The sequence below is a fragment of the Anaerotruncus sp. 80 genome (assembly GCF_009936115.1).
GTDB classification, from domain to species: domain Bacteria; phylum Bacillota; class Clostridia; order Peptostreptococcales; family Anaerovoracaceae; genus Senimuribacter; species Senimuribacter intestinalis.
The window spans coordinates 1-57,671 of the sequence record NZ_QWES01000017.1; the positions used below are offsets into that span (position 1 = coordinate 1).

Sequence of the window (57,671 nt, forward strand, 5' to 3'; positions counted from 1 at the left end):
ACAATAACAACCCCACCCTTCCACGAAGCAAAGCTTCGGGTGGGTGCCCGGGAACCTTGTTGTCCTCTGACAATGACCTTACAAAGCGGGCGGTCTCATTGATTGAGACCGCCTGTTCTTTATTTCCACCATTTAAGTCAAATAGACGCCCCATGGGGCGTCATATTATTTTGTAACTAGTAATCATACGGTAGTTTTTGCTGCGTAGAATCCGGCGCGCCATAATCTCAAGATTTTTTTGGATATCCGGCGTTCACCCCATGAAAAACGCCATCTTCTAAGCGTTTTTTTGTATACATGGCGTCAGCCATCCGCCAAACGCCATATTGGGATTCATTTTCATAAAAAACTGGCGCGCACCTGCCGCCTAATACCCACTTTTTTGATATTTTACTGTAGGATGCTAAAGTTTTTCCGACTATCTGTCTGCATTTCTTTCTGCCGCCGCCATTTTTTCTAAAAAAGCTTTTCTACCTGGCACTTTCTCAAAGGTCCGCGCCATGTATACAGAAATCAAGTTCAAAATTGGCACGGGGTAAATCATCGGCATATCTTAATTCTCTTTCTGCCAGGTTTACTCCCGTACACGAATTTGCCTGACTAACTGCTTCAAGCCGGCGCTCTGGTCGAAAATCAAAACAAAAGCTGTCTCATTTTATTTTGAGACAGCTCCAATCATGTTAAATCAAAATCGGATCGCACGGCTGACTGCTCGTGCTGGTTACAGAATTTCTTGCAATGAGGAAGTAGTAGTACTGCTGCCCCGGTTTTCTCAGCGAATCAAAATATGTTGTCTCCTCTTTAATCGTTGCCTCAAGCCAATAAGGACCGTTTATCGTTCTGCTGCAGTAGAGCTCATAACAGTCTGCGCCTTTTACTTCATTCCATGACAACGTAACGGATCCATTCTCATCATCGTGAAGCACTCCGGAAAAACCAGTTGGCGGCTGCAGCTGTATATCTACATAAACAGCTTTGGAGTAAGCTGAATTCCCGCTACTGTTTCCAGCATAAACCGCCTTTACACGGTACCGGCAGATACCTTCGATATTGCTTACCCTTGCAGTATAGGTCAGATTTGTAGTAGTCTTTACCAGTTTTTCTCTGTCCGTTCCAATTTTACGATAGACTTTATAGCAATCTGCTTTAGCTACCTGTCCCCAAGACAGTGTAATCTTACTTTCCGCCTGATTGTTTTCTATGGTAACTACAGGTGTCGCCAGCTTCAGCGTGTTTGATACGATATTGCTGTATTGGCTGCCACTGGTTTTGACCGCTTTAATTTTGTAGTAAGCTTTTTGTCCCATGTCCACAGAACGATCAAGAAAAACCCTGTCCTCTGTCTTTCCAATGCGCTTATAAGTTCCGGTTTTATTGTAGCTTCGGTACACATCGTAGCGGGTTGTATTAGTGGTCTTCAGCCATGTCAACCGAATTCCGCCAGCTTCCATATCTCGCATTGAAGATACCGTTGGGGCTGCATAAGTTTTGTACTTAACTGGTTTTTTCACCATAGTCAGATAGCTATACTGTCCATACATCGAGAAAAAATCATCGATAGTGCCACTGTAATACTGCACCGTATTGGCTCTGTCATAATTATTGTCAGCCCAATAAATATAATCTTCCGTCACCTTTAAAAGCACCACGGAATGACCAGACCAACTGTCAAACTGTCTGGTATTGCAAAAACGAATATGCGTGCCCGCTTTAACACCAAGACATTTTTTTAGGAAATTCTTCTGGGTATTCTTTAGTCCTGTAAAATAGTTAACATCGTTTTGCGCTGCCAAAAGTCCGTTGATAGTCTCAGCAAACCCCCAGCATTCTCCACTCTTTGGAAAAGTGCTCAGGTGCTTGTACTTACTCATGGCATAGTCAATGGTGGAAGAGGCGGTCTCGTTTGCAGTACAATCCTGTCCTGCATACCCTGTACCTGAGTCAGCTACAGCTTCTTGCGGCTGCAATATAAATGACACACTCAGCATCATGGTACATGTCAAAAGTAAAGCCAAGGCTCTTTTTTTCATAGCTTGTCCTTTCTGTCCTGCTTTCGCAAACGCTTTATAAATGCTTCTCACAAAGTTCCTTTATGCTGCAGTTTTCGCAAGCAGGCTTTCTGGCGTCGCAGCAGTTTCTGCCGTGGAAAATCAGTGAATGGTGAGTTCTCGACCATCTATCTTCAGGGATTACTTCCATCAGCGCCATCTCTGTTTTCAACACGTCTTTTTCGCTGACAAAACCGATTCTGTTTGCCACTCTAAATACGTGAGTATCCACCGCAATACGCTGATGTCCAAATCCTACAGAAAGCACTACGTTAGCAGTTTTCCTGCCTACACCCGGCAGTTCCACCAATTTGTCGTAGTCCTCCGGCACCTTGCCGTCGTATTGATCTGCCAGCATTTTCGCCATCTTTACGATATTCTTTGACTTCGTCTTGTACATGCCGATTCGCCTGATATACTCGCTAACCTCCTCCGGGTCGGCATTTCCCAGTGCAAAAGCGTCCGGATAAGCTGCGAATAAATCCGGAGTCACCTGATTGACGCTTTTGTCTGTGGTTTGTGCGGACAAAGCCACCGCTACAATAAGCTGAAATACATTTTGATGATGCAGTGCGCACTCTGCGTCCGGATAAGTATCCTCCAAAATGTCTAAAATTTCTTTAATGTGTTCCTGTTTCATACCTAGCATTATACAAGAAAAAACAATCTTTGACAAGTCCGAGCAGACAGACCACCGCAAGCCACGCATCTATTTTGCTTGACAAATGCCCATTCCCCTCATATAATTGTATACGGTTAAAATCCAGGAGGAAAGAAATGTCTATTATTCAATACTTAGAAGACGGCAAAACAGGCAATCAGCCCCTATCCACCAATCTTTACACAGAGCTTCAGGAAGACGTTTTAACTGGCAAACTAAAGCCCGGTGAAAAATTAACAGAACAGAAAATCTGCAATGAGTATAAAGTCAGCAGGACACCTGTCAGAGAAGCATTGAGACAGCTTGAAATGGACGGTCTCATTGAAAATATTCCCAACAGAGGCGCCTTTGTCCTTGGGCTTTCCACACAAGATTTAGAAGATATGTTTACCCTTCGCAAAGATTATGAAATTCAAGCTGTGAGATGGGCTATTGAACGCATTACAGAAGAAGAAATGCAAGAACTTGAGGAGACCTTTGAATTCATGGAATTTTATACCATGAAAAACGATATTAACAAAATGATTAATATCAATACAGCATTCCATCAGATTATTTACATGGCAACGCATAACAGAATGCTGAAGCAAATACTGTCTTCCTATCAGACTTATTTGAAGCACTGCAGCCCATCCAACTACTACGCCCCTTCCTACCTGAACGATGTCCTTTTGGAACACCGCACTATCTTCGAAGCATTTAAAGCCGGCGACATCGAAGGCGGCGCACTGGCGATGAAAGAACATATGGAAAATGGCAAAAAACGAAAATTCAAATAAATAATCAAAAACTATTACAGCCTCCAGCAAAGCTTATTGCGGGAGGCTGTTCTTGTATTCTCTATTTTATTTTACCTCAAAAATCAGTTGTTCTCCGTCAGAATTGATGACCACTGTATCCCCGTCTGTAATTTCACCCTGAATCAGCTTGGAAGCAAGGGCTGTTTCGATATTTTTCTGCAGATATCTTTTTACAGGTCTTGCACCATAGGCCGGATCGTAGGAATTTTTTGCAATGAACCTCTTACCCTCTTCCGTCAGGGAAAGAATAATTTCACGCTCAGAAAGGCGTCTCTCAAGTCCCTTTAAGGAAAGCTCGATAATACTTACAATCTGGTCTTCTGTCAGCGGACTGAAGACCACGATATCGTCGATTCTGTTGAGGAATTCCGGACGGAAGTAATTCTTCAGCTGGTTTTCTACATCTTCCTTGGTTTTCTCATCAATCGAGCCGTCAGGCTGGATGTTTTCAATCAGCTGACTGCTGCCGATGTTGGAGGTCATGATGATAATGGTATTTTTGAAATCTACTGTTCTTCCCTGATTATCGGTCAGTCTTCCATCATCCAGAAGCTGCAGCAGAATGTTGAATACATCCGGGTGCGCTTTTTCAATTTCATCGAAGAGAACCACGCTGTATGGCTTGCGGCGAACAGCTTCAGTCAGCTGACCGCCTTCATCGTAGCCCACATATCCCGGAGGCGCACCGACCAGTCTGGACACTGCGTGCTTTTCCATGTACTCGGACATGTCGATACGAATCATATTCTTCTCCGAATCAAAGAGAGACTCTGACAAAGCCTTGGCAAGCTCAGTTTTACCAACACCAGTAGGTCCAAGGAAAATAAAGGATCCGATTGGTCTGTTTTCGTCCTTTAAGCCTGCCCGTGCGCGAAGAATGGATTCTGATACAGAAACAACTCCTTCTTCCTGACCGATGACTCTGCGGTGCAAAATTTCCGGCAATTTGAGCAGCTTTTCCTTCTCCGACTCTACCAGCTTGGCGACAGGAATGCCAGTCCATGCAGAAACTACTTCTGCAATTTCTTCCTCGCCGACCTCTTCTTTCAGCAGGCGATTTTCCTCAGCCGTTTCAGCAGTCTGCTTATCAGTTTCAAGCTTTTTCAAAAGCTCCGGCAGCGTACCGTATTTCAGCTGCGCTAGTTTTTCAAGGTCGTAGTTTCTTTCCGCCTCTTCCATCTGGTGCTTTACTTCTTCTATCTGCTCCTTGGTACTCTTCACCTGGGTAATCGCTTTTTTCTCATTTTCCCACTGGGCACGCATCGTGGCATTTTCCTCGCGAAGCTGGGAAAGCTCTTTTTCAAGTGCGGAAAGCCTTGCCACCGATCCGCGGTCTGTCTCCTTGGAAAGAGCTTGCTTTTCGATTTCCAGCTGCATGATTTTTCTGGAAATCTCATCAAGTTCCGTTGGCAAGCTGTCGATTTCCGTTCTGATTTTGGAAGCTGCCTCATCCATCAAGTCAATGGCTTTATCTGGAAGAAAACGATCGGAAATATACCGGTCAGAAAGAGTTGCGCAGGCAATGAGAGCGCTGTCTGTAATGCGCACGCCGTGATGAATCTCAAAGCGTTCCTTAAGACCACGGAGAATGGAAATGGTATCCTCCACTGTCGGCTGATCCACAAGAACCTTCTGAAAACGTCGCTCAAGTGCTGCGTCCTTTTCGATATACTTGCGATATTCATCAAGAGTCGTAGCGCCAATGCAGTGAAGTTCTCCTCTGGCAAGCTTTGGTTTCAGCAGGTTTCCTGCATCCATGGAGCCCTCTGTTCTTCCTGCACCTACAATATTGTGAATCTCATCAATGAACAGAATAATTCTACCATCGGACTTTTCGATTTCGTTGAGAACGGCTTTCAGACGTTCCTCAAACTCTCCTCTGAATTTGGCGCCGGCAATGAGGGCTCCCATATCAAGCGCAAAAATCGTCTTGTCTTTCAGTCCCTCCGGCACATCGCCGTTTAAAATTCTCTGTGCCAGCCCTTCTACTACGGCAGTCTTGCCTACCCCCGGCTCACCAATCAAGACCGGATTATTTTTAGTTCTTCTGGAAAGGATCTGAATTGCGTGTCTGATTTCGCTGTCACGCCCAATAACCGGGTCCAGTTTTCCCTCTCTTGCCATCTCCACGAGATCACGACCATACTTATTCAACACGTCATAGTTATCTTCAGGATTCTGGCTGGTAATACGCTGGTTTCCTCTCACTTTAGAAAGAGCCTCCAAAAATTTCTCCTTGGTAATCTGATACCTAGAAAACAGCTTAGCAGATGGTGTGCCTCGCTCAGCAAGGAGCGCCAGGTACAAGTGCTCAACACTGACATATTCATCTTTAAACTGCTCTGCTTCCTTCTCTGCAGAAATCAGAACCTGATTCAGCCTTCTAGAAGCGTAGATATTATCAGCATTTCCGGAAACTTTCGGCAGTTTCTCGATGGCTTCCTGAAGCTCAGCAATCATATAGGAAGGATTGACCTCCATGTACTGCAAAAGCTTCGGAATCAGACCGTCCTTCTGCATTAGCAGCGCTAAATGCAAATGCTCACCCTCCAGTACCTGATGGCCCTCTGAAATTGCAATATTTTGGCAGTCCATAATGGCGGACTGTGCATTCTGTGTAAATTTTTCGATGTTCATATGCTTCACCCCCGCTTCAAACATCACTATATTTGTACTATTTTTAATCTCTGTCTCTATTTTATACCCACTTTTTCAAAAAGTAAAGAACTTTTTAGCACTCATCATCAACGAGTGCTAATAATCTTCAAACCAAAGAATGCCCGCATAGCCATCTAGCATACACGGGCAGCTCATAACTTCGCAAAATCTTTAAAAAATAATCAAATCCATCAGAAGCTGATATACAAAGTTGACGCAAGGCACCAGCACAACATCAGTTACGTTAAAGATAATCAGCGCCAGCAGAATAAGAAATCCTTTGTCGTAAACCTGATAATACCAGTTGTATTTCCGCAGGTCGAAAATCTCGGTCAAAATGCCGAACCCATCCAGCGGCGGCACCGGCAGCAGATTAAATACCATCAGCACCACATTGACCGATATGATGTAAAACAAAACGTCTAAAAGAACATCTCCGAAAGTGCCCATGAGCCAAGGTGGATTCATGATAAATAAGCCTTTCAGTACAAACGAAAAGACGATAGCAATGAAGAGATTCATCACGACTCCCGCAAAGGACACCAACATTTCGTCCCGCCTTCTGTGTTTATAATAGCGCGGATCAATTTCTACAGGAACACCCCATCCAAATCCCGCGATTAGCAGCGCAAAAAAACCAAAAGGATCAATATGTGCCGCGGGGTTTATGGTTAATCTTCCCTGCAGCTTCGGAGTTGGATCCCCTAGCTTATAAGATACAATCCCGTGTGCAAATTCGTGAAAAGATAAACCTATAATAATGCCAGGCAAAATCAAAAGTTTATCCATAATCCATTCTCCGGCATCTACGTATGGATTAGAAATAATTCTAAGTACAATCAGTGCAAAGAGCAGCACCAGCGCCGGTGAGCGTAAAAATCGTTTCAAATCTTTTTTCCTTTCCCAATATATTTTTAAATATTTTATCACATTTATGGGCAATTGAAAATACTATAATATAAACGGTCAAAAAAGAAAGGTGGTTTTTTATGAGTAATACACTTGTATGTATCGATGTCTATACTGTCTCAGCAGGTGATACCCTGTACACAATTGCAGAGAAATATGATCTGCCAGTCAGTCTTTTGATGAAGGTTAATCACATTACCAATCCATACAATCTGCAAATCGGAACCAGACTCTGTATTCCGGGAGATCCTTCCCAACTTCCAAAGCCGGAAGAACCGTCAAAGCCAAAAGTGATTACCCACGTGGTAGAAGCTGGAGACACTCTGTACTTAATTGCAAAAATGCATGGCGCAAAGCTGGATGATATTATGCAAGCCAATCCATCCATCGACCCATACAATCTGATGATTGGAACCGAGCTTTGCGTTCCTCTGCCGTAAATCTTTCACTGTAGAAGTAGTACGCCTCTGTTGCATTAATGCCTTGTTAACGTGCATAAAATCGATATTTTTTTCAAATATATGCACACTGGCCACACTGCGCCCAACAAATATAGTTCGCAGAGAAGTATGCGTTGCGCACGTTGCCTTTTCTTCTCATTCATGGTAGAATAAAATCAGCTAACAAACTGGGAGGATACAATTATGGAAGGCACATGCAGACTGAAAAGGTTTTTACAGAAAGAACATACCCCTGCCGAGAAAGCTATGCTGGTTTCTGCTGCTGCGCTGATTGGCGCTGCTGCAGGCATCATTCTCTTTTCCGCAAGCGGTGGCATTAACATCGAAATCTCCATCGGCTCTCACAACGGCTGCCATAACACCGGCAACGGCTGTGACAATACCAGCACCAGATAATCGACAAATCAAAAACGCTTCGGCAAGCCATCTTGGGTACCTGCCAAAGCGTTTTTTCGTTTCACACTTTTTTTTGCAAATAAAATTAAAGTTTTTTTAGTTCTTCTTCCAGTTCTATCAGCACTTCTTGTCTCGCATCAATCGCCGCAGTGAGATCTAGTGCAGCCTGCTCTGCGCCAGCCCCTGCTTTAATTAGGTCATAATAAATTCTGCCCAGCTGTGCAAAATCCACTTCTAGTTCTTTCTTTTCTCCATTAATCTTTGTTTTAATCTTCGTTACTTCAATTGCATCGTTTGCCTTATCACCGATAGCAGCAGCGGCATCGGTCAGCTTATCTAAAAAAGCCATATCGATTCTCCTTTCACTATCTGCAGTTTGTTAATCTGCTTTCTTTTCCTTCAATATATCTCTTCTTTGCAGCAAAGGATTCCTGCTCCAAAGATACATCCAGTTCCTCGTCGTTTAACGCAAGCCCTGCTTTTTCGGCTGCCACAGTAATAATTTCCTCTGTAAGCCACGGATTGGTTACAAGCATAGGTCCCAGGGTGTTGGTGAAAATTGCATTTTCTAGCAGAAAACCTTCCTGTCTATCCTTTCCAGTGTTTCCATAGCCATAAATCAGCTGACCGAAGGCAGGCTGCACATCGCAGATAAAATCCGCCATCTGAATCTGGTTTCCCAGCACTTCCACTTCCTTGCTTCCATATTTACAGCTAAAGTACACATCGTCACCATATACCGCATCATTTTCCTTCGCAACTGCATCCAGAATCCCCAGTCCCTCAAAACTGCTGCCGTCGGCTCTCTGCACTTCTTTGCACCACAGCGCCATAGACGTTCCGGTTGCCAAAAGCACCTTGCCGCTTTCGATATAAGCCTTAAAAGCGTCAGCCTGCGGCCTCAGATATTCCAGTACTACTGGAAAAGACACGATTTCTCCCGGCGGGCAAAAGATGATATCATAATCCATCGGATTAAAATTCTCGGTATCAAAATCAATACGATCTATCGAAGTTTCCAGACCTTTCAGCTTTGCAATCTGCTGCAGCGCCAGAATATTTCCCCTCTCTCCGTGAAGATACAACGTATCCGGGAAAAGCCACGCAATTTTTAAGTCTTTCATTTAATTTCCCTCCTTATCGATGTACTTCTTCATGTGTTCAAAAGTATGCAGCCACGTAATCAGGTAAATATTCTTCGTTTCTGTCTCCTCAATTTCCTTAAAGATGGTCTCTACCGCTTCAGTTTCTGCAATAGAAATCTTTGACCGATCTACTCCCTCGTAAATCAATCTGTTGGCAGTATCAAAGCAAACCGCTTCGGAAAAGCAGAAGTATTTCTCAACGTCAGATTTTACCAGACCTGACAAATCACAGTCAAAGGCGTAGAAAGAGTTGGTATAGTGTGGAATCAGGTCAATAAGAGGACACAACCCAAGGCACACCATCTTCGTTTCCTTGTCTGCAGCCATGACGTTGATACAGGTCTGCAAAGTTTCCGGATTTTCCTGCTTAATCCGCATGTATTTAATGGTTTTATCTTTATATTTCAAAATCTCAAAGCGACCGCCCACATTTTTGAAGGAGCCAAAGGCTTTTGCCGCATCAGCAGGTTCTATGCTGCCAAGTTCCTTGGCTACTGCAAGCGCACCGGCATAATTGTAGCACATATAAGGTGTATCGTATGGCATATCAAAGGTTACATCACCAAGCTTAAACTTTCTCGCCGCAAAATCCACATCGGTAATGGTGTAGTCTGCTCTTTCGTCTGAAGATAGACCGCAGTGGCTGCAGTGGAATTTGCCAACGCCATCGTTGTTATAATAATCGAAGATGATTTTGTGCCTGCAACGAGGACAAGCCATAGTCGGAAAGCTCTCATCCTTGGTGAAAGACTCGTTATGACGATCAACACCGTAAGTTACAATGTTTTCAGATTTGTCTCCAAAAGAGCGGGTTCTCGGCTCCTCGTTATTTAAAAAGAAGCGAATGCCGTCAGGCAGCCCGTCAAAAATTTTTCGGTAGATAAAGTCCGGATCGCCGTTTCTCTGCACCTGATCCTTCTGCAGATTGGTAATCATAATATTCTGTGCCGGAAGCTGCTTATGAATCAGCGGCAGATAACGTTCGTCAGTCTCAAAGATGATATAGTCCGCCTTAATACGGCCAGTCAAGCTGGATGCCTTAGAAAGCGCAGTCGCAACACCGTAAATCAGGTTTGCACCCTCCAGATTAGCAACCACTTTCTTTCCATTTGAGCGGAAAATATGAGTAATCAGATTGTTGGTCGTCGATTTGCCGTTGGTACCGGTGATAAACAGAACCTTGGAATAATCAATTCCTTTAAAGTGAGCCACCATCTTAGGATCAATCTTCATGGCTTTTTCACCGGAGAAGTTGGAGCCGCGGCTCTTGTCCACAATGTTGATGATGATGTTAATGAGCTTTGCAAACCAAAGCGCAAGATAAAATTTCATTGGTATCCTCCCGTCATAATATATCTGACAGCAATCTGGAAATAGCTTCTTTGAATTTCACTGCTGTCTTTCTGTTGTTATAATCCTTTCGTGTCAATTCATGACCATGTTCCATATCAATCATAAACTGCCTGTCCATCTTTTCGCCAAATGTTTTATCATAAACAAAGGCGTTGGATTCAAAGTTAAGCCGAAAGCTTCGCCTGTCGAAGTTAGCAGAGCCAACCGTTGAAATCTCTCCATCCACTACCAGAGTCTTAGCATGAAGAAAGCCGTTATCATAAATAAACACCCTGGCCCCGGAGCGAAGAAGTTCGCCGCAGTAAGCGTAAGTCGCCCAGTAGACAAACATATGGTCAGGCATACACGGTATCATAATTCGTACGTCTACGCCGGACTGCGCTGCCATTTTGAGGGATTCCAGCATGCTGGGATCCGGAATAAAGTACGGCGTTTGCAGATAAACTGACTTCTGTGCGTAGGTAATCATCTTCATCATAGAACGCTTAATTTCTTCTCTGACAGAGTCCGGTCCGCTGGAAACAATCTGTACAGGGCTTGTCCCCGCATCCTTTGGCGCACCCAGATAGGCTTCGTCAAGTTCCATCTGCTCTTTGGACGCAAAACGCCAGTCCATGATAAAGCGAGCGTTGAGATCCTGCACAGCGCCGCCCTGCAGCCTGATGTGCGTATCTCTCCAGTAGCCGAACTTTCGCTTCTGCCCCAGATACTCTTTTGCAATATTAAAGCCGCCGGTATAACCGATTTCACTGTCGATGACAACAATTTTTCGGTGATTGCGGTAATTCATCTCAAAATAAAGATATTTCAACTTCGGTTTGAAGAAATAGGCAGTCTTCCCACCAGCCTCCAGAAATTCTGAAAGCCTCCAGTCGTTGATAAATCGGCTTCCCAATGCATCCATCAGAAGCCTGACCTCTACCCCTTCTTTTGCTTTCTTTGTCAGCGCTTCCAATAATCGCTTTCCTACCTTATCATCCTTGATGATGTAATACATGACGTTGATCGTTTTGGTTGCGCAGTTGATATCGTGAAGCAGGTTCTCGAACATCTCCTTGCCGTCTACCAAAAGCTCCACCTGATTGTTTTGGGTCAGAAAAGCGTTGCCGTAAACCTGATTCAGTTTTATCATATGCTTCCATCTTGCCGCTTCTTCCTTTGAAAAAACAAAATCGCCGCTGTCCATATCGGCAATCTGACCTTGCATCTCCTCGCCCATCGTCAGCATTTCTCGCTCAGACAGTCTGGAAATCTTGTGTCTGGAAATATTCTGCGACAGCATCATATAAAGAAATATCCCGAAAATCGGCAGAACGAACAGGACTAAAATCCACGCCAGTGACGCCGCCGGATTTTTTCGCTCCAAAAAAATAATGGTAAGCGCAATAATCAAGTTGATACTGTAAATAAAAGCACTCCAGTTGCTGTCTGTAAACAAACTGATAAAATATGTCATCTCTAAATCCCCTAATACTATAATTTGTCCATTTTTATATTTTATCACAACACTGAAAGATTTTCCACATATAAATCAGCGGCAAGCCAATGAAATCTGTTTCGAGATTTGCTTAATATTTGCTTGAGTTCTGCTCCGGATCTGCTCAGAAAGTGAATTTCGATTCCGGAAATCGGCTATCTGACCGTAAAGAACGAAAATTGACATCATACGGTCAAAAATCCTGTTACAGCCTTTTTGACCGTAAAAAGCTGATTTGAACAAATACGGTCAGAAAATCGGCGCTTATTTGCAGCGCATGCTGTGTATTCATATTTCGATTTTCATAATGTTACAGCATATTACAGATTCTTACAGAATATCGTGAGAAAAATCTCCCAATTACTTGCAGTCAGATGGATTTTTCCTGCGCAAATTCATTCATGCAGCTGCAATCTGACCGCAATCGATTAAAACGATAGATTTACGGTCATTTTTGGTGTTACAGGATTTTTGCAAATGACCGTAAAACTCGTTTTGGCTGCAATACGGTCAGATTGGCGTTTTCAAGTCGCTCGCTGATAGTCGTAATAAGAGAAACGCCTGCTGGCAGCGAGTCTCACTGCCAACAGGCGCTTCTTTAAGAATGTATATGGCTTTATAATTCATATTTTCATCTCATCTCTGTAACGACTTCGTCCCACGGTTTTACCATGCCCTCCTCAGCATAGCTTTTTGCCTGTTCTAATTTCTGCAGAATTTGTTCTTCTGTTAATGGCTCAAATGGACTTATCGGTACTGTCCCGGGTTCCTTAAATAAGATGTCTGATTTTGCTTTTAAATCATCATCAACGCTTACTTATATGGTACTCATTTTTAACATCTCGCTCTTCCATTTTCTACTTTACTGCCGTTACGATAGGGCTTATACTTTTTTCGGATAGTCTATCGACTCGATAAATCATCCCATCCCTCTATTATAAATATGCTTGTAATATCCTGTAATCAAATCCTAAATTCACATGCAAAAACTAAATCTTCGCTTTTATGATATTCGGCATCCAGAGTTACACTGCAATCCTTTATAATCCTATATGTTCCATGGGGTAATTTCCCATAATCTTTTCCCCAACTCACAGTAAAACTATATTCACCAGTTGGCACTTCATAAGCTATCATTACAAAATCCAAATACGGTTCTACATCGCTCCATTTTCCTAAGACTTTTTTCTGCAATGCGTAGAATTCCCCTGTACGCATCTGTAGGTCGGATTTGTTATTGATAATGAAAGTTCCCTTTTCTGCGGTAATAGCCTCTTTACCAGAAGCTGGATAAAACTCTAAATAACCGGCAATCACCGATTCCTCCGTCAGTCTTTCTGACCAAATATCATTTAACGTGCTGCGATGATGCAGCGTAATTCCCAGTACTGTAATAACCAACACAAAACCAGCTATTAGTTTCCCATATTTTCTCATCTTATTTTAGTATAAAGTTATGTTTAACCTTGATACAATATTCGCTCCTTTCACATAAATCAATTTGGTTGCTCCAGAAGATTCGTTTTTTTATTATTCTCTTCCACAACTTACTTCATGTAAAAATTTGTTATATAAGGAACTTTGCAATATTCATACCATAAATAAAATTGATTTAAAATTCATATTATATGAACTATTTTTAAATACTGTAAGCCGCATAACTTACTATATCATATTTAACTAGTTTCACCTTTAACCAGATATATTCCTGTTTAATCTTATTTTGTCCTGTTATCCTAAATATGGCCTTTATCCCAATATACTCCCAATGCACGCTTCATCACCCTGTCCAGATTGTCGCTGCTCTTTTCACCGCAAGCTAATGATATTGCCGTCACATAAGAAAAAGAGGACTGCCCTGGCAGTCCTCCGCTCCACACTTATAAAATAATACAGATAAAATAATCCTTCCCCTCGTTGCTGATCTTCTGTAGTGACCTCTGCACCTTGACCTGCAGGCTTTCCGGCATTGCGGTCAGCTTACCTTCCATCTGCTCTGCCACCAGCTCCTGCAGGGATTTTCCGAAGAGATTGGTATCCCAGATATCGCTGCTTTCAGCACCTTCAGCATTCTCTGCTACATCAAACTTTTCCATCAGATATTTTGCCAAATCCGCAGACTGCTGTTCCGTCCCCACAATAGGTGAAATCTCCGTGCTGATATCGGTTCTCACCATGTGCAGACAAGGTGCCGAAGCGACCAGTCGCACGCCATACTTGCTGCCCTGTTTAAAGACCTCCGGCTTTCCCAGATTCATCTGAGACAGTTTTGGATGAACAATTCCATATCCGGTGGATTTTACTTTTTCAAGAGCCTGCGCCATATCGTCGTAGGCGCGCTTTGCACCGGCGTATTCAGAAAGGAGCATAAACAGTTCTCTGTCGCTTCGTACCGGCTGACCGAGCAGTTCCTCCATAATCTGATAATAAAGTCCTTCCTGCAGCTTGACATCGATGTACACTCTGCCCGTAGCCATTTCAGAATGCTGAACAGACACTTCCTTCACATGGGCATTAGCAGAAAGCATTTGTACCGTCTGTTCCACACTGCTGATGGTATCTATACCATCCATCCACTCACAGACAGTCCTGACAATCCCCGCCTTAATATAGTGGTTCTGAGAAAGCGCATCCATATATTCCGGCAAGTCAATAAAGATTTCACTGACTGGAAACTGTTTCAAAAGCTCATCAAAAATCTGCTCCGGCACACTTCTATCCATTACTGCACAATCAGCCGCAATCACCGGCGCTGCATATTTTTCCGAAAGTTCTTTTGCCAGGTTCTGACATGCATTAGATGCCGGTATCGCACTGTTCAGCACAATGACAAAAGGCTTTCCCAGCGCCTTCAGCTGAGAAACAGTCTTTTCTTCTGCCCCCTCGTAAGCCTCCCTTGGAATTTCCCCAAAACTGCCGTCACAGGTTACCATAATGCCGACGGTGGAATGGTCGGTGATGACTTTCTCGGTTCCCCTCTCTGCCGCCTGTTCAAAAGGCATTTCCGCTTTATCCCACGGTGTCTTTACCATGCGGCTTTTTCCATCTTCCTGATGTCCAAGGACACCAGGTACCAGATATCCCACACAGTCTACCAGTCTGATTTCCATGGCTGCATGATTAATTTTTACTTTGACTGCCTCTTCCGGCACAAATTTCGGCTCCGTCGTCGTAATGGTTCTGCCGTCGCCGCTCTGGGGCAGCTGATCCACCACCCTGGTTCTGGCATATGTATTTTCAATACCCGGCACAACAAACAGTTCCATAAATCTTTTGATAAATGTGGATTTCCCCGTCCTGACAGGTCCTACCACGCCGGCATAAATCTCTCCGCCGGTTCTCTCCGCTATACTCTTATAAATATTTCCATCAGTCATACCTTCATCCTCTTTCTCACATAACTTATTCAGAATATATGAAAAAACCGCCATGGATATGACGGTTTTGTAAAAGTTTTAGTCTTCAATTTTGTACTGGATTGCATTGACAATGGCTGCAGCAATATTACTTCCGCCCTTTCTGCCCCGTGCCACAATGGCAGGCACCCCAAGCTTGATAATCTGCTCCTTAGATTCTACTACATTGACAAATCCCACCGGTACGCCGATGACTGCCGCAGGTCTAAGCTTTCCTGCCTTTACTAAATCACAGATAGAAATCAGCGCAGTGGGCGCATTGCCGATTGCAAAAATAACCGGCCGATCAAGCTGCGCCGCTTTTTCCATGCTGACCAGAGAACGGGTTACACCTCTTGCCTTTGCTTCCTGCGCCACATCTTCGTCTGCGATGAAGCAAAGCACCTTCCCGCCGTATGCCTCGATGCGTTTCTTGTTAATGCCCGCCTGCGCCATCTTGGTATCCGTTACAATATATGCGCCGCTTCGGATGGCATCCTGCACGGTTTCAATAATACCATCTGTAAAGTACAGACTATCCGCATACTCAAAATCTGCAGAGGTATGAATGCAGCGCTTAATCACCGCCTCATAGCGAGAATCCAGTTTCTTGTCGCCGAGAATTTCTCCAATCATTTCAAAACTCTTTGCTTCTATTTGATCAGGTTTAATATTTTCAATTTTCATTATGCTTCAATACCTGCCCTTGCCGGAATTCCCTTGTCATAAGGGTGCTTTACTTTGTCGATTCTGGAAACATAGTCAGCAAGTTCCTCAAGCTCTGCAGTTGGATATCTGCCGGTCATTACAACTTCCAGCTGCTCCGGACGATTCTTCAAAAAGTTCACAATCAGCTGATCGTCGAGAAGTCCTGCTTCAATGGAGCCAAGCACTTCGTCCAGCACCAGCATATCGTAGTGGTCGTTTTCCAGCATTTTTACCATATCTGCAAACTGCTCTGCATTAATCTGTCTGGTTTCTTCCTTTTCTTCTTCAGTCATCTGGAAGGAAAACTTTTTAATCGGTTTAGTTCCCAGTACCTCAATGCCCGGCAGACTCTTTAGAATCTTCAGTTCGCTGCTGTCTCCGGATTTCAGAAACTGCATGAATAAAACGTGGAGACCATATCCGCAGGCTCTTACAGTAAGACCCACAGAACAGGTTGTCTTTCCCTTTCCTTCACCACAATAAATGTGTACTAAGCCTAAATCATTCTTTTTCATATTCTTCCTCCTGTTATCTAATCAAACTATAAATCAAATCCATATCCAGTGCAGCGCGTAAATTGTCTGCAAGAATATCATACTGCACCTGCTTATACGCGTCAACATCAAATGCCTTTACATCAGTAAAATCCATGCCTTTTTCAGCCAGAAGAGCCTCTATGACAGCTTTTGCAATTTCCTCTTTGTCAAAAATGCCGTGAATATAGGTGCCGTAAACATTTCCATCGTTTATGATATTGCCACTGGCGCCCGAGGTGCCCATGTGGATTTCATAGCCTTGATATGTTTTGCCTGACAGAGCAGCAAAAATGCCATCTACGTCAGATAGTACCCCTGTCGCATTGGTTCTGATTTTCTCATTCCCAAATTCAGTACTGTGGGGGAGCAGACCGATTCCGCTCATCTGACCTCCATGTTCCACACCCTTTGGATCTGACAGACTTTGTCCCAACATTTGGAATCCGCCGCAGATGCCGAAAATCGGCTTTCCCTTGGCATGGTGTTTCAAAACGGCAGCCTCAAGCCCTGACTGACGCAGCCACAAAAGATCTGCCATGGTGTTCTTTGTGCCCGGCAGTATAATGAGATCCGGATTTCCCAGCTCATGAACCGACCCTGCGTACCTTACGCCCACCCCGTCAATATATTCAAAGGGATTAAAGTCGGTAAAATTGGATATTCTCGGCGTGCGAATGACAGCGATATCCACAAGAACCTCACCTTTACGGTTTGCAAAGCGGTCAGTCAGACTATCCTCATCGTCAAGATCCAGTTCCATATAAGGCACGACTCCTGCTACCGGTACGGAAATGATATCTTCCAGCATGCGAAGCCCTGGCTCCAAAATTGTCACATCACCTCTGAATTTATTGATGATTACACCTTTGACTCTTTCTTTTTCTTCCTCGTCAAAGAGCAGCATAGTGCCTGCTAAGGAAGCAAAAACGCCGCCTCTGTCAATATCTCCAACAAGAAGCACCGGCGCATCCGCCATCTTTGCCATGCCCATGTTCACCAAATCTTCTTCTTTTAAGTTGATTTCCGCAGGGCTTCCCGCCCCCTCCATGACGATAACATCGTAGTCCCTGGAAAGACTCTCAAAAGCCTGTCTGATATTTTCACGAAATCTTCCTTTTTCTTTGTAAAAATCCTTTGCTGTCAGGGTGCCGTACACTTCCCCGTTGATAATGACCTGCGAGCCCTTGTCGCTGGTCGGCTTGAGCAGCACAGGGTTCATACGGCAGTCCGGTTCAATCTGACATGCCTCCGCCTGCATCACCTGCGCTCTGCCCATTTCCATACCATCTTTGGTGATAAAGGAATTCAGCGCCATATTCTGCGCTTTAAAGGGAGCTACTTTATAGCCATCCTGCTTTAAGATTCTGCAAATTCCCGCAGTTACCACACTCTTTCCGGCATTAGAGCAGGTTCCCAGTATCATAATTGTTTTAGCCATGGATAGGTTCCTCTCTTCCCTCTGTAATTTCTCCAAGACACTTTAAAAAATAAATATTTTCCTCTCTGGTTCTTACAGCGATTCGGTAATACTGCTCATCAAGAGAAATATAATTGCTGCAGCTTCTTACAATAATATCAAAGGCTTCCAGCGGTTTTCGGATATCCCTGGCACTTCTGAAAAAAATATAGTTCGCCTTTGTATTATACACTTTGTAGCCCAAATCTATCAATCCTTTTACAAGAAACTCCCTATTTTCTTTGATATATGTTTTCGTTTTCTCCACAAACCCCGTCAACTTAAGTGCCGCACATCCTGCTTTTGCTGCTACAGTAGATACTGCCCAAGGCTGCAGCGTCTCTCTGATGATTTCCGCCTGTACAGTATTTGCGCAGATGCAATATCCCAGTCTAAGTCCAGCCATAGCATATATCTTTGTAAATGCCTTTAAAATAATAACGTTTTCAAGGCGTTGCACATCAGCCATAACCGAATAGCGCTCTTCTTCGTCCAAAAACTCTGTAAAGCACTCGTCTATGACTAAAGTAACACCGCATCTTTCACATTTCTGCGCAATGGCAAGCACCAATTCCCGCTCTGTCGGTATGCCAGTCGGATTGTTAGGATTGCAAAGAAACATCATATCCAGACTCTCATCAATAGCCTTTAGCACATCTTCCTGCAGCCGAAATCCCTTCTCCTCTGCAAGAAAGTGATAGACTACAGTACTGCCGCAAGCCTTCAGCGCCTGTTCATACTCCGAAAAAGTTGGCGCCAGAACAAGTGACTTCTGCGGTCGCAAGCCTAAAGCGATGCGAAAGATGATGTCTGCCGCCCCATTACCGCAGCAGATACACTCTTTCGGCACACTGTGATACAAACTAAGCGCCTCAGTCAGCTCCCTGTTCTGCGGGTCAGGATAGCTTTCGTACCGGTCTATATGTTCTGCAATCGCCGTCTTCACTTCCTCCGGCATGCCAAGAGGATTGAGATTAGCTGAAAAGTCATAGACCTTGTGGTCGTATTTATAAATATTTCCGCCATGTATTTCTTTCATTATAGTAACTCCAAACAGGTTCTAATCCCAAGGAAGATGATGAGGCATAAAATCGCTGCACCATACATCAGCTTCACGGTGTTTTTGATGTCGGATGCTTCGATTGGTCTGTCATCATCGCCGATGGTCTTTTTCTTGTAAAGTTTTCCGAAGTAATATGCGTCACCGGCAAGCTGTACATGCAATGCACCAGCACAGACAGATTCCGGATGGGCGCTGTTGGGGCTGGCGTGATTTCTTCTGTCTCTTCTGTAAATCTTCAGTCCATTCTTTCCGTCAAAGCCGGTAAAAAATGCTGCCGCCACCATAGCAAAAGCAGTCAGTCTTGCTGGAATATAATTCCAAATATCATCGCTGATGGCAGACACTTTGCCAAAATTGATATACTTCTCGTTCTTATAGCCCACCATGGAGTCCAGCGTATTAACCGCCTTATAAAGCATACCAAGGGGCGCGCCGCCCACTGCCATAAACAGCATAGGCGCAATAACGCCGTCAGAGGTGTTCTCCGCCACTGTTTCCACCACAGCCTTGGTAATCTGCCTAAAATCAAGATCTTTCGTATCTCTTCCCACAATGTAGGACAGATATTTGCGCGCACCTGCAAGATCGCCCGCCTCAATATGGTGATAAACACGCATACTCTCGTCTTTGAGCGACTTAGCCGCAAAAATCTGATAGCAAAGCAAAGTTTCCACCGCATATTTCAGATAAACATGAACCATTGCAGCTGCCTGCAGCAGCCCCCAGCATAACCCGAAGGTCAGCACAGGAACACTTACTGCCAGCACTGCTCCTGCTGCGATTTCACCGCCTTTGTTCTTTGGAAACAAAGCACGAAGCAGCTTTTCTCCCTTCGTAATGAAAAAGCCAATCAGGCGAATGGGGTGCGGCAGCCACGGCGGATCGCCAAAAAGACAGTCCAGCAAAAAAGCAATTAAAATGATGATGACTGTTTCCATCTATATGCCTCACATTTCCTTACAAAATTCTCCCCAAAAGCAGGATTGCTCCACAGGTGAATATGGGGATATCCAGCGAAAATTGTCTCACTGCTGCAGACAGCCTGCCAGTGTCTCTTTCCCTTTTCCGCAGTAAAACCTTCACCGTTCATATCACTGTCACTGTAGTGAAACTCATGGCAGGTAATGGTGTCCCCTTTCCCGCACATTAGATTGTCACTGTTTGCAGTCAGCGTTTTATATCCAAAGCGAACCAGACTTTTCGTCATCACAGATTGACCGGAAAGAACGCCCGCCATGGGAAAGATTTTTCCGTCTTTTTCTATGGACTTTCCCAGATACATAAAGCCGCCGCATTCTGCATAAACCGGCATGCCGCCGGCTGCTGCGCTTCTGACAGACTCAAGCATCGACTCATTAGAAGACAGCTCGTAAAGATACTCCTCTGGATAGCCGCCGCCTAAAATCACGCCGCTAATCCCGTCTGGAAGTTCTTTGTCCATAAGGGGTGAAAAAGGTATCAACTCCGCCCCCATTTTTTTAAGTAAAGTAAAATTGTCCTCGTAATAAAAACAAAAAGCTTTATCGCGGGCTACCCCAATGGAGACCGGCTTTTCCAATACCTGTGGTATGCAGATTTCCTCGCACTCTATTTCAGCCGCCGACTGTGCCAGCGCTAAAATTCCTTCCAAATCCAGTGTTTCGGCAGCCACCTTTCCCAAGACTTCCATCTTTTCTTTCAGGTTTTCTATTTCTTCGGCAGTAACCAGTCCCAGATGTCTGCTGCCAATTTCCGCCTCAGGAAGCCTTGGAAGATATCCATAGCAGCGCAAATGAAGTTTTTCTTCAATCATCTCTTTATAAAAAGGATACATAGCTTTTGAGCAGTGGTTTAGAATCACCCCCGCTATCCGATTCTCTGCAAAATTGATATATCCAGAAAGCTCCGCCAAAAGGGACAGGCTCTTTCCCCTGACCCCTGTAATGAGAATCTCCGGCGTTTCTGTCACTCTTGCAATGTGGTTAGCCGAACAGGTGTCATCAGAAAACCCCAAACCGTCATACATGCCCATAACCCCTTCTATGACAGCAATATCCAAACCCTTTCCATTTTCGGAAAGCAGGTATTTCACCGTATTTTCACCGCACAGAAATAGATCCAGATTTCTGGATTTTGTTCCCAAAATCTCACTGTGAAACATAGGATCGATATAATCGGGACCGCATTTAAAGCTGGCGGCTTTGATGTTTCTGCTGTAAAGCGCCTGTAAAAGAGAGCAGGTCACAGTGGTTTTACCACAGCCGCTGCCACTTCCTACCAGCATAATTCGACTTACTTTAGTTTTCAAGTTTCCTTGCTCCTTTGATGATATATACCGGATTGTCTGCCTGCATAAGATGATAATTTCCCAGTTTTTTTGCGGTGGCAATGTTGGCACAGACTACCTCGGTTTCCATCTTTAGCGCCTTAAACACCTCAGTTGTCTGAGAAATGGTTTCCAGCGTTACCGCAGTGACTGCAAAGACTGCTGCCGGATTTTTTGCAAGAACGGCTTCCATAATCTCTGTGAGATTTCCTGTGCTGCCACCGATAAACACCTTGTCAGCAGGCGGAAAATCAGAAAGACCATCGGGCGCCAGCGCATTCCTTATTACAATGTTTCCTGCACCGGTTGCCGCCATGTTCTGTTTTACCAGTTCCACCCCTTCAGAATTTTTTTCCACTGCGTAAACCGTGGATTCAAAAGCTTTGTACGCCATTGCGCAGGTCACAGAGCCAGTGCCTGCTCCAATATCGTAAACAACATCGGTCGGCTCTATTTCCAAGGCTGACAGCACTAAGTTCCGTACAGCTTCCTTCGTCATAGGACTCTTTCCTCTGACAAAATCCTCATCTTTTAAGGTTTTATATCGGTTTGCATAATTTTTATTCTCGACAACTATGACTGACAAGTCGTCAAATTCCATCTCCGCAAAATCCGCTGGGTTTCCCGTCAATATTCTCTCTTCTTCAAGGGATAAATTTTCTCCGATATACATCGTAACATTGGAGAGTCCCGCCTTACGCAGCTGCTTTGCAATATCCTGTACCTTAAGCGTGCCTCCTGTCAGAGCAAACACCTTTTCATGATAGCAAACATATGGCACGATAGATTTGTTTCTGCCGTGAAGACTTACCGTCTTTATATCCTCATAGCCCAGTTTCAGTTTTGCCATAAAACAGGACAAACTGCCGATACCGCTGATAAATTCCATCTCAATTTCGGGTCTTACATTTTTTGCTATGGTGGATGCAATGCTGTAAAATCCCGTATCGCCGGAAGCTGCAACACATATGATTATAGGTTCTTTCCCATGGGCGTTAATATAAGAAACAGTGTCCATAACTCCCATCACCTGCACCTTGTCAGTCAGCGCCGAAAGCGAATCATAAAGTCTGCCTGCTGTCAGCACCAAATCGGCAGAACGTACCGCCTGTATCATCTTGTCTGTATAAAGATCCGCAGCCCCCGGACCTGCGCCTGCAACAATTACTTTCATAAAACTTCCCTATTTCTTCAATGCCTTTTTATAAGACTCAATGGTGAAATCCAGTTCTTCTTTTGTAAAACAGCTGTTTATGAACATCGCCTCATACTGTGACGGTGCCACGTAGATGCCTGCCTCAAGAAGCTCTTTGAACACGTGACCAAATCCCTGCGTGTCCGATTTGCAAGCGCTGTCATAATCTGTGACAGGCTCCTTTGTATAAAACATGCAGACCAGCGAGCCTATGTGATTTACCGTAAAGCCGCTGGCGCTGCGCAGACCGTCTGCCAGATACTGTCCCATTTCATTGATTCGATCATAAATGGAAGGGTTAACTAGCAGCTGCTGCAGTGTTTCAATGCCTGCAGTCATAGCGATAGGATTTCCCGATAAAGTTCCTGCCTGATACACACTGCCAAGAGGTGAAACACATTCCATAATTTCCCTTCTGCCCCCATAGGCTCCCACCGGCATACCGCCGCCGATAATCTTTCCATAGGTCACTAAATCCGGCGTCACACCGAAGTACGCAGCAGCTCCTCCAAAAGCAAGACGAAAACCCGTTATCACTTCATCAAAAATCAAAAGTGCACCGAATCGGTCGCATAAATTACGCAGCCCCTGTAAAAATCCAGGTTCTGCAGGTACAACGCCCATATTTGCAGCTGTCGGCTCCACAATGACGCAAGCAATATCGTCTCTGTTTTTTTCCATGAGAAGCTCTACACTGGCAAGGTCATTATACCGCGCAAGGAGTGTATCCGCTGCTGCACCGCAGGTTACACCTGCGCTATCCGGATCGCCAAAGGTCATGGCGCCGGAGCCTGCCTTTACCAGCATAGCATCGCTGTGTCCGTGATAGCAGCCTTCGAATTTGATAATCTTGCTCTTTTTCGTATAGCCTCTGGCAAGGCGCAGCGCACTCATGACTGCCTCAGTACCACTGTTTACCATACGAATCATTTCTACGTGAGGAATATTGTCGCAAATCAGTTCTGCCAGTTCCACCTCAAGTTCTGTGCATGCACCGAAGCTGAGACCCTTGCTGACTCTCTGCTGTACAGCGGCAATCACTTTCGGATCTGCATGCCCCAGAATCATCGGTCCCCATGATCCGACATAATCCAAATACTCTTTTCCCTCAATATCATAAATCTTATTGCCGCAAGCTTTTTCAATAAATCGCGGTGTTAAACCTACGGACTTAAAGGCTCTTACCGGACTGTTGACACCGCCGGGCATCACCTTTTTTGCTCTGTCAAATAGCTGCTGTGAACTCTTCATTAGCCGATATCTCCTCTCTTTATCGCATCTGCAATTTCCATGGCATAATAGGTCATGATGATGTCTGCACCTGCACGGTACATGGAAACTGCCGTTTCACACATGATGCCGTACTCATCCACAAGCCCTGCTTTGCCAGCATTTTTTATCATAGCATATTCACCGCTGACGCTGTAGGTTGCAATTGGCAGATTGGTTTCATAAGAAAGCTCTCTGATTACATCCAGATAGGAAAGCGCCGGCTTTACCATGAGAATGTCTGCACCCTCTTCTTCATCGATGATTGCTTCTTTGATGCCTTCTTTTATGTTGTGAAAATCCATCTGATAGGTTTTTCTATCGCCAAAAGAAGGTGCGCTGCCTGCAGCTTCACGGAACGGACCGTAAAATTTTGAAGCGTATTTCACTGCATAGCTCATAATCGGCACGTTTTTAAAGCTATTTTCGTCAAGGCCTGCGCGAATCGCAGCAATTCTTCCGTCCATCATGTCAGAAGGTGCAACCATATCAGCGCCTGCCGCCGCATGAGAAACTGCCGTAGCCGCCAGATATTTCAAAGTTTCGTCATTGTCTACGTCATGTCCGCAAAGAATACCACAATGTCCATGGGAAGTATATTCACACATACACACATCGGTAATCACATAAATCTGATCTCCGTATTCTTCCTTTATCGCGCGTACAGCCTGCTGAACCACGCCGTTTTCGGCATAAGCCTGACTGCCCTTCTCGTCTTTTTCCTTTGGAATACCAAACAGCAGCACCTTATTAACGCCGTGCTGCAAACATTGGTCGATGACTTCCTTTGCTCTATCCGGGCTGTAACGATACTGCCCTTCCATCGCGGAAATTTCAGCTTTTATATCAGTTCCTTCTTCAAAGAAAATAGGATAAATCAGGCTGTCAGCTGACACCCTGGTCTCCCGCACCATACCGCGAATCAGCGGATTTGCTCTAAGTCTTCTAGGTCTGTTAATCATTGCACTTACTCCTTACCTTTTCTACCATACTATCGATAGTAGCTACCTTTGAAACGACTGTATCAAAGCCAAACCTTGCGGCTTCTGCTGCAGTCTGTTTTCCAATGCAAAGGGCTTTTACCCCTGCAAAATGATCTCTGCTCTGTGTCTTCACAAAACCATCTACACAGGATTTACTTGTAAAAGTCACATAGTCCCAGTCTTCCAGATTTGTAATCTCCTCATGTTCTACATATGCGGTATCGTAAACCGGGTAATCCAGATACGTTATTTCTCCTGCATCAAGCGCTTCAGTCAAATCAGCTGTTCCTATCTTTGCCCGCAGCAGCAGCACCTTGCTGTCTTTGTCCACAAAGCCCGTTGCAACCATCTCTCGTCCCAAAGTTTCACCGTCGTACACAGAAGGCAGAAAATCTGCTGTCAGACCGAATTCCTTCAGGGCAGCTGCTGTAGCACTGCCGATACAAGCAAAGCGCTTGCCGGAAACCACCCGAACATCTTTCCCCTGCTCCAAAAGCCAACTGAAGAAGGAGCGAACGCCCTCGGTACTGGTAAATACGAGGGTATCATATCCTTCAAAATCAGGTGCCATAGGTCTGATAAAATCAGTCCTGATACAAGGATATAGCTTCGTTTCCGCACCCAGATTCCGCAGCTTTTGTTCTAGCTTTGAAGCTTTACTTTTTGGCTGTGTCACCAGAATTCGTCTGCCTTTAAGTGGTCTTCCATCAAACCAGTCAAATCTGTCTGAGAGAGAACAAACCCTGCCCACAGCAATGACTGCTGGAGATTTCACCCCATTACGCCTTACAGCTTCTTCTATATGTGCTAAATCTGAAATGAACTTTCTCTGCTTTGTATAGGTTCCATTTTCAATCACAGCGCAAGGCATGTCTTCTTCCATACCTGCAAGAAGTAAACCTTTTGCAATGCGGCCCACTGTCGACACACTCATCATAAAAATCAGTGTTCCTTTGAGCCGTACCAGCGCGTCAAAATCGATAGCAAGATCGGCGCCTTCCTTTGCATGCCCTGTAATAATGTGCAGCGACGAGCAAAAATCTCTGTGAGTTACTGGAATGCCTGCATAGGCCGGCACTGAAATAGAAGATGTGATGCCCGGTACTACTTCAAAGGGGATTCCGTTATCTGCCAATAGCTCCAGTTCTTCTCCCCCTCTGCCGAAGACAAATGGGTCGCCGCCTTTGAGCCGCACTACTTTTTGACCGGCCTGCGCCTCTCTCAGAAGGATTTTGTTGATTTCATGCTGGGGAACTGGATGATTGCCTACATTTTTACCTACGTCGATGCGTCTGCAGCAATCTGGAATCAGTTCCATAATGCTTTCACTGACTAACCGGTCGTAGACGATAACGTCCGCTTCCTCAATCAGCCGCACAGCCTTCACTGTAAGCAGTTCCTTATCTCCTGGACCTGCACCTACTAAATATACGATTCCTGTGCCCATGCGCTGCCTCCTTTCATCCTCAGAGCAAGCTCTCTTCCCAGACTCTCACCCTGATATTTGCTGCCCTTTATTTCATCTATGTATTGGTTCTCTTCTTCGTCTACATAATAGCCCTTTATAGTGATTTCATCACCGTTAATTACAGCATATGCTGCAACCGGTGAACTGCAGCCGCCGTCCAAAGTCCGGACAAAACTTCTTTCTGCCAATGCGACTAATCTCGCCTCTTCATCTGCGAAATCCTTAAGAAAAGGAACCTCATAACCCTTCCTTCCCTGTACTGCCAAAATTCCCTGACATGCAGCCGGCAGAATTTCCTCAGTGGAAAACAGCTTGCTGATTCGCGCTTCAAGGTTTAGCCTCTTCAGCCCAGCATAAGCTAAAATAATAGCGTCATACTGTCCTTCGTCCAGTTTTGCAAGGCGTGTCTGCACATTGCCTCTAATCGGTCTGATATCCGCTGTCTGATACAGTTTCTGCGCCTGCAGTTTCCTTCTCTTTGAGGAGCAGCCTATGATTGGATTTTGCGGCAGCCTTTCAAGACCTGCCCGCAGAACCAGCGCATCTCTTGGGTCCTCTCTTTCGGAAAACGCCAGAAGCGGCAGATCGCCAGCCACCTCCATCGGCATATCCTTCAGACTATGCACTGTTAAATCAGCTCTTTTCTCCATCAAAGCCTTATCCAGCTCCTTGACAAAAAGACCTTTCCCTCCAATTTGATCCAATGTTTTATCTAATATGATGTCGCCGGTGGTCTTCATAGTCACCAATTCGACATCAATGGTGCTGTCGAATTTTCTAATGGCATCTATCACCATCTCTGACTGAATCACAGCCAGTTTGCTTTCTCTGCTTCCTACGATTACTTTCATCAGTATGCCTTTCCTTTTATGATTTCTCTTACTTTTGCTGCAGCTCTTTTCGTAACGCTGTGAGAAAGTCCGCTGCCGCAGATACCTGCAGTAACCTCTTCCCCCGCTGCGACAGCCGGAAAATAAAAAGTACACTCTGCCCTATTATCACAAACACTTACCAAAATGTCCCGTTTCTTTGCCGCATCTCCAATCTGCTTGTTTACTTGTCTGTTATCAGTACAGGCAAGCACCATATAGCAGTCATGCAAATATTCTTCTTTATAAATGTCTGTAATCAAAGTCAGTCTGTCATTTGCTGTCAGATTTCTCAGCGCCTTTGCCATCTCTGGCGCTATGACAGTAATTTCAAAATCAAATTCCAGCAGAGTTTTAACTCTTCTGGTTGCGATATTGCCGCCGCCAAATACAACAGCCTTCTTCCCCTCAGATGGTACAAAGACCGGAAAATATCTATTTTTCATAATAGTCCGCTGCCTTTCTTATCACCTCTTCAAAGGAATATCCTGCTTCCTCGCTGGGTCTTCCAATCACAATAATTCTAAAGCCTTCTTCCAGACACGACAATTTATCATCAAAGCCGCCTGGTTTTCCCGTATTCTTTGTCACAAGCCACCGGCAGCCGTACTGTTTCATAACCGCCAGATTCATTTCCTTTATAAAAGGACCCTGCATAGCGATAATATTTTTTGGAGCGATACCTGCTGCTATACAGCTTTCAACAGATGAAACCGATGGAAGCACTCTTGCAACTGCTCTTTCCTGGATACCTTTCATTTTACTATATTTCCACAGCTCTTTGGCACCGGTCGTCAGCAGCACCCGCTCATCAGTTCGATTTAAAAAATTCACAGCTTCTTCGATGGTAGCGACTTCTATGATACCCTCACCTGCGGTGTTTCCCTTTTCTCGCAGAAGCCTCAAATATGAAATCGACTGATTCTCACAGGCTCCTCGAATATTTTCTGTGACAAGATTTGCGTAAGGATGTGTCGCATCAATGACAAGACCGTAATCTCCGGCAGCCATCAGCTCTTCCATTTCTGAAAGGTTCAACCTTCCTTCAAGAACAGAAAGCCCCGGTATATCTGTCAGCATTTCACTTCCGTAATCCGTAGCAACACAGAAATCCGCACTGCTTTGCCATTTCCTCTCCGCAAAAGCCTTTGCCAGCTGATGACCCTCATAAGTTCCCGCAAAGACCAGTATTCTTTTTTTCTTACACGTCTTGATATCCACGAGGTGTTACCAGCTTTCCGTTGATGACTTTCGTCTGACTATTTCCTATAAAGACAGTGGTAAACATGTCTATTTCTTCATTATTTTTTAAATCAGCAAGAGTGCATACCACCCCTGTTTCGCCATCTCTTCCGATGTTTTTTACATAACCGCAGGGCGTATCCCAGCCTTTGAAAGCGCTCATAATCTCTGCTGCTTTGTCGACATAATCGTAACGTTTCTTACTTTTCGGATTATAAAGACAGACCACAAAGTCAGCCTCCGCCGCAAGATGCAGTCTTTTTTCAATTTTTTCCCACGGAGTCAAAAGGTCTGACAGAGAAATAACTGCAAAGTCGTGAATCAGCGGTGCTCCTAAAACTGCTGCACCGCTGCAGGCTGCTGTAATACCCGGCACAGTAATAATTTCCACCTCAGGATGCTCTGCTGCAACCTCTGCCATAATTCCTGCCATTCCGTAAACGCCAGCATCTCCGCTGCAGACAAAAGCCACTGTTTTTCCCTTCAGAGCAGACTCCAGCGCCAGCTTGCAGCGATCTACCTCCTGCTTCATAGCTGTCGATTTAATTTCTTTTCCTTCTGTAAGTTCCCGTACCAGATCCACATACAGAGTGTAGCCTACGATGACATCGCTTTTCTCAATGGCTTCCTTCGCCTGCGGCGTCATATATTCCCTGTTACCCGGGCCGATGCCCACTACATATATTTTCATTTAGATATCCTCTTTCGACAGACGCTCCCTGAAGCTATACCATTTGTGGAAGTCGTCCATGTATTTTTCTATAATCAATTCAATTTCTTTCATTTGCTGTTCCATACGGGTGTCTCTCACATCTGTGCCCAAATTATCTATATCATAGTAACGCACATGCGCAAGTTCTTCCACCCTTGGGTCAATATCTCTGGGTACAGCCAAATCAATAAACACCTCCGGTACTCTGCTCAACCGGCTGATTTCCTCCATAGATACAGTGTAATGGGGACTTAAAGTTGCACTGACAACAGCGTCAACCGTCTCTATCGCATGATAACGTTCCCCATAGTTGACGGTTTTCACACCCTGCGGTATGATGTTTTCTCCATGCCTATACTGACGAAGGGTCATCGTCGCTTCTAAGCCCTCTTTTACCAGAATTTCCGCAACCAGACGTCCAATCATTCCATTTCCGATGACCAGCACCTTTTTCAGTGCCGGATTGGTACGAATCAGTTTGACCGCCCGAGAAGCAGTTGAATTGTCATCAAACTTGAAATCCACCAGAGTTTTTGCCTTTTTTCCCGCACTAACACCATTTCTGAAAATGACATTGAGCAGAGTATCTGTCACCCCCGCTTTTTGGGCAGCTTTCAGCGCATCATCTACCTGTGTCACAATCTGATCATCGCCCCAAATCTGAGATTCAGCACCCGCTGCCACTTTACACAGATGGATAATCGCATCATCGCCTGTCAGTGTCCGGTTCATATAGGCGTAAGTCCCATACTCAACCCCTATCATCCGGCAAAGCTCCTTAAAAGGGTTTAATACTGCTTCGTCCTTGAGAGACAGATATAGCTCTGTCCTGTTACATGTGGCAATGAGAACCGCCCCCAGTATCTCCTCTTTTTCCTTCAGCTTATCATAAAGCTCTGCAGTCTGCGTCTTTGTACAGGAGAATATCTCTCTTTCTCTAAGCCCCGCCATGTTATAATCAATATATGACATAATGATATTCAAAAATTACACTTCCAATCTCTCATAGCCAGGGCGCAGGTACAGCCGCTTCCACTGGTCTTTGATAATATTTTTGTTCCGTAATTGCTCGCCAGTACCGCGCTGCGCTCACAAACATTATCAGCACCCGTTACTGATTTGACCAGTGCTGATGGTACAAAGCACCCCTGCACTTCTTGCAGCTCCTCTGCCGTATAAGTAACCAAAGGAATCTTATATTTGTCGCAGAATGCCAGAATGCAGGTTTCATATTTCTTCAAATCTATAGAAGCCAGCTGTTCTACCGCTTCAATCGCAATGTGCTTATCTGCCAGCTGCTCCAAAATAAACCTTTCAAAAACCTCTGCACTGACACCTTTACGACATCCGACACCGATAGTAACAATGCGCGGCACCAGATTAATGGTATTTTGAAAAACATTCTGATTTCCGGCAAGGCTGACACAAATACCACTTTCCGTTTCATCTAGAGTCAGAGCCTGCGGCAATTTTCCCTCAAAGGGAAATGCGCTGGAAATCCCCACCTTTTCTCCTCGCAAAATCGCTGATGATATCAACTTGATTTTGCTGATATCCATAATATGACAGCCTGCATATTTACTCCATACATCTACTGCGAACTGTCCGTTGATATCGGTAGCCGTAGTCAGCACCAGTTCCGCTCCCGTCACCTTTGCAAACTCTGCCGCCGCTTCATTTGCGCCGCCCAGATGGCCGGAAAGCAGCGGTATGGAAAATCTGCCAAACTCGTCCATGACTACTACTGCCGGATCCTGATCCTTGGTTTTAATCAGCGGTGTAATAAGGCGAACGGCAATGCCTGCCGCGCAGATAAAGAGAAAAGTGTCTTTTTTCTCAAAGTTTGCTTTCAGATATTCTCTTGCGCTTTCTTTTCTTTTATCGAAAATCTCCGCACTGCACGTCTCTTGCAGCCTTTCTGCAATTTTCTCTGCTAGGCTTTGTCCTCTAGCCGTAAATGCCAGAATACTGATGTTCTTCATTATTTTGTCGCCTCTCTGAACAGATGAGTGAAAGACGGATCATAGAGCCTAGAGCGCTCGTATTCGCTGCCTAAAAAACCGCCTACCATAATCAGTGCCATTTTGTTGATACCATTTTCTTCTGCAGCTTTTGCGATGTCCTTCACCGTGGTGCGAACCACCTTTTCGTCCGGCCAGGTTGCCTTATAAACAATCGCCGCCGGGCTGTCCGGTGCGTATCCGCCTGCAATGAGTCGTTCAGAAAGCTCAGCCAGCATGGTGGAGGTCAGAAATACTACCATGGTTGCTCCATGTTCAGCCAGTTTAGAAATTTCTTCTTTCTCAGGAACCGGGGTTCTTCCTGCCATTCTTGTCAAAATGACTGTCTGACTCACATTAGGCAAAGTGTATTCTGCATTTAATGCTGCTGCAGCACCGATAAAGGAGCTGACGCCGGGTACAGAAACATATTCCATATTTTCCCGGTCTAAAATATCCATCTGCTCTCTAATCGCGCCGTAGATACAAGGATCTCCTGTGTGGAGCCGGACTACTTCCTTTCCCCTGTTTTCTTTCATCACCGCAATAACCTCTTCCAAAGTCATCTTAGCACTGTTATAAATCTTACAGTCTTTACCAGCGTAATCTAAAAGTGCCGGATTCACAAGAGAACCTGCATAAATGATAACGTCTGCTTTTTTTAGAAGTTCCGCCCCTCTGACAGTAATTAAATCTGCAGCGCCCGGACCTGCTCCGATAAAATAAATCATAGTTTAACTCTCCTTTTGTCTGTCTTCCGATGGAATTACAATCAGTGAAAAGTAGCTGGACTGCTCTCTCAGTTCTTTTAGGTCCTGATATACCTTTTCATTTTCCATGGTGGCACATTCTACCATCATAGCTTTCTTGTCAGCCAGCTGGTCTTTGATTTTCATGATGGTTTTGCCTGACTTCATCAGCACTTTCGTGCCTTCCAGTTCTTCTGCCTGACTTCCTTTATAGGTCGCCGGAATGATGTGCAGCATTTCCTCACGTTCGCAAAGAGATGTATTCAGACTGGCCGCCGCACCGCAGAAGGACGGAACGCCCGGCACCATAGCCGTCTGATAGCCCCGCTGGGCGAGTTTTCTATGCACGTACATGACTGTGCTGTAAATTGCCGGATCTCCTAAGGTCAGAAACGCCACATCCTTTCCCTGCTCTAAAATTTCGGAAATGGCATCAGCAGATCTCTCGTGACAGCGATTAAGCTCTTCTTTATCTTTAATCATGGGCATATCGCATTCCAGGATTTCCTTGTCCAAGATGAAATCTCCCGCAATTTTCAGTGCCACGTTTTCTGCTGCTCCGCTTCTTGGCACTGCAATAACATGACAATCTTTCATTACATTGATGGCTTTCATTGTAAGCAGCTGTGGATCTCCCGGTCCCAGTCCTACTGCATAAAATTTTCCACTCATATCTGTTTCATATCCTTTCGTATCATTTCAGCAAGCCGGTCTGCACCAGGGCTTTTCATAATATGGTTTCGATCTGTAGTAAACAATACCGTCTCAACTTTCACCTGTCCTTTCAGCCTGAAATGGAGATGGTACAGAACCTTTTCCAAAATCCTTGCTTTTACTTCCTCATAATAATTTTTTTCCTGAATCAGAGCAAACGCCTCATCGGTGGTAATACACTCTGCAATTGCTTTTACAGTATCGCAGTCAGCACCGCAAACGGCACTATGCATACCGATAATCTCCATTCTGCCATCAGCGTAAGAGGAATGGGTATTCATAATCCCTGCTGCCAGCTTGATCAGCTTGCCAGTATGACCTACCAGAAGTATTTCCTCAAACCCCTTAAACTTAATGTAATCCAAAGCTTCTCCAATATAGTTAGAGATGGGTACAGCCTTTGCGATATCCAGTCCCAGATGCTCACGGCAAAATTCCCTGCCGTAATTTCCCGGGGCGATAAGAATCCGCTTCGGATTCTCCTGATACTGTTTGTCGATCACAGTCTTAATCGTATCGACAAGAGCCTTTTCACTCATAGGATCGACAATACCTGTCGTTCCCAGAATAGAAATTCCTCCAACAATACCAAGTCTTGGGTTATATGTTTTTTTTGCAATCTCCGCACCGCAAGGCACAGAAATTTCTATATATAGAGGTTCCTTCTCTTTTCCGTATTTTCTGCGAATTCGCTGCACATTTTCAAAGATCATCTGCCTCGGCACCGGGTTGATGGCAGGCTCTCCTACGCTGCACTGCAGGCCTTTTGCTGTAATAATGCCTATGCCGCAGCCGCCCAGCAAGGTAATACGATCTCGAGTTTCTGCTAAAGTCCCCGATGAAATGGGATCTTTGCTGACACAGGCTTTAATCTCTGCGCCATGGGTTGCATCAGGGTCATCGCCTCCGTCTTTTATCACCGTGCAGCAAACCGTACCCTTACCTATATCTATTTCACTGACCTGCATGGTCGTTTTCTCTCCTGCAGGCAATATAACCTCCGCCTCAGAGACTTTCTCTCCAGAAAAAAGCATAGCCGCTGCCGCTGCAGCTGCAGCAGCAGCGCAACTTCCGGTTGTAAAACCGTATTTTAGTTTTTTTCCATTTTTGACGGTAAACTTCTCCATATTATCCTTTCTGCAAGCTTTTCCTGCAATGAATAATGTTGCAATAGAAAAACCCGAATCCACAGGATTCGGGTTCAAATTTATCTTGCATTAAGTAAAACTCTTCGCACTGTCTCCTTCTTTTCCGTTTTGGGAGTCCAGCCGCCGAAGAATTTACTATTATTACCCTAAAACTCATATCCTGTGACTTTCATGGTAAAATATTGGGATGTCTTCCGACTCTGACGTCAACGCTCTTATGCGCCTTCCCAGGAACGATTCCCAGTGACCGGCCATATGCCTTGCATAAAAACTCCGTCATTACGGCAGCAGGACTGTTCAGGACTCTCACCTGATTCCATATTACGATTTTATCAACCAATATTTTCAAGTTGTTTAACAGAATTATATTACAATCGTTTTCGGCTGTCAACTGCAATTTGCACCAGCTTGAAGCAGCCGTTTATCGGGATGCTTATTTAAGCTTTTCAAATGCCCTTGCTGTATGCTGCGCAAAAATTTCTCTGATTGCAGGAATCTGCCCCATGCCTCGCAGTACACACTGCACCGCATAGCCCTCTTTTTCCAGAATCGTTTTCCATGAATCTTCATCATCACTTGCCATATCGTTATTGGCATGATCGCCTGCAACAATCATTAAAGGCTGCAGCACAATTTTTTCATAACCGCCTTCCTTTAAGGCAGGAAGAATATCTTCCAGAGTTGGTACCGCTTCCACAGTTGCGATAAAATAGTTGTGGTGTCCCTGTTTTCTGAGCTCATCTTGCAAATCAAAGTATACCCTGTTTGCCTCAACACCTGTTCCATGTCCCATCAACACCACGGCCGTCTTTTCATCCGTATGCTCTTTTGTGTCTTCCACCATGGCAGCTGCAACTTTCTCAAAATCCTCTTTATCAGTTAAAAGAGGTTCTCCAAGTACTGCAGCTGCAAAAAGATCTCTATGTTTTTCCACATCGCGCAGAAGGTCGTGATACTCTGTTCCATTCATCAAATGTGTCGGCTGTATCACCAGCTTTCTGAATCCATCTGCTGCTGCATGCTGCAGTGACTCAGCTTCGTTGTCGATATGAAGTCCATCCCTTTTCTTTAGCTTATTAATAATCATCTGACTGGTAAAAGCACGCCGCACCGGATAATCTGAAAAAGCATCCGCAACTGCCTGCTCAATAGCATCTATTGTGACCTTTCTATTTTCGTTATAGCTGGTGCCAAAGCTGACTACCAGAATCGCGGTGTCTTGTTTCTGATTCATCTTTTTATTCCTCTTACTTTCCTTGATTACTATTTTTCTTTTTATTTTTCTCCTCGTAGTATTCCTTTGGCGTAACGCCAATCTGATAGAGAACGTTACCCCAGGAACCGCATTTTTCGTGCAAATCCTGCCGCAGCTGTCTTGGCACTTCCTTTTTCATAGGAATTTTTCCGTTTTTCAGATAGATATCTTTTACCATACCAAGGCGCTTTCTATCATCTTCATCCAGATTCAATACCTTATAATAGCAGCCATAGAGACTGTCAGAATGGAGCCTTCGATTTTCTGTCATTCTATGGTCGATATAAATATCGTGAAAAGGCTCCATTCGGAGAACCGGTTCCAAATCAATCTGAAACAGCGCATTGCGCCAGGAGCCGCATCGCTCTATGAGCGCCTGCTTAACAGCCTGTTCAATTTCTCCATGAAGAGGACTTCGTCCTATTTCATGAGCAAAATTTCTAACTGCTTCCAGCATATTGATATATTCCAGTTCTAAATCAGGAATCTTATAGACTGCTCTTTTAAGAAAATCAGCATCCAACTTTGCAGCTTTAATAACAGAAGTCCAGCCGCTGTAATATTTTTTGATTTCCCTGCAAACCTCAGGCAAATCTCTGGGATGCGGAATTTTCCCAAGCTCTAGTGCTTTTTCTCTGACCATGTCAAGAAGCTTTTCCTTATGCAATCGCTCTTTTTCCATCTGCTCCATAGTTTTTCCGCCTTTACCTGCTGACGCGGAAAGCCCTGCAGCACGAAGCGCATAAGGCCATTTACCAAACCTTTGTTTGATGTAGTCTTTCAGTACCCAAAATACTTCTCCCTGCGTAGGGCCATACCCCAGTTCTGACGCTAAACGCCTTAGATAAGCGAGCAGTTCTTCATCAGAAAAGCTTTGGTAGACACATTTGCCGTCCGGACTTGCTAATGCATAATTTTTCCAGACAGCAGAAGTTTTGTCATTCTGCCCGTATTTCCTGTCTGGATTTCGACTGATCTTTTCAATCAGCAGCTTCTTCCTTAGCTCTAACTCTCTTTCTTCCACTTTGATTTCTCCTAAGCAAGTTTTAATATTAGAATAATAAAAATGCTGTAGCAAAATATGCTACAGCCCGTATTTTCTGTATCTGTCGTTTAGGAAACCTGATAACCGTCAGGCGCACTCCTAGTATTTCAAGCAGGTCTTCTGGCTCGGATATCTTCATCATGCACACCTTCCCAGACTATCTGTCCAGTGGTATTTCGGCATGACTCCTTCCTTACAGCGGCGGCAACCGCACAGGATTTGCACCTGTTTCCCTCTTTGCTGTTAAAACAGACAAGAAATACTTGTCATTCAGTTGTTATTTCAAAGCATCAACGTTTCTACGCTGACATTGTATCATATCAAATCGTATTTGTACAGAATCTTTTTTTGCCCCTATCCTCCGCTTGACAAAATACAACCTCCGGTAATATAATGAGGTTACAATTGAATGTATAAGGGTCCCTTTCAAGGGGTTTAAAAGAGAAGCAGGTGAAAGTCCTGCACGGTCGCGCCGCTGTAATGACGTAGCCCTATCTTAATTTATGTCACTGGGAAACTGGGAAGGCAAGATAAGGGTGCCAGATGTCTAAGTCAGAAGAACTACCCAAATACAGCCAATTTACACAGGTTACGAACGATGACCGGGTGTGAACACGAAACGGAAAGTATTTTTTGCATACTTTTCTATCGCTGCACCTGTCATAAATGACAGGATTTTTTATTGCGTAGAGATACAACATTTCGTGTTTTGTTCATTTGTTTATCAAGAAAGGAGATACTTTATGACAAAAAGGCAAAAATTATTTTTATCAATTGTAACAGTTTTTTCACTGGTCTTTGGTATGGTTCCCACGGCAAATGCCATGCACATTATGGAGGGCTACTTACCCGGAACCTACTGTCTGGTATGGGGAGCGATATGCGTTCCATTTCTTATCTGGGGTTTTTTCTCCATCAGAAATACCCTTACAGATAATAGAAAAATTATCACTGTACTTGCCATGGCAGGTGCATTTATCTTTGTAATTTCCTCGCTAAAAATTCCATCGGTTACAGGAAGCTGCTCTCACATGACAGGAACCGGTCTTGGCGCAATCCTTTTTGGACCTGCAGCAGTCAGCATTTTGGGAATTATCGTACTTTTATTTCAGGCAATTCTGCTGGCTCACGGCGGTCTTACTACCCTTGGAGCGAACACTTTCTCCATGGCTATCGCAGGACCTTTTATCACCTATGGCGTGTACAAGCTATGCAAAAAGTTAAAGGTAAACAAAATGTTTTCTGTATTTCTGGCAGCTGCCTTAGGTGATTTGCTTACATACTGCATTACCAGTCTGCAGCTGGCTCTGGCTTATCCTTCAGAAGTAGGAGGTGTCGGCGCTTCCCTTGCGAAATTCATGGGTATTTTTGCTACGACACAAGTGCCTCTTGCTATCGTGGAAGGCATTTTGACTGTTATCATCGTCATCGGTTTAGAATCCTTTGCGAAACCTGAACTGAAATCAATCGGATTTATCAAGGAGGGCAAATAATATGAATAAGAAGAAATCTAAAAAGGGTCTTGTGGTTCTGCTTCTGATTCTGGCAATTCTCATCGCAGTCGTACCCTTCTTAATGCTCAAAGACGCTGAATTTGGCGGCTCTGATGACGCTGCCGGCGGCGCTATAGAAGAGATACAGGGCGGTGAATATGAACCTTGGTTTACACCGATTTTAGAAAGCTATCTGGGCGGCGAAATTCCCGGTGAAATCGAAAGTTTAATTTTCTGCGTACAGACCGGTATCGGAGTCGGCATTCTCGCCTTCTTTATGGGTCGGTTTTACGAAAGAAAAAAATGGATGAAGGATGAATAAATAAATTATGATTATTGTAGATAAGCTGTGCTATTTGTCAAAACTCAGATATGTAAACCCCATGGAAAAGTTCGCTTTTGCAATGCTGACTCTTATTTTTTGTATTGTCAGTCGTTCCATTGCTATGGGCGTCTTTGTCATTGGAGTCAACAGCTGGCTAACCATTGTTCGCGGCGGTATTTCCGCTGCCAGATACAGAAATTTGATGATGGTTCCCCTGGCCTTTCTCATACTGAGCACTGCTGCCATTATCATCAACATCGGAAAACGTCCCCTTGACGCCTTTGCCGTTCCTATTGGAAGCTGGTACGTCACTGGAAGTTTTGCAGGCATTTTGCATGGGGCACAGCTTATCACTACAGCACTAGCCGCCGTATCCTGTCTATACTTTTTATCTTTTAATACTACTATGACAGATATTCTAAGCGTCCTCAGAAAGCTTCATGTGCCAGCTCTTATGATAGAGCTCATGCTTCTGATTTACCGCTATATCTTTGTGCTGCTGGACGTAGCCTACTACATTTCCACTTCACAAAGCGCCCGCCTTGGACACAAGGATTTTAAAACATCAATAAAATCTTTTGCCTCTATGGTGCAGGCACTGTTTATCAGATCTATGAAGCGTTCCAGAAATCTTTATGACGCTATGGAGTCCAGAGGATATGATGGTGAAATTAGAGTGCTGGAAGAAAGCCATCCCACCAGCAAAAGAAATATCTACTACATTGTACTTTATGAAACTGCCCTTTTGGCTTTTACTTTATGGTTTAAATTATGGAGATAGGAGCTTCCGCGAAAGACATGACCAAAGATATTATCATTAAAGCAGACAATTTACTTTTTTCCTACGACGACGAAAAAAGCTATTCCTTAAACGGACTCAGTCTGGAAATTGAGCGTGGCCGCAAGGTTGCCTTTATGGGTGCAAACGGCGCTGGAAAGTCTACTTTTTTCCTGTGCTTAAACGGCATTCACAAACCTTCAGAAGGTACACTCTACTTAGACGGAAAGCCTGTGGACTACAGCAAAAAAGGTCTTTTAGACCTTCGAAGCAAGGTAGGCATTGTCTTTCAGGACCCGGATAATCAGCTGTTTTCTGCCTCAGTGACACAGGAAATTTCTTTTGGCGCTCTTAACATGGGAATGAGCGAGCAAGATGCACGCAAAGAGGTCGCAAAAGTCATCGAAACTCTGGAAATTACAGATTTTCAGCATAAACCCACCCACTCTCTTTCCGGAGGTCAAAAGAAACAGGTTTCTATAGCCGATGTTTTAGTCATGCACCCGGAAATCATCATTTTAGATGAACCAGCCTCCTCTCTCGACCCTAAGCATACAATCATCGTCAACAAAATTGTGGATATGCTCGTAGAACAAGGCATTACAATTCTTATGTCCACCCATAACGTCGATTATGCTTTGGAATGGGCTGATGAAATCGTATTAATTGCAGAAGGTAAAACACTGATGCACGGCACTCCTGTCGAGGTTTTTTCAAACGACACTATCTTGCAGCAGACCAATTTAAAAAAGCCTGCAGCCATGGAGCTCTTTGAAAGCCTTGTAAAAAAAGGCATCCTGCCTGCGGATCTGCCGGTACCAAAATCCCTGAAGGTTCTTGAGGAATATATTAGTGCGGTTTAATTTTGCAACCCTGTTAAACTCTGGTTTGCAGGAAAACACTAGCGTTCTGCTACTTGCGGAAGATTATTCAAGCTTACAGCTTCCAACGTCTGCAGTTGTTGTATCGTCAGTTGACGAAGCAACTCCATTCTCTCTTTTTGATTTTTCCCTTGGGTAATCAGAATGGCATTATAACTCTCTAAATTTGCAAGCACCAAAAGCTGATTTAGTGTCGCACCATCTCTCATATTTCCTTTTACCATAGGATTTTCGACTTTCCACTGCTTCGCTGTTTTTCCAAATAAAACAACATTCAACATGTCAGCTTCATTTGCATATGTATAAGCAATCTGCGCAGGCGTTAATTCCGGTGGAATAAGATTTTCTTTAATTGCATTCGTATGTATCTTATAATTTAATTTGGAAATTTCTCTATTCAAATTCCAGTTCAAAGATAATCGACTATTCTCGTCCGTCTTCAATCTTCTGTAATCTTTCATTATATATAACTGAAATTCTGGCGAAATCCACGTTGCAAAGGACATTGCAATATCACTATGGGCATATGTTCCTCCATAACGTCCTGCTTTTGAAACAATTCCAATAGCTTCTGTAGTTTCTATCCATTTCTTTGGTGACATTGTAAATGCATTTGCTCCTGCCTGTTTTTTAAACCCCTCGAATTCGAGGGGTTTAAAATCCGGATTATGGAGTTTTTCCCATAATCCCAAAAATTCTATCACATCCCGATTTCTCATCCAATTTTGAATAACTGCTGTTGGGTCATCACTCTTATACCGAGCAATATCTGTTAATGAAATGAATTCATTTTCAAAATCCTGTGTGTAAATTCCAATATCTATTCCATTCGCATGGATCGTATCCTTGATTACTTTCCCCATTGTTCCTCCTGCTATTGTGTCATTATAATCTCACTAAAAAGAAACCCGCCTGCACATAACTATAATGTTAACTCTTTAGTAATTCATTATAGCTATTTTGTTCGTCTTTTGCAACGTAAAATCAACTCAATTATAGCTTTTTCTTTCTGTACGAATGTTGATTTTGTCACTTCACAATTTCTTCCGTACTCACCTGCAAAACAGTTTTTAGTTTGAGTCTTTACATCTTTATAGTCGCCTAATGCTAACAACGTTTGAAATTTCTTTATAGCCTTCTCATCACTGGAGATGAATTTTTTCCCCATCAATTTAGTAGCATTAGATTCCTGCAGAAATGCATATATAATAAAAAAACTCCTAAAATATGCATAATTTTTCGACCATACATGCATATTTTCAGGAGTTTTCTTCAAAATATATGCACACCGCACCTACGCCCTGCTAATAAGCTTTCCATATACCCGCTTTAGCATCCACGGTTCGCTGACGCGCTGCGCAAGCTGACTGACAGGAATCCACTGCACTCCGCTGTTTTCATCTGCTTTAACAGAAAGCGGCGCATTTTCATCTGCCTGCAGCAGGTAGGTCAAATTCAAATGAAGGTGTGACGGCACGTAATCGCCGCGTTTTTCATGACCGTCTACGGTGATAATTTCAAGAGAAAACGGTACACGCCGCAGCACCTTGAAATCCTGCACCCCAGTTTCTTCCTTTGCTTCACGGATTGCAACAGAAAGCAGATCGGCTTCACCGTCAGCGTGACCGCCAGTCCAGGCCCAAGAGTCATACAGATTGTGGTAGACCATAAGTACTTTATCGCCACCATCATTGACAATCCACGAGGAAGCTGTAAAATGTGCAGTCAGATTCTCCCGCACCAGACAATTGTCGTTTTCTTGTAAAAAACGAAGCATAACTTCCCTATCCCGCGCTTCCTGCTCACAGCCCGGCACAAAATCTGTAATGACAGAGCAAAGATTACTCAGCTTCGGATTCATAAAATTTCTCCTTCCAGGCTGAAGGTGTTGCTCTTTGTAATCTTTACATCTACCAGCTTTCCTGTCATGTCAGTCTCGCTACGGAAGTTCACCAGCTTAAATCCATCGGTTCTTCCTGCAAAAGTTTTACTTCCCGTTTTGCTCGGTCCTTCTACCAGCACCTGCTGCACAGTTCCCACATAGGCGGCGTTCTTTTCCGCGCTGATGCCGTTCATCAATTCTACCAGCCGATTAAACCGCTCATGCTTAACTTCCTCTGGAATCTGATCCTCATACTTTTCCGCCGGCGTGCCCTTCCTGATGGAATATAGGAAAGTAAAAGCGGAATCATAGCGTGCTTTGCTGACTAAATCCAGCGTTTCTGCAAAGTCCTCTTCTGTTTCTCCCGGAAATCCTACAATAATATCCGTTGACATAGTGATGCCAGGTACAGCAGTTTTCAGCTTCTCAACAAGAGCCAGATACTGCTCTTTATCGTAGTGACGGTTCATGGCTTTGAGAATCCGGCTGCTGCCTGACTGTACCGGCAGATGAATATTCTTGCAGAGCTTATCGCAGTCCACAAATGCCTGGATTAGCTTATCAGACAAATCTTTCGGATGTGAAGTCATAAAACGGATCCGCTCAAGCCCTTCTATTTCATTGAGCATATAGATTAACGCTGCAAAATCCACCCCATCTGCGCCTTTATAAGAATTGACATTCTGCCCTAAAAGCATGATTTCCTTAACACCATCGGCTACCAATTCCCGCACTTCACGGAGAATTTCTGAAGGTTTTCTGCTCCGCTCTCTGCCTCTGGTATACGGCACGATACAGTATGTACAAAAATTATTGCAGCCAAACATGATGTTAACCAGCGCCTTGCTCTCAAAAAGCCGTTTCGCAGGCAAACCTTCTACGATCTCGCCGCCGTCAGGCCAGATTTCCACCTGCTTCTTTTTCTCGTTGAGCGCATTGTCAATCAGTTCTGGAAACTGATGAATGTTGTGGGTTCCAAAGATGATATCTACCCATGGATACCGGGCTTTAATGGTATCAATAACGTGCTGCTGCTGCATCATACAGCCGCAGACGCAGACCAGGAAATTGGGATCGTCCTTTTTTCTGTGTTTCAGCTGTCCCAATGTGCCAAAAAAACGTTTATCCGCATTATCCCGTACACTGCAGGTATTGATAATGGCAACGTCAGCGTCTTTTCGCTCCTTCACCGGCGTAAAGCCTTTTTCTAAAAGCATGCCTGCCATGACTTCAGAATCGTGCTCATTCATCTGACAGCCAAAAGTTGTAATGTGAAATGTCTTCTCTTTCATGAACCTGATTTTGTCTCTCTTTCTACTCAATTATTCTTCATACTTTCGTCAAACTCTGCTTTAATAACAGCTAAAAGCTCTGGATCACAGAGGATTTCCAATCCTGTCAGTGCCAAAGCCTCCGCTCCCAAACGAATCGCCCTGTCTCCTGCTTCCGTAACAGTCACATCAGCAAACTCATTGGTATGCAACTGCAAATCCGGACATCCTAGACCAATCCATGGATGAATCGCTGGTACAACCTGACTGACATCTCCCATATCCGTAGAACCTGTACTGTCAATGTGAGGCATCTGCCCGCCTCCAATAGCCATATAGTGCTTATCAAAGATATCCGCCAGTGTTCTGTTGGTAACCATATTTTTATTGTCCGGCTCATTGTTCCAGATTTTGTAGGTTGTGCCTACTGCCGCGCATGCAGCCTGTGCGCACCGTTCAAACAAATCGCGTATTTTTCGAATATCCTTCATAGAGCTTGCTCTTACCAGATATTTGACAGACGCGTGAGCAGGGATCATGCTGCACTTCTCACCGCCATCTACAAATACACCGAAAATATTGGTATTCTTCAAATACTGCTTCTCAAATCCAATCAGACTGTAAAAATGAACTGCCGCATCCAGTGCATTGATGCCGTCCTCCGGTGCTGCGCCCGCATGGGAAGCCTTACCGTAGAACTCAACCTGCCATGCGTCCAAAGCTGTTGTCTTTCCACTGGACATGTTAACCGGACTCGGATGAACTGTCATTGCTACATCCACCTGATCAAAAACTCCGTTTTCCGCCATAGGCGCTTTTGTAACAAAACATTCCTCCGCCGGTGTGCCAAACAAAATTACCTTACCGCCGGTTTCCTTCACCGCCTCCCGTAGCGCAAATGCTGCTCCCATTGGCGCTGTCGCTATGATATTATGACCGCAGCCATGACCCATAGACGGAAGGGCGTCATATTCACAGGTCAGTCCGATAGAAGGACCCGGTCTTCCGCTGTCATAGACAGCCTGAAAGCTATATGGTATGTCTAAAATATTCCGGCTTACATCAAAGCCGTGCGTCTCCATGGTTTTTGTCAGCAGCGCGCTTGCCTTTTCTTCTTCACCGCCAATCTCCGGATTTTCATACAGATAGGTTCTGATGGAAGTCAATTCCTCCATGTTCTGTTCAACAACCTCAATCATCTTTTCCTTTAATTTGATATCCACAGACCACACCTCTTCTCTCATCAGGATATCTTTATCATACCACAAATGACTACTTGTTACAATTTTTCTTTCAACAGCTCCACCATCAAATTACCATCAATATTACCGCCGCTCATAATCAGAGCAATATTTTTGCCGCCGATTCTTTCTGCCTCATCCATCACAGCGGCCACAGCAGCCGCGCTGGCGCCTTCTACGATATACTTTTCCTCTTTTATCATGTGTTTTACCGCCTTACGTATAGACCGTTCTTTTACCTGAATGAAATCATCTACATAGTCTTCCAGAATCTCATAAGCGAGTTTTCCAATGCCGCCAACCAATGCGTCGCAAATCGTATCGCCGGTTACCGGATATTCTTCGTAGAACACATGGTCGGAAAAGGATTTGATCATAGCCGGACAGGCCTCTGTCTGCACGCCGATGATACGAATCTCTGGCTTGATTGCCTTTGCCGCGACAGCTATGCCTGTGATCAGACCGCCGCCTCCGATAGGAACGACGATGGTATCGACAGACGAATTTTGTTTGAGAATTTCCACGGCAATTGTTCCTTGCCCTCCATAAATCTTAGGATCATCGTAATATGCGTCAATGTAGGTCAACCCGTTTTCCTGAATATATGACATGCCCAAAGCATGAGCCTCATCATAGTTTCTCCCCATCAAAAGCGCATCGGCCCCATAAAACCGAATCTTGTCTATCTTCGCCTGGGGCGTAGTCTCAGGCACGATAACCTTTGCATTTTCGATACCCAAAAGCTTTGCGCCATAGCTGACAGAGGCGCCGTGATTCCCGGAAGAAATCGTTGCTACGCCTATCTTCCGTTCTTCTTCTGTCAGCGTTGACATCTTGCTCAGCGCCCCTCTGATTTTGAAGCTCTTTACCGTTTGATTGCATTCCAGCTTAAAATAATACTGCCTGTCAGTTTCTTTGCCAAGGTAAATAGACGGTTCTAAAGGCGTTAAATAAACGTAATCGCGAATCCGATCATACGCCTCAAAGACTTCGCGTGCTGAAAATGGCTGTTGTTTGTGATTCATTACTTGTACCTCCTGTTTCAAAAAAGAAAGCATCCCTGATCTGCCCCTCCACGAAAGTGGCCCTAACGGGACAAAACCGGCATGCTGTCATATCCTTACCCGGGGGTAAGAAAAGCGTTCATGTGATTAAATTAATATACATTATAGACAATGAAATGACTTGTGTCAATGGAAAATCCAGGTGGTGATCCTCATAATGAGATAAAATTTATCGTTGTGTCCTCTATCCAACCTGTGATAAAATTTTATAAAATGCCGAATGAAAGGAATAATACCATGACCATTGATCAGTTACGCTACGTCGTAGAAATTGCAAAAGTGGCTTCCATCAATATGGCAGCAAATAATCTTTTTATTTCTCGTCCAGTTTTATCTGCTGCAGTCAGTAAATTAGAAAATGAACTGGGACAGGAAATCTTTGTACGTTCTCCAAAAGGCGTTCATTTGACGCCCTTTGGTAAACTTTTCCTAGACCACATCAAACCATTAATTCTGCAACTTGAACAATTACAATCCTTTTCTGTTCAAAAGCGTGAGCAAATTGCAAGAACCTTCTCAGTCGTAAGCAGCGGATTCCCACTGGTTTCCTCAATTTTATGTAACATGACGCAGCATTTTTCAGATTTGAATATTACTGTACAGCACTTTGAGCAATATGAGGTTGAAATTCCAACCTATGTGGCCGATCATATTGCTTCCATCGGTGTAATCCGTATCTGGGACTGTTACAGCGAACCGCTCAGAAGACAATTTGAGATTCAACGTCTGCGTTTCTATCCGCTAGCGGAATTAGAAGTCGGCATTACCATCGGTCAGGGACATCCTCTTTATAAACAGCAATCAGACTATATTACGCGAAAACAGCTCGAAAGCTATCCCTTCGTTGGTTATGTCAGCCTGGACACCGGTCCCTACGCTAATATCTTTCAACAGCTGCAAATCAATCCCCCTAAGAAAAAGTTTGTAACTACATCACGAGCTGCTCTTTATGAAGTTATGGCGCAAACAAATGCTTTTACACTGAACTCTATTTATCCTGAACGGGCGCTGGATACTTATATGGATGCAAAAAAACAAACCCTTAGGACGCTGCGTTTAGAGAACTGCCAGATTAAGTCTATCATTGGTTGGCTGATGCGTCAGGATCATATCCCAAACGAGCTTGATCAGTTCTTTTTAAAAGAACTCCAAAAATACTTTGTATAAGCACTGACCTCATGAACTCTTTAGATGTCGAAATTTGCTACAACAGTAGCAACTATTTACGGCTACCTGCCCGTCTTCTTCCTGTGCTAAAATTTAGTCAATAAATTCTTAGAAAATTCAAAGGAGGAAGTGAAAGAATGAATATTTTAGATTATGTAATTATTGCCATCTATCTCTCAGGTGTAATCATAATTGGGCTGCGCTGCAAATCAAAAACGCAGACCACATCAGATTACATCGTTGCCGGACGAAAAATGGGGTTATCCATCTTTATCGGCACATATATGGCGACTTCTATCGGAGGAGGCGTTCTCAACGGTTGGATAGGAACGGTTTATGAAAGCGGTTTTGCTCTTCTGCCTTCCATGTTTGCAATCTATATTGCTACCATTTTAATCGGACTATTTCTGGCTGAACGCGTAAATCTTTTTTCTGGTCTGACTGCACCAGAGGTTTTAGGACAAGCATACGGAAAGTCAGCACAGGCATACGGCGGATTTTGCAGTTTTCTCTATCTGCTGGGGACAGGTCCAGCTTTGCAGACTGTAACCTTTGCAACAGTCATCAATGTCGTGACAGGTCTCCCTTTTGTTTACGGCGCTGTTTTTAGTACAATTGTTATCCTTTTATTTACATACTTCAGCGGTTTCTGGGGCGTTGCAGTCACGGATTACGTACAATTTATCATCATGGGGTTAGGTGTTGCCGCCGCCGCTTTCTATGTCTTCAAAAATGTAGGAGGTTGGGATGGTATTGTCACTACAGTTCCGCATAATCATCTGACAATCCCTTCTGATATGACAACGATCATTCGTTTAATCTTTACAACTAGCTTATCTGCTTTTATAGACGGAAACCGATATCAGCGTTTCTATGCATGTAAAGACGCAAAAACTGCAAAAAAAGGTACATTATTAAGCATTATTCCGGCCCATACATTTTTTATGATGATCCTGCTGCTTGGTACATGCGCCTATGTCCTGCTTCCAAATATCACGCCGGATTCTGTATTCTCTACACTGCTTTTACAATATCTTCCAACAGGACTTCGTGGAATCGTCTTCGCAGCGCTATTAGCAGCAATTTTGTCAACATCAGATTCCTATCTACTGGTAGCTGCGACAAACTTTTCTAATGATATTTACAAGAATCTAATGAATCCTTCTGCTGATGACAAGACAATGCTGCGGATTACCAAAAGAACCACATTGGTACTTGGTATCAGTGGATTAGCGATGGCTCTATGGATGCAAAGTATCATGTCCATCTGGAATCTGGCTGCTGCCGCATATATCGGTGGCTGCTTTATTCCAATGTTATATGCCTTTTTCTCAAAAAAAGGAAAGAAATCCTCTTTAGCAGCTAATATTTCAATGATCGTAGGTTCTGTCACTGCTATTATAATAGAGATACAGGGAGCTTCTATATTTGGTCTTCCTGGCGCTGCAGTCGGTACTTTGCTGAATTTTATTCTCTTTTTCGGTATTACAGCGCTGGATAAGAAAGCATCGTCTCGCTCGCTGACAGATATAAAATAAGGAGGAAATTATATGAATACGATAATTTATTTACATATGGGATTGCTTGTCGGATTTATGGCATGGATGGTATGGACTTTTATTCGTGAACGTTAAGAAATAAGGAGGCATTATAATGAACGAATATACAAAATTAGAAGAATTGCAGATTGCAAATTTACAAGATAGCTGGTCAATCATTTATGAAGAAATGGCTAGTGCGCTCATACAGCAATGTGGCATAAGCGGAGAATCTGTTCTTCGCCAGGGAATTCGAGATTATGGAATCGAACGCGGCACTAAAATGCGTGAACGTCATCTTTCCATGGGTCTGAAATTAAACCTGAAAAACCTATTTTCTTACTTTGATCTACCAAGCGATCCTCGTTTCAAACGTGAAAAAATCAGTCTCACACCACAGCAACGTTTGTCCTATACGCTTGTATGCCCTATTGCACAGCAATGGATTAGCGATGGCAACAAACACTTAGGCAGAATCTATTGTGAAGAATTCCATCATGCCTGCTTCAGCGCCTATGCTGAAAAATCGCAGACAAACCTCGCCAAAACTCTCACAGAAGATGGTGATAATTACTGCTGTTTCTCAGTATATCTTCGTCCCGGAAATATGACAGAGCAGGAACGAAAGGAAGCTTTCGAAGAATATGATTCAGACTATTGTTTATCTGAGGATTTTCAGTACGATTTAGGGACACATAAAGATGGTTACAACAGACTTTCCATTCTAATCATATATTTTATTGCAAAGGAGGCAATTTCGCAATTGGGCGAACATGGTGAAACAGCCGTTATTCAAGGAATCATTCAGTTGCGCCAGCATCTGATGGAATTTATGAAAGCGCGTGCTGAAGCTATAGACGTGCCTTGCGATCAAAGGTTTCTTGAAAAAAACATGCCGCTGCGTCTGACCTTTGCGGAAGAAACCCTTTGGAATGAATATTGTGACTCAAAAATCACTACGCTAATAAAAAAATATTTCTATGATAAAATTGATGAGTTCTTTGAGGAGTAAAGCATGGAAAAAACAGTCTGCAAACCAACGATTGGCATTCTTGGAGCCAAAGGAAGCGTACAACTTCCCTGGGTGTGTATACCTACCCACTATGCAAATCAAAGTTATGTGGAAGCAATATCAAAAAACGGGGGAACGCCTCTGCTTCTTCCTCCAGTCAGTGATGAAACGATATGGCTGCAAATGTGCAGTCTATGCGACGGTTTTCTCTTTCCCGGTGGTGAGGATGTAGATCCAAGAATATACAATCAGGAGCCTCTCCCACCATTGGGCGCCGTCAATATAAAGACTGACCGCTTCTGGCAATGGGTTTATCAATATGCAAAAAAAAATTCTCTGCCTGTGCTTGGAATCTGCAGAGGGCTGCAATTAATTAACGCTGCATCTGGAGGCACATTATATCAGGACATCTCTATGATGCCGGGTAATCACCAACTCCATGCACAGAAATTAGATCGAAGCTATCTCATGCATCAAATTCATATTGAATCGGGCAGCACTTTGGAAAAAATACTAAAGACAAATACAATCCAAACCAACACTATGCATCACCAATGCGTAGATAAACCCGGAAAAGGATTTAAAATTGCGGCTCAAACCAATGACAATGTCATAGAAGCACTGGAGAGTGAGGACGGTAAAACTTTGCTGGTTCAATGGCATCCTGAGGAATTGACTGAAACAGAACCACGCATGAATCTGTTATTTCGCCATCTAATAAATCTAGCAAAAAAACAATACTAACGATTCCAATCATTAATAGAGTGGTATACTTCAGTTAAATCAACGAATGTATGCCATTCTTTCTTTTCTTGCATTAAATACCTGCTACCAGCTTAAAACTCATAAAAGATCATACAGCCTGTACATCGCAAGCAAATTCTGATATGTCAGCTTATTCCCCATGAGTTGACGATAAGTGGCGGATTTTTCCTTCCCGTCCCCTTTCAAATCCTCCATCTTTTCCGTCGTTTTCTCATACTCCTGCTGTACAAAGGTCAGCATTTTCTCAAAGGCCGCCAGCCGTTTTTCATCCATCTGTTCCATTTGCACCCTCTACTTTCTCACTTCATAAGCGATATAACTGTGATCGAACACGTAACCCAGCTGCTGCGCCAGCGCCAGAGACGCTTTGTTATGGGCGTCCCAGCTGGGATAGAGTCCCTGTTCCAAACATCTGCAGATCAGCGCCGCGCCGCATAGGCGAGCAAGCCCTTTTCTGCGCCAATCGGCTCTGGTGTCGATTTCAATTTCAATGCCGCCATTGTAGACGCTGTAAGAGGACGCGCCGCAAACCAGCTCCCCATGATGTAAAATTGCTGTTCCAACGCCTTTCTCACGGTATACTTCGTAATCCGCATACTGTGACACTAAATCCCGGCTCCACTCCATGGATTTTGCCCGATCAAAAATTATTTCATCGATCGGTGCAAGGGTAAAGCCTGCAGGCACCGCAGAAGCCAATTGGCGAAGCCTTGCCAGATCAAAGCTGGCGTCCTTTTGGGTGGCATAGCGGGTAAACTTCTTTGCCCGTTCTCCGAAAAAATCCTCAATTAAATCACCCAGCGCGTCGCTTGCCGGAACCATGATACAAAAGCTGTGACAGCCACCCTTTGCGAAGGATGTCAAAAAATCAAGAGAAGGCGCTCCCGCTAAAAAGCAGAAATCGCCCAGCACTGCAGCCGCCGATTTCGGATGCACTGCGTCATCTGTATAAATCTCGCCCATGATGCCCTGCAGGCAGGACCAAATCATAGTCTCATCCCAGCCTGCAAACAACTTCGCAAGGCTTCGATTTTTCGCGTTCCCATCAAAACGATACATCGTTACCTCCTATAAAACTTACCCTATTGGAGTTCCAGTCTCAATCCTACGCCGACTTCAACAACCGGCAATTCCGCCAGCATTGCCGCCTTTGCCGCAAGGGACACACAGTGACACGGATACAGTCGTTTTACGCCGCAGGATTTCAAATATTCAACCGCCTTATCCAGCTGCCTGCCCTTTTCAAAGAGATGAAAGCCTCCGATGATGCCGGCAATTCTGCTGTCACCGCAGACTTTCTTTGCATATTCTACGATGTTGCAAATTCCGCTGTGAGAGCAGCCGGTAATGATAAACAGTCCCTCTTCCCCGCGGTATGCCAGTGCTGTATCGTCCATGACATAGTCATCTTCCCAAAGGCCATCCTTCAGCCTGCGCCCGACAGGTTCTGATGCCTCAAAGTCATTGCCTCTAGGAATTTCACCAAGCCATACCAGCTTATCGATCAGATTAACAGGCTCACACGTTGTCGTAAGCTTCGTCCACAAAGCAGCATCCGCAAGAGAAAAAGGCGCACCAAAGCTTCCCGTTTCATCTTCCCGCGGCAGAAAACAGTCTGGGTGTGCAATCAAAGAAACTGCCGACAAATCAGCCCTGTCTTTTAAAAACAACAACCCTCTGGTATGATCGTTGTGTCCATGGGAAAACACAATCTTCGTCAAGGAGGATAAATCTATACCCATCAGCTCCGCATTTTTTAGAAGCACATCTGAATAGCCGCAGTCGAAGAGAATCCGCTCGCCGCCCTCCTCAATATAAAAGGCTGCCGCTGGTTCTCCCAGATAATATTCGTCGATGTAAGTATTGTTATCTACCAGCACTTTCAGTTTCACTATACCGGCTCCTTTCATTATAAACACAGCCGGAAGATTTCTCTCCCAGCTGATTCCATCAGTCAATATGTTTTTCGTTCTTTCGATCTCTGCCCATCAAAAGCTCCACAGCGTCCTTTGCGGTGATTTTTTCGTTGATACAGTTGTAAATGCACTCGGTAATCGGCATTTCTACACCAACTTTCTGTGCCAGCTGATAAGCAGCTTCTGCCGTGAACATGCCTTCTACGACCATGCCTACCTTTTCAACCGCTTCACTTGGCCTCACGCCTTCACCAATCATAATACCGCAACGGCGATTTCTGGAATGCATACTGGTACAGGTCACAATCAAATCTCCGATGCCAGTGAGCCCAGAAAAGGTCGCGGCATCTGCGCCCAGTTTCGCGCCGAGACGGCACATTTCTGTAATGCCGCGGGTCATCAGCGCCGCTTTGGCATTATCCCCAAAACCAATGCCGTCAGAAATACCAGCGCCCAGCGCGATGATATTTTTCAGAGAGCTGCCCAGCTCCACACCGCACACATCATCGTTAGTGTAAACACGGAATCTGTCTGTCATGAACACATCTTGCACGTATTCAGCCAGCTTCATATCCCTGGAAGCTACCGCCACAGTCGTCGGCATAGCTCTGCCCACTTCTTCCGCATGAGACGGACCGGAAAGCACCACATATTTTACATCCGGTTTCAGAAGATATGCGATTTCACTCATACGCATCAGGGTTCCCTGCTCAATTCCCTTTGCCACGTTGACAACAACCATGTCATCCTCAAGAAAAGGAATCGCTTTTTCAAAGGCACTTCTAAAATGCTGGGCTGGTGCGGAAAACAGTGCAATATCTGCGCCAGCAAGCGCTTCTTCTGTAGATTCTACAATCTGCAGATTATCACAGAATTTGATACCCGGCAGGTACCTGACATTTTCTCTGTGCGCCTGCATCTCTTTTACATGGTCCATGTTGACATCACACATTTTAACCTGATGTCCCTTATTGCTCAGTGTAATTGCAAGAGCTGTTCCCCAGCTGCCTGCACCGATAACACCAATTGTTTTCATCTTAATTTCCTTCTTTCCGGCTACTTGTCAACTTTCTTCCCCAAGCTAAGCCTGCTTTCCTCACCTTTTACAATACGTTTAATATTTCCGCGATGTGCATAGATTAAAAGTACCGCCATGACAATACCAATATAGAAAAAGTCCGGCTCCATAAAATATGCAAACACGGGAAATGAAGCTGCTGCTGTGATAGACCCAAGGGATACCATACGGGTCAAAGCCACCACCACAGCCACCACTAAAAGCGCAAGAAGTGCCAGCTGCCAGTTGACGCCAAGAATTGCGCCAAAGGCAACGGCTACGCCCTTTCCGCCTTTAAATTTAAACACGATAGGCCAAATATGCCCCACAAATGCCGCCAGCGCGCAGAACATTGCTGCAGGCGGCGCAGCAAATGCAAATCCTATCTTAACGGCAATAAATCCTTTGCCGATATCTACAATCAGCGTAATCATCGCTGCTTTTTTTCCCAGTACGCGAAGGGCATTGGTCGTTCCCGCATTGCCGCTTCCCTCTTTTTTGATATCCTTACCGACCGCTCTGGCAAGAAGCGTTGCCGGGGAAATATTCCCAAGGAAATAGGCAATGACAATAACAATGACAAACTGTAAGGTTTCCACTACTGTTCCTTCTCTCCTTTTTCTCTGAACACAAACTTGATTGAGGTTCCTTCAAAACCAAAGCCTTCTCTGATTTTGTTTTCCAGATATCTGGCATAGGAGAAGTGCATTAAATCCCGTTTGTTAATCTGGAAGGAAAACAGCGGTGGCTTTACACCTACTTGGGTTACATAGTAAATTTTCAGCCTTTTTCCCTTATCCGACGGAGGCTGTTTCATCATGGTCGCATCGGTAACAAGACTGTTCAGCTGACCGGTCGGCACCCGCAGGGCTCTTTTTTCAGCTACGTACTTTGCCATCTTGATGACGTCGAAAACGCGCTGCTTATCTTTGACAGAAATAAATACCATCGGCGCATAGGACATGAACTGAAGTTCTGCCTCGATTTCCCGTTTAAAGTCGCGCATCGTGTTGGTTTCTTTCTGAATCAGATCCCACTTGTTGACGACAATAACTATGCCCTTGCCTGCCTCGTGAGCAACGCCTGCAATTTTCTTATCCTGCTCAGTCACGCCTTCCTCTGCATCAATCATCAGAAGACACACGTCGCAGCGCTCGATAGCTGCAACGGCGCGAATCACGCTGTAGCGCTCAATATCTTCGTTGACTTTGCTCTTTCTGCGAATACCAGCCGTATCGATTAAGGTATACTGATCGCCGCCCCACTCAAAAGGCGTGTCGATAGAGTCTCTGGTCGTTCCTGCAATTGGAGAAACGATAACTCTCTTTTCTCCAATCAGGCAGTTGATCAGAGAGGATTTTCCTACATTTGGCTTTCCAATGACAGCAACCTTAATGTCATCCTCCTCATCTTCATCAAGACCCTTTGGAAAGCTCTCCACAATTTCATCCAGCACATCGCCGAAGTTGAGCATATTGGCTGCGGAAATAGCGATAGGCTCGCTAATTCCCAGCTCATAAAAATCATAGAAATCATCGGGCAGATTTCTTGGATTATCAATTTTATTAACAAGAAGCATGACCTTTTTTCCAGTTCTTCTCAGCATCATCGCTACTTCATTATCGGCATGGGTCAGACCTTCTTTTCCATCTACCATAAAAAGTATTACATCAGCCATATCCATAGCTGTCTGCGCCTGCTCTCGCATCTGAGAAAGAATCACATCTTCACTATCAGGCTCAATACCACCGGTATCAATTAATGCAAAGTGAATGCCGTTCCACTCTGCCTCCGCATAAATTCTATCTCTGGTTACGCCGGGGGTGTCCTCTACGATGGAAACTCGTCTGCCCACCACTCTGTTAAAAAAGGTGGATTTTCCAACGTTTGGTCTGCCCACTACGGCTACTATCGGTTTACTCACTAAAAATTCCTCCCGCAAATTCTAACGGATCAAACTCTTTCAGGTCTTCCATTCCCTCGCCTACACCGATATACTTAATCGGAAGGTCAAATTCATCCGCAATAGTGATGGCGATACCGCCCTTAGCTGTGCCATCCAGTTTCGTCAGCACAACACCGGTGATTTCTGCCACTTCGTTAAATTCCTGTGCCTGAGAAACAGCATTTTTACCTGTAGTTGCATCCAGCACCAGCAGAGTTTCTCTTGCTGCCTCAGGAAACTCTCTGGAAATGACCTTGTTCATCTTTTCCAGTTCGTTCATCAGATTTTTCTTGGTCTGCAGTCTCCCTGCAGTATCACAGATCAGCACATCCATGCCCTTAGCCTTTGCTGACTGAATAGCATCGAATATAACTGCCGAAGGGTCTGCCCCCTCCTGGTGGCGCACAGTGTTGACGCCGATTCTCTGTCCCCAGATTTCAAGCTGCTCTCCTGCTGCTGCTCTAAATGTGTCCGCCGCACCCAGCAGTACGGTCTTTCCTTCGCTTCTCAGCTTATGCCCAATCTTTGCAATGGACGTAGTCTTTCCGCCGCCGTTAATTCCAATCATCAGAATCACCAAAGGCGTATCTGCGCAAAGTTTGTTCCTCTCACCTTTGTCCATCAGCTGTGCAATGACCTTGGCAAGCGCTTCCTTGATATTCTCAGGCTTTGTGATGTAGTTTTCCTTGATATACGCTCTCAGGTTTTCCATGATTTTCATGGTAGTATCCATGCCGATGTCCGATGTAATTAATATTTCTTCCAGTTCATCCATCAGGTCTTCATCAATCTCTGGTCTCCCCATGATGGCATCGCCGATTCGCTCGGACAATTTACCAAAAAAACCTTTTTTCTCTTTAAATAATGCCATAAATTTATCCCTTTCCGGTTTTCACCGTATTTTACTTAATCCAAATTATAATGCAAAATCATCACCAAGACGCAGGCTAAGAACCTTGGAAATTCCCTGCTCCGGCATGGTTACGCCATAGAGCACGTCTGCATGTTCCATAGTCGCCTTCTGATGAGTAACCAGCGCAAACTGAATGTTATCGAACCTGCGCAGGTATTTTGCAAATCTGTCGATGTTAGCATCGTCCAGAGCTGCTTCTACCTCGTCCAAAATGCAGAACGGCGTCGGCTTTGTTTTCAATACCGCAAACATCAGTGCAATGGCAGTCATAGTTTTTTCACCACCGCTCATCAAATTGATGTTCTGCAGCTTCTTGCCAGGCGGCTGCGCAATAATATCAATTCCTGATTCAAGCGGATTGTTCTCATCTTCCATTCGAAGCTCTGCATGACCGCCGCCGAATAACTCGCGGAAAATGACTTCGAAGCGCTCCACAACCTGATCAAAATTCTCCTTGAACTTAGTCTTAATGGTGGTATCCATCTCTGTGATGATACCCCGCAGCTCGTCCATAGCGGTCAGGATATCCGCCCGCTGACTCGTTAGGAATTCATAGCGTTGACTTACCGTTTCGTATTCCTTGATGGCACCCACGTTGACCTCACCAAGCTCTCTGATTCTATTCCTGATGTCTCTGCTTTCCTTTACAGAAGTGCTCATGACAAAATCTGGATTTCGCAAATCTACTGCCTGTGCGTAGGAAATCTCAAAATCCTCCCAGAGTCTTTCTTTCAGCGTATCCAGCTGCGTTTCGTTCTTTGCAACCTTGATCTCCAGCTGATATTTCTGATCCTGACAGCTATTGAGTCTCTCGTTATATCCCTGCTGCTCCTTGGTTACACTGCTGAGCTTTTCAGCCAAAAGACTTCTCTGACTTCCAATCTCTTCGATATAGTTTTCTGTATTTTGCTTTTCTTCTGCAAGCCTTGCGATATCTTCCTCTGCGCCGTCTGTGCCAAAGAGCAGTCTGTTCTTCTCTTCTCCCAGCGCTGAAAGCTGTCTTTCTTTTGTTTCAATCTGAAAACGATAATCCTCTGCTGTCTCAGAAATTCTCGTAAGCAAGCTCTCTATATTGTTCTTCTTGCTTTCCCATTCTGTAGCGGCAATTCTGGTCTTTGTAATACCTTCGCTTGCTTCATCAATGACAGCCTTTTTGGTCTCGTAGGCAGCCATAGCTTCCTCAATCATGTGATTTAGAGTCTCAATTTGAGTTTCCGCCTGCCTCATTTCTTCGAGGAGAGTTTCTACTGTTGCCGCAGCGTCTTTACTGTCTTTCTCAATGGAAGAAAGCTCCTGCGCAAACCTTGCGCTGCTGTCTGTAATCTGGTTAAGCGCATCTTTCAGCGCAGTAATTCTGCCCGCAAAGGATACCTGTTTCAATTCTGTATCTCTCTGACGCTGACGTAATTCTGCAAGTTCACCGTCAAGAACCTCTGCTTTTTCTGCCGCTTTGCGGTTCTCCTCCGCAGCTTCTGAAAGTTCTGCTCTCAAGGCTTCGATTTCTCTCTCTAAAGTCGTAATTTCACTGCGCCGTTCAAGAAGATTAGCCGTTTTGTTCTTGAATTTACCGCCGGTGATAGCGCCGCTGACATTGATAATTTCTCCATCCAGCGTTACAAAACGAAGTCCGGTTCCTGAAATTTTGGAAAGTCTGATTGCGGCGTCCATATCCGCTGCAATTACAACTCTTCCCAGCAGATATTCAAATATATTTCTGTATTCATCTCTGCAGGTAATGCAGTCCGCTGCAAGACCTTTATAACCGGAATCGGCAGCAATCCGCTGATCAATCTTTGCCCTGCCTCCTTTTATAGAAGCAGCTGGAAGAAAAGTAAGACGTCCCGCTTTATTTTCTTTCAGTTTTGCAATGGCACGTTTTGCACTGGGATCATCATCACAGATAATGTTCTGCATCTGTCCTCCAAGTGCCGTCTCTATAGCAACTTCAAGTCCTGTTGGAACCTCCATCAGCTCGGCAACCACGCCGGAAATACCAGAAAGTCCGCTGCGCATGATATACTTTACCGCATAGTTATAGCCTTCATAATTGTTTTCCATCTCTTCAATGGTCTTTTTTCTGGCAACCTTCTGACTGCCGGAAAGCTTCAGTTCCTCAACTCTGGCACCGCTCATCTTTCTTCGGTGTTCCAGCTGTTTTCTTTCCTCCGTCAGTGCCGAAATCTTCGCCTTGATTTCGGCCAGCAACTGCTCATTCTGACGGCTTTCAGCCTCTGCCTTTGCAAGCATTCCATTGCTTTCTTCCTGGCTTTCTGCCGCACCATTTGCTTCCTCATTGAGCTGCTCTTTGCGCTTTTGCAAAGTCTCACGAATACTTTCGTAACTCTTTACCTCACTTTTTTTAGAAGCATTCAAATTATGCAGGCGAAACATTTCTTCTCTGCT

The 57,671-nt window shown here is 44.4% G+C and carries 57 protein-coding genes and 3 riboswitches (1 of these 60 running past the window's edge); of the genes, 11 read left to right on the forward strand and 46 right to left on the reverse strand.

Annotation, left to right across the window (positions count from 1 at the left end; genetic code table 11):
• Window positions 1-418 precede the first annotated feature (418 nt).
• From D1155_RS16010 to nth, 3 genes are all read right to left on the reverse strand, one after another.
• Entirely contained in the window at window positions 419-550 is a 132-nt protein-coding gene (locus D1155_RS16010; RefSeq protein ID WP_279261703.1) for a hypothetical protein, read from the reverse strand.
• Between the two features lie 130 nt (window positions 551-680).
• Window positions 681-1,979, reverse strand: a complete 1,299-nt coding sequence (locus tag D1155_RS09605; protein WP_160202186.1) for a hypothetical protein — start codon at window positions 1,977-1,979, stop codon at window positions 681-683.
• A gap of 85 nt (window positions 1,980-2,064) precedes the next feature.
• Window positions 2,065-2,688 carry an endonuclease III gene (nth, locus tag D1155_RS09610; protein WP_160202187.1) on the reverse strand — a complete coding sequence of 208 codons (624 nt, stop codon included), beginning with the start codon at window positions 2,686-2,688 and terminating at the stop codon, window positions 2,065-2,067.
• 137 nt (window positions 2,689-2,825) lie between these two features.
• Here nth and D1155_RS09615 point away from each other — a divergent pair, with 137 nt between their 5' ends.
• The gene (locus D1155_RS09615) at window positions 2,826-3,488 is read left to right on the forward strand and encodes a GntR family transcriptional regulator (protein WP_160202188.1); all 663 of its coding nucleotides are present in this window, start codon (window positions 2,826-2,828) and stop codon (window positions 3,486-3,488) included.
• 66 nt (window positions 3,489-3,554) lie between these two features.
• On the opposite strand, the gene clpB is transcribed toward D1155_RS09615, so the two are convergent.
• Window positions 3,555-6,146: an ATP-dependent chaperone ClpB gene (gene clpB / locus D1155_RS09620; RefSeq protein ID WP_160202189.1), complete on the reverse strand. Its 2,592-nt coding sequence runs from the start codon at window positions 6,144-6,146 to the stop codon at window positions 3,555-3,557.
• 192 nt (window positions 6,147-6,338) lie between these two features.
• Window positions 6,339-7,055, reverse strand: a complete 717-nt coding sequence (locus D1155_RS09625) for a site-2 protease family protein (RefSeq protein WP_243151064.1) — start codon at window positions 7,053-7,055, stop codon at window positions 6,339-6,341.
• Between the two features lie 101 nt (window positions 7,056-7,156).
• On the opposite strand from D1155_RS09625, the gene D1155_RS09630 reads away from it, so the two are divergent.
• Entirely contained in the window at window positions 7,157-7,516 is a 360-nt protein-coding gene (locus D1155_RS09630) for a LysM domain-containing protein (RefSeq protein WP_160202190.1), read from the forward strand.
• A 204-nt stretch (window positions 7,517-7,720) separates the two neighbouring features.
• A complete protein-coding gene (locus D1155_RS09635; RefSeq protein WP_160202191.1) occupies window positions 7,721-7,933 on the forward strand; it encodes a hypothetical protein in 213 nt (70 codons plus the stop codon).
• Between the two features lie 85 nt (window positions 7,934-8,018).
• Here the strand turns inward: D1155_RS09635 and D1155_RS09640 are convergent, their stop codons facing one another.
• The 27 genes from D1155_RS09640 to D1155_RS09770 form a co-directional block, all read right to left on the reverse strand.
• Window positions 8,019-8,282: a hypothetical protein gene (locus tag D1155_RS09640; protein WP_160202192.1), complete on the reverse strand. Its 264-nt coding sequence runs from the start codon at window positions 8,280-8,282 to the stop codon at window positions 8,019-8,021.
• Window positions 8,283-8,298: 16 nt separating this feature from the next.
• Window positions 8,299-9,057 carry a cobalamin biosynthesis protein CobQ gene (locus D1155_RS09645; protein ID WP_160202193.1) on the reverse strand — a complete coding sequence of 253 codons (759 nt, stop codon included), beginning with the start codon at window positions 9,055-9,057 and terminating at the stop codon, window positions 8,299-8,301.
• On the reverse strand, window positions 9,058-10,410 hold the full coding sequence (locus D1155_RS09650) for a MurT ligase domain-containing protein (protein ID WP_160202194.1): 1,353 nt from the start codon (window positions 10,408-10,410) through the stop codon (window positions 9,058-9,060). It lies immediately after the preceding gene.
• Between the two features lie 13 nt (window positions 10,411-10,423).
• On the reverse strand, window positions 10,424-11,887 hold the full coding sequence (gene cls / locus D1155_RS09655) for a cardiolipin synthase (protein ID WP_160202195.1): 1,464 nt from the start codon (window positions 11,885-11,887) through the stop codon (window positions 10,424-10,426).
• A gap of 984 nt (window positions 11,888-12,871) precedes the next feature.
• The gene (locus D1155_RS09660) at window positions 12,872-13,345 is read right to left on the reverse strand and encodes an immunoglobulin-like domain-containing protein (protein WP_160202196.1); all 474 of its coding nucleotides are present in this window, start codon (window positions 13,343-13,345) and stop codon (window positions 12,872-12,874) included.
• Between the two features lie 443 nt (window positions 13,346-13,788).
• A complete protein-coding gene (spoIVA, locus tag D1155_RS09665) occupies window positions 13,789-15,285 on the reverse strand; it encodes a stage IV sporulation protein A (protein ID WP_160202197.1) in 1,497 nt (498 codons plus the stop codon).
• Window positions 15,286-15,363: 78 nt separating this feature from the next.
• Window positions 15,364-15,990 carry a precorrin-8X methylmutase gene (locus tag D1155_RS09670; RefSeq protein ID WP_160202198.1) on the reverse strand — a complete coding sequence of 209 codons (627 nt, stop codon included), beginning with the start codon at window positions 15,988-15,990 and terminating at the stop codon, window positions 15,364-15,366.
• Window positions 15,990-16,526 (reverse strand): cob(I)yrinic acid a,c-diamide adenosyltransferase, encoded by a 537-nt coding sequence (locus tag D1155_RS09675; RefSeq protein ID WP_160202199.1) that lies wholly within the window; start codon window positions 16,524-16,526, stop codon window positions 15,990-15,992. The genes D1155_RS09670 and D1155_RS09675 overlap by 1 nt, the downstream gene beginning before the upstream one ends.
• A gap of 13 nt (window positions 16,527-16,539) precedes the next feature.
• Window positions 16,540-17,985, reverse strand: coding sequence for a cobyric acid synthase (locus tag D1155_RS09680; RefSeq protein WP_160202200.1), 1,446 nt, complete (start codon window positions 17,983-17,985; stop codon window positions 16,540-16,542).
• On the reverse strand, window positions 17,978-19,042 hold the full coding sequence (locus D1155_RS09685) for a threonine-phosphate decarboxylase (protein WP_201759575.1): 1,065 nt from the start codon (window positions 19,040-19,042) through the stop codon (window positions 17,978-17,980). The genes D1155_RS09680 and D1155_RS09685 overlap by 8 nt, the downstream gene beginning before the upstream one ends.
• On the reverse strand, window positions 19,042-20,004 hold the full coding sequence (gene cbiB / locus D1155_RS09690) for an adenosylcobinamide-phosphate synthase CbiB (RefSeq protein WP_160202201.1): 963 nt from the start codon (window positions 20,002-20,004) through the stop codon (window positions 19,042-19,044). The genes D1155_RS09685 and cbiB overlap by 1 nt, the downstream gene beginning before the upstream one ends.
• Window positions 19,980-21,353 carry a cobyrinate a,c-diamide synthase gene (locus D1155_RS09695; RefSeq protein WP_243151065.1) on the reverse strand — a complete coding sequence of 458 codons (1,374 nt, stop codon included), beginning with the start codon at window positions 21,351-21,353 and terminating at the stop codon, window positions 19,980-19,982. Before D1155_RS09695 ends, cbiB begins: the two co-directional genes overlap by 25 nt.
• The gene (gene cbiE, locus D1155_RS09700; RefSeq protein ID WP_160202202.1) at window positions 21,343-22,545 is read right to left on the reverse strand and encodes a precorrin-6y C5,15-methyltransferase (decarboxylating) subunit CbiE; all 1,203 of its coding nucleotides are present in this window, start codon (window positions 22,543-22,545) and stop codon (window positions 21,343-21,345) included. Before cbiE ends, D1155_RS09695 begins: the two co-directional genes overlap by 11 nt.
• Before the next feature lie 9 nt (window positions 22,546-22,554).
• The gene (hemL, locus tag D1155_RS09705; protein WP_160202203.1) at window positions 22,555-23,817 is read right to left on the reverse strand and encodes a glutamate-1-semialdehyde 2,1-aminomutase; all 1,263 of its coding nucleotides are present in this window, start codon (window positions 23,815-23,817) and stop codon (window positions 22,555-22,557) included.
• Entirely contained in the window at window positions 23,817-24,797 is a 981-nt protein-coding gene (hemB, locus tag D1155_RS09710; protein ID WP_160202204.1) for a porphobilinogen synthase, read from the reverse strand. Before hemB ends, hemL begins: the two co-directional genes overlap by 1 nt.
• Window positions 24,790-26,265: a uroporphyrinogen-III C-methyltransferase gene (gene cobA / locus D1155_RS09715; RefSeq protein WP_160202205.1), complete on the reverse strand. Its 1,476-nt coding sequence runs from the start codon at window positions 26,263-26,265 to the stop codon at window positions 24,790-24,792. The genes hemB and cobA overlap by 8 nt, the downstream gene beginning before the upstream one ends.
• On the reverse strand, window positions 26,241-27,137 hold the full coding sequence (gene hemC / locus D1155_RS09720; protein ID WP_160202206.1) for a hydroxymethylbilane synthase: 897 nt from the start codon (window positions 27,135-27,137) through the stop codon (window positions 26,241-26,243). Before hemC ends, cobA begins: the two co-directional genes overlap by 25 nt.
• Complete coding sequence (locus D1155_RS09725; protein ID WP_160202207.1) at window positions 27,137-27,601, reverse strand: bifunctional precorrin-2 dehydrogenase/sirohydrochlorin ferrochelatase; 465 nt, start codon at window positions 27,599-27,601, stop codon at window positions 27,137-27,139. Before D1155_RS09725 ends, hemC begins: the two co-directional genes overlap by 1 nt.
• Entirely contained in the window at window positions 27,591-28,376 is a 786-nt protein-coding gene (cobK, locus tag D1155_RS09730) for a precorrin-6A reductase (RefSeq protein ID WP_160202208.1), read from the reverse strand. The genes D1155_RS09725 and cobK overlap by 11 nt, the downstream gene beginning before the upstream one ends.
• Window positions 28,357-29,088, reverse strand: a complete 732-nt coding sequence (cobJ, locus tag D1155_RS09735; protein ID WP_160202209.1) for a precorrin-3B C(17)-methyltransferase — start codon at window positions 29,086-29,088, stop codon at window positions 28,357-28,359. Before cobJ ends, cobK begins: the two co-directional genes overlap by 20 nt.
• Window positions 29,089-30,081, reverse strand: a complete 993-nt coding sequence (locus tag D1155_RS09740; protein WP_160202210.1) for a glutamyl-tRNA reductase — start codon at window positions 30,079-30,081, stop codon at window positions 29,089-29,091.
• Window positions 30,082-30,089: 8 nt separating this feature from the next.
• A complete protein-coding gene (locus D1155_RS09745; RefSeq protein WP_160202211.1) occupies window positions 30,090-31,091 on the reverse strand; it encodes a cobalamin biosynthesis protein in 1,002 nt (333 codons plus the stop codon).
• Window positions 31,091-31,840: a precorrin-4 C(11)-methyltransferase gene (gene cobM / locus D1155_RS09750; protein ID WP_160202212.1), complete on the reverse strand. Its 750-nt coding sequence runs from the start codon at window positions 31,838-31,840 to the stop codon at window positions 31,091-31,093. The genes D1155_RS09745 and cobM overlap by 1 nt, the downstream gene beginning before the upstream one ends.
• A 3-nt stretch (window positions 31,841-31,843) precedes the next feature.
• Entirely contained in the window at window positions 31,844-32,530 is a 687-nt protein-coding gene (gene cobI, locus D1155_RS09755; RefSeq protein ID WP_160202213.1) for a precorrin-2 C(20)-methyltransferase, read from the reverse strand.
• Window positions 32,527-33,777, reverse strand: coding sequence for a cobalt-precorrin-5B (C(1))-methyltransferase CbiD (cbiD, locus tag D1155_RS09760; protein WP_160202214.1), 1,251 nt, complete (start codon window positions 33,775-33,777; stop codon window positions 32,527-32,529). The genes cobI and cbiD overlap by 4 nt, the downstream gene beginning before the upstream one ends.
• A 109-nt stretch (window positions 33,778-33,886) precedes the next feature.
• Window positions 33,887-34,076: riboswitch (cobalamin riboswitch) on the reverse strand.
• Between the two features lie 77 nt (window positions 34,077-34,153).
• A complete protein-coding gene (locus tag D1155_RS09765; protein WP_160202215.1) occupies window positions 34,154-34,954 on the reverse strand; it encodes a sirohydrochlorin cobaltochelatase in 801 nt (266 codons plus the stop codon).
• 13 nt (window positions 34,955-34,967) lie between these two features.
• Window positions 34,968-35,999: a hypothetical protein gene (locus D1155_RS09770; protein WP_160202216.1), complete on the reverse strand. Its 1,032-nt coding sequence runs from the start codon at window positions 35,997-35,999 to the stop codon at window positions 34,968-34,970.
• Window positions 36,000-36,112: 113 nt separating this feature from the next.
• A riboswitch (cobalamin riboswitch) is annotated at window positions 36,113-36,293 on the reverse strand.
• Window positions 36,294-36,420: 127 nt separating this feature from the next.
• Window positions 36,421-36,604: riboswitch (cobalamin riboswitch) on the forward strand.
• Between the two features lie 159 nt (window positions 36,605-36,763).
• Here D1155_RS09770 and D1155_RS09775 point away from each other — a divergent pair.
• From D1155_RS09775 to D1155_RS09790, 4 genes are read left to right on the forward strand one after another with little or no spacing between them, the layout of a single operon-like run.
• Entirely contained in the window at window positions 36,764-37,513 is a 750-nt protein-coding gene (locus D1155_RS09775; protein WP_160202217.1) for an energy-coupling factor ABC transporter permease, read from the forward strand.
• A 1-nt stretch (window position 37,514) separates the two neighbouring features.
• Window positions 37,515-37,835 (forward strand): energy-coupling factor ABC transporter substrate-binding protein, encoded by a 321-nt coding sequence (locus D1155_RS09780; RefSeq protein ID WP_160202218.1) that lies wholly within the window; start codon window positions 37,515-37,517, stop codon window positions 37,833-37,835.
• Window positions 37,836-37,842: 7 nt separating this feature from the next.
• A complete protein-coding gene (gene cbiQ, locus D1155_RS09785) occupies window positions 37,843-38,619 on the forward strand; it encodes a cobalt ECF transporter T component CbiQ (RefSeq protein ID WP_160202219.1) in 777 nt (258 codons plus the stop codon).
• Complete coding sequence (locus tag D1155_RS09790; protein ID WP_243151067.1) at window positions 38,610-39,479, forward strand: ATP-binding cassette domain-containing protein; 870 nt, start codon at window positions 38,610-38,612, stop codon at window positions 39,477-39,479. Before cbiQ ends, D1155_RS09790 begins: the two co-directional genes overlap by 10 nt.
• A 38-nt stretch (window positions 39,480-39,517) precedes the next feature.
• On the opposite strand, the gene D1155_RS09795 is transcribed toward D1155_RS09790, so the two are convergent.
• The 6 genes from D1155_RS09795 to D1155_RS09815 form a co-directional block, all read right to left on the reverse strand.
• A complete protein-coding gene (locus tag D1155_RS09795) occupies window positions 39,518-40,360 on the reverse strand; it encodes a KilA-N domain-containing protein (protein WP_160202220.1) in 843 nt (280 codons plus the stop codon).
• A 92-nt stretch (window positions 40,361-40,452) separates the two neighbouring features.
• Entirely contained in the window at window positions 40,453-40,668 is a 216-nt protein-coding gene (locus D1155_RS15665) for a hypothetical protein (protein ID WP_207709525.1), read from the reverse strand.
• A gap of 123 nt (window positions 40,669-40,791) precedes the next feature.
• Window positions 40,792-41,358 carry an NUDIX hydrolase gene (locus D1155_RS09800; RefSeq protein ID WP_160202221.1) on the reverse strand — a complete coding sequence of 189 codons (567 nt, stop codon included), beginning with the start codon at window positions 41,356-41,358 and terminating at the stop codon, window positions 40,792-40,794.
• Entirely contained in the window at window positions 41,355-42,671 is a 1,317-nt protein-coding gene (gene miaB / locus D1155_RS09805) for a tRNA (N6-isopentenyl adenosine(37)-C2)-methylthiotransferase MiaB (RefSeq protein ID WP_160202222.1), read from the reverse strand. The genes D1155_RS09800 and miaB overlap by 4 nt, the downstream gene beginning before the upstream one ends.
• A 26-nt stretch (window positions 42,672-42,697) precedes the next feature.
• The gene (locus D1155_RS09810; RefSeq protein ID WP_160202223.1) at window positions 42,698-43,873 is read right to left on the reverse strand and encodes a M20 family metallopeptidase; all 1,176 of its coding nucleotides are present in this window, start codon (window positions 43,871-43,873) and stop codon (window positions 42,698-42,700) included.
• Between the two features lie 56 nt (window positions 43,874-43,929).
• Entirely contained in the window at window positions 43,930-44,916 is a 987-nt protein-coding gene (locus tag D1155_RS09815) for a threonine/serine dehydratase (protein WP_201759576.1), read from the reverse strand.
• Between the two features lie 168 nt (window positions 44,917-45,084).
• Here D1155_RS09815 and D1155_RS09820 point away from each other — a divergent pair, with 168 nt between their 5' ends.
• From D1155_RS09820 to D1155_RS09835, 4 genes are all read left to right on the forward strand, one after another.
• The gene (locus tag D1155_RS09820) at window positions 45,085-46,122 is read left to right on the forward strand and encodes a LysR family transcriptional regulator (protein ID WP_160202225.1); all 1,038 of its coding nucleotides are present in this window, start codon (window positions 45,085-45,087) and stop codon (window positions 46,120-46,122) included.
• A 137-nt stretch (window positions 46,123-46,259) separates the two neighbouring features.
• On the forward strand, window positions 46,260-47,660 hold the full coding sequence (locus D1155_RS09825) for a sodium:solute symporter family protein (protein WP_160202226.1): 1,401 nt from the start codon (window positions 46,260-46,262) through the stop codon (window positions 47,658-47,660).
• Between the two features lie 115 nt (window positions 47,661-47,775).
• On the forward strand, window positions 47,776-48,672 hold the full coding sequence (locus tag D1155_RS09830; RefSeq protein ID WP_160202227.1) for an L-2-amino-thiazoline-4-carboxylic acid hydrolase: 897 nt from the start codon (window positions 47,776-47,778) through the stop codon (window positions 48,670-48,672).
• A gap of 3 nt (window positions 48,673-48,675) precedes the next feature.
• A complete protein-coding gene (locus D1155_RS09835; protein WP_160202228.1) occupies window positions 48,676-49,416 on the forward strand; it encodes a gamma-glutamyl-gamma-aminobutyrate hydrolase family protein in 741 nt (246 codons plus the stop codon).
• 99 nt (window positions 49,417-49,515) lie between these two features.
• On the opposite strand, the gene D1155_RS09840 is transcribed toward D1155_RS09835, so the two are convergent.
• The 8 genes in view from D1155_RS09840 to smc are tightly spaced (at most 58 nt apart) and all read right to left on the reverse strand, a layout consistent with a single transcriptional unit that may run on beyond the window.
• Window positions 49,516-49,719: a hypothetical protein gene (locus D1155_RS09840; RefSeq protein WP_160202229.1), complete on the reverse strand. Its 204-nt coding sequence runs from the start codon at window positions 49,717-49,719 to the stop codon at window positions 49,516-49,518.
• A 9-nt stretch (window positions 49,720-49,728) separates the two neighbouring features.
• Window positions 49,729-50,496, reverse strand: coding sequence for a GNAT family N-acetyltransferase (locus D1155_RS09845; protein ID WP_160202230.1), 768 nt, complete (start codon window positions 50,494-50,496; stop codon window positions 49,729-49,731).
• Window positions 50,497-50,519: 23 nt separating this feature from the next.
• Window positions 50,520-51,329, reverse strand: coding sequence for an MBL fold metallo-hydrolase (locus D1155_RS09850; RefSeq protein WP_338546214.1), 810 nt, complete (start codon window positions 51,327-51,329; stop codon window positions 50,520-50,522).
• Between the two features lie 58 nt (window positions 51,330-51,387).
• Window positions 51,388-52,389 (reverse strand): NAD(P)H-dependent glycerol-3-phosphate dehydrogenase, encoded by a 1,002-nt coding sequence (locus tag D1155_RS09855; protein ID WP_160202231.1) that lies wholly within the window; start codon window positions 52,387-52,389, stop codon window positions 51,388-51,390.
• Window positions 52,390-52,409: 20 nt separating this feature from the next.
• A complete protein-coding gene (gene plsY, locus D1155_RS09860) occupies window positions 52,410-53,009 on the reverse strand; it encodes a glycerol-3-phosphate 1-O-acyltransferase PlsY (protein WP_160202232.1) in 600 nt (199 codons plus the stop codon).
• A complete protein-coding gene (gene der / locus D1155_RS09865; protein WP_160202233.1) occupies window positions 53,009-54,334 on the reverse strand; it encodes a ribosome biogenesis GTPase Der in 1,326 nt (441 codons plus the stop codon). Before der ends, plsY begins: the two co-directional genes overlap by 1 nt.
• On the reverse strand, window positions 54,327-55,226 hold the full coding sequence (ftsY, locus tag D1155_RS09870; protein WP_160202234.1) for a signal recognition particle-docking protein FtsY: 900 nt from the start codon (window positions 55,224-55,226) through the stop codon (window positions 54,327-54,329). The genes der and ftsY overlap by 8 nt, the downstream gene beginning before the upstream one ends.
• A gap of 45 nt (window positions 55,227-55,271) precedes the next feature.
• Window positions 55,272-57,671, reverse strand: partial view of a chromosome segregation protein SMC gene (gene smc / locus D1155_RS09875; protein ID WP_160202235.1) — the 3' portion only. 1,149 nt of this gene lie beyond the right edge of the window; only the last 2,400 of its 3,549 coding nucleotides appear in the window; its start codon lies off the right edge, out of view; the stop codon is at window positions 55,272-55,274.

What these genes read in the sequence shown, in the direction of transcription:
- D1155_RS09615 (WP_160202188.1), top strand. Translation starts at nt 2,826, where the DNA reads ATGTCTATTATTCAATACTTAGAAGACGGCAAAACAGGCAATCAGCCC.
- D1155_RS09795 (WP_160202220.1), bottom strand. Translation starts at nt 40,360, where the DNA reads ATGGGGAAAGTAATCAAGGATACGATCCATGCGAATGGAATAGATATT.
- cls (WP_160202195.1), bottom strand. Translation starts at nt 11,887, where the DNA reads ATGACATATTTTATCAGTTTGTTTACAGACAGCAACTGGAGTGCTTTT.
- cbiQ (WP_160202219.1), top strand. Translation starts at nt 37,843, where the DNA reads ATGATTATTGTAGATAAGCTGTGCTATTTGTCAAAACTCAGATATGTA.
- D1155_RS09855 (WP_160202231.1), bottom strand. Translation starts at nt 52,389, where the DNA reads ATGAAAACAATTGGTGTTATCGGTGCAGGCAGCTGGGGAACAGCTCTT.
- D1155_RS09845 (WP_160202230.1), bottom strand. Translation starts at nt 50,496, where the DNA reads ATGTATCGTTTTGATGGGAACGCGAAAAATCGAAGCCTTGCGAAGTTG.
- D1155_RS09825 (WP_160202226.1), top strand. Translation starts at nt 46,260, where the DNA reads ATGAATATTTTAGATTATGTAATTATTGCCATCTATCTCTCAGGTGTA.
- cobI (WP_160202213.1), bottom strand. Translation starts at nt 32,530, where the DNA reads ATGAGTGGAAAATTTTATGCAGTAGGACTGGGACCGGGAGATCCACAG.
- miaB (WP_160202222.1), bottom strand. Translation starts at nt 42,671, where the DNA reads ATGAAAGAGAAGACATTTCACATTACAACTTTTGGCTGTCAGATGAAT.
- D1155_RS09840 (WP_160202229.1), bottom strand. Translation starts at nt 49,719, where the DNA reads ATGGAACAGATGGATGAAAAACGGCTGGCGGCCTTTGAGAAAATGCTG.
- D1155_RS09635 (WP_160202191.1), top strand. Translation starts at nt 7,721, where the DNA reads ATGGAAGGCACATGCAGACTGAAAAGGTTTTTACAGAAAGAACATACC.
- cobJ (WP_160202209.1), bottom strand. Translation starts at nt 29,088, where the DNA reads ATGAAAATATATGTAGTGGGCATCGGCCCGGGTAACAGGGAATATATG.
- cobM (WP_160202212.1), bottom strand. Translation starts at nt 31,840, where the DNA reads ATGATTTATTTTATCGGAGCAGGTCCGGGCGCTGCAGATTTAATTACT.
- D1155_RS09815 (WP_201759576.1), bottom strand. Translation starts at nt 44,916, where the DNA reads ATGAATCACAAACAACAGCCATTTTCAGCACGCGAAGTCTTTGAGGCG.
- D1155_RS09745 (WP_160202211.1), bottom strand. Translation starts at nt 31,091, where the DNA reads ATGAAGAACATCAGTATTCTGGCATTTACGGCTAGAGGACAAAGCCTA.
- spoIVA (WP_160202197.1), bottom strand. Translation starts at nt 15,285, where the DNA reads ATGACTGATGGAAATATTTATAAGAGTATAGCGGAGAGAACCGGCGGA.
- D1155_RS09830 (WP_160202227.1), top strand. Translation starts at nt 47,776, where the DNA reads ATGAACGAATATACAAAATTAGAAGAATTGCAGATTGCAAATTTACAA.
- nth (WP_160202187.1), bottom strand. Translation starts at nt 2,688, where the DNA reads ATGAAACAGGAACACATTAAAGAAATTTTAGACATTTTGGAGGATACT.
- D1155_RS09675 (WP_160202199.1), bottom strand. Translation starts at nt 16,526, where the DNA reads ATGAAAAAGAATGATTTAGGCTTAGTACACATTTATTGTGGTGAAGGA.
- D1155_RS09725 (WP_160202207.1), bottom strand. Translation starts at nt 27,601, where the DNA reads ATGAAAAATAGATATTTTCCGGTCTTTGTACCATCTGAGGGGAAGAAG.
- D1155_RS16010 (WP_279261703.1), bottom strand. Translation starts at nt 550, where the DNA reads ATGCCGATGATTTACCCCGTGCCAATTTTGAACTTGATTTCTGTATAC.
- D1155_RS09820 (WP_160202225.1), top strand. Translation starts at nt 45,085, where the DNA reads ATGGAAAATCCAGGTGGTGATCCTCATAATGAGATAAAATTTATCGTT.
- clpB (WP_160202189.1), bottom strand. Translation starts at nt 6,146, where the DNA reads ATGAACATCGAAAAATTTACACAGAATGCACAGTCCGCCATTATGGAC.
- D1155_RS09685 (WP_201759575.1), bottom strand. Translation starts at nt 19,042, where the DNA reads ATGAAAGAAATACATGGCGGAAATATTTATAAATACGACCACAAGGTC.
- D1155_RS09680 (WP_160202200.1), bottom strand. Translation starts at nt 17,985, where the DNA reads ATGGCTAAAACAATTATGATACTGGGAACCTGCTCTAATGCCGGAAAG.
- hemL (WP_160202203.1), bottom strand. Translation starts at nt 23,817, where the DNA reads ATGAAGAGTTCACAGCAGCTATTTGACAGAGCAAAAAAGGTGATGCCC.
- D1155_RS09800 (WP_160202221.1), bottom strand. Translation starts at nt 41,358, where the DNA reads ATGAATCCGAAGCTGAGTAATCTTTGCTCTGTCATTACAGATTTTGTG.
- ftsY (WP_160202234.1), bottom strand. Translation starts at nt 55,226, where the DNA reads ATGGCATTATTTAAAGAGAAAAAAGGTTTTTTTGGTAAATTGTCCGAG.
- cobA (WP_160202205.1), bottom strand. Translation starts at nt 26,265, where the DNA reads ATGGGCACAGGAATCGTATATTTAGTAGGTGCAGGTCCAGGAGATAAG.
- D1155_RS09835 (WP_160202228.1), top strand. Translation starts at nt 48,676, where the DNA reads ATGGAAAAAACAGTCTGCAAACCAACGATTGGCATTCTTGGAGCCAAA.
- D1155_RS09670 (WP_160202198.1), bottom strand. Translation starts at nt 15,990, where the DNA reads ATGAAAATTGAAAATATTAAACCTGATCAAATAGAAGCAAAGAGTTTT.
- D1155_RS09640 (WP_160202192.1), bottom strand. Translation starts at nt 8,282, where the DNA reads ATGGCTTTTTTAGATAAGCTGACCGATGCCGCTGCTGCTATCGGTGAT.
- cbiE (WP_160202202.1), bottom strand. Translation starts at nt 22,545, where the DNA reads ATGAAAGTAATTGTTGCAGGCGCAGGTCCGGGGGCTGCGGATCTTTAT.
- D1155_RS09650 (WP_160202194.1), bottom strand. Translation starts at nt 10,410, where the DNA reads ATGAAATTTTATCTTGCGCTTTGGTTTGCAAAGCTCATTAACATCATC.
- D1155_RS09765 (WP_160202215.1), bottom strand. Translation starts at nt 34,954, where the DNA reads ATGAATCAGAAACAAGACACCGCGATTCTGGTAGTCAGCTTTGGCACC.
- hemB (WP_160202204.1), bottom strand. Translation starts at nt 24,797, where the DNA reads ATGATTAACAGACCTAGAAGACTTAGAGCAAATCCGCTGATTCGCGGT.
- D1155_RS09790 (WP_243151067.1), top strand. Translation starts at nt 38,610, where the DNA reads ATGGAGATAGGAGCTTCCGCGAAAGACATGACCAAAGATATTATCATT.
- hemC (WP_160202206.1), bottom strand. Translation starts at nt 27,137, where the DNA reads ATGAAAGTAATCGTAGGAAGCAGAGAAAGCAAACTGGCTGTGATTCAG.
- cbiB (WP_160202201.1), bottom strand. Translation starts at nt 20,004, where the DNA reads ATGGAAACAGTCATCATCATTTTAATTGCTTTTTTGCTGGACTGTCTT.
- D1155_RS09780 (WP_160202218.1), top strand. Translation starts at nt 37,515, where the DNA reads ATGAATAAGAAGAAATCTAAAAAGGGTCTTGTGGTTCTGCTTCTGATT.
- D1155_RS09660 (WP_160202196.1), bottom strand. Translation starts at nt 13,345, where the DNA reads ATGAGAAAATATGGGAAACTAATAGCTGGTTTTGTGTTGGTTATTACA.
- D1155_RS09630 (WP_160202190.1), top strand. Translation starts at nt 7,157, where the DNA reads ATGAGTAATACACTTGTATGTATCGATGTCTATACTGTCTCAGCAGGT.
- D1155_RS09775 (WP_160202217.1), top strand. Translation starts at nt 36,764, where the DNA reads ATGACAAAAAGGCAAAAATTATTTTTATCAATTGTAACAGTTTTTTCA.
- D1155_RS09740 (WP_160202210.1), bottom strand. Translation starts at nt 30,081, where the DNA reads ATGTCATATATTGATTATAACATGGCGGGGCTTAGAGAAAGAGAGATA.
- D1155_RS09645 (WP_160202193.1), bottom strand. Translation starts at nt 9,057, where the DNA reads ATGAAAGACTTAAAAATTGCGTGGCTTTTCCCGGATACGTTGTATCTT.